Source organism: Roseburia sp. AM16-25, assembly GCF_003473825.1.
Classification (GTDB): domain Bacteria; phylum Bacillota; class Clostridia; order Lachnospirales; family Lachnospiraceae; genus Pararoseburia; species Pararoseburia lenta.
Map to the genome: position 1 here is coordinate 346,409 of NZ_QUCW01000003.1, position 57,671 is coordinate 404,079.

Annotated in this window: 42 protein-coding genes (1 of these 42 cut by a window edge); 38 read left to right on the forward strand and 4 right to left on the reverse strand. The window is 45.9% G+C overall.

Annotated features, from left to right (window positions below; genetic code table 11):
• Positions 1–264 precede the first annotated feature (264 nt).
• The 7 genes from DW183_RS08915 to DW183_RS08945 all read left to right on the forward strand — a co-directional run bounded on the left by DW183_RS08915 (position 265) and on the right by DW183_RS08945 (position 13,340).
• The gene (locus tag DW183_RS08915; protein WP_118281647.1) at positions 265–3,240 is read left to right on the forward strand and encodes a beta-glucosidase; all 2,976 of its coding nucleotides are present in this window, start codon (positions 265–267) and stop codon (positions 3,238–3,240) included.
• Positions 3,241–3,423: 183 nt separating this feature from the next.
• Positions 3,424–4,134: a LytR/AlgR family response regulator transcription factor gene (locus tag DW183_RS08920; protein ID WP_118281648.1), complete on the forward strand. Its 711-nt coding sequence runs from the start codon at positions 3,424–3,426 to the stop codon at positions 4,132–4,134.
• A gap of 1 nt (position 4,135) precedes the next feature.
• Positions 4,136–5,422 carry an ATP-binding protein gene (locus DW183_RS08925; protein ID WP_118281649.1) on the forward strand — a complete coding sequence of 429 codons (1,287 nt, stop codon included), beginning with the start codon at positions 4,136–4,138 and terminating at the stop codon, positions 5,420–5,422.
• Positions 5,423–5,538: 116 nt separating this feature from the next.
• Positions 5,539–7,614 (forward strand): glycoside hydrolase family 2 protein, encoded by a 2,076-nt coding sequence (locus DW183_RS08930; protein WP_243069552.1) that lies wholly within the window; start codon positions 5,539–5,541, stop codon positions 7,612–7,614.
• 29 nt (positions 7,615–7,643) lie between these two features.
• On the forward strand, positions 7,644–9,161 hold the full coding sequence (locus tag DW183_RS08935) for an MFS transporter (protein WP_118281650.1): 1,518 nt from the start codon (positions 7,644–7,646) through the stop codon (positions 9,159–9,161).
• Between the two features lie 83 nt (positions 9,162–9,244).
• Positions 9,245–12,541 carry a hybrid sensor histidine kinase/response regulator gene (locus DW183_RS08940; protein WP_118281651.1) on the forward strand — a complete coding sequence of 1,099 codons (3,297 nt, stop codon included), beginning with the start codon at positions 9,245–9,247 and terminating at the stop codon, positions 12,539–12,541.
• Positions 12,542–12,566: 25 nt separating this feature from the next.
• Complete coding sequence (locus DW183_RS08945; protein WP_243069553.1) at positions 12,567–13,340, forward strand: response regulator; 774 nt, start codon at positions 12,567–12,569, stop codon at positions 13,338–13,340.
• Here the strand turns inward: DW183_RS08945 and DW183_RS08950 are convergent.
• Complete coding sequence (locus tag DW183_RS08950; protein WP_118281653.1) at positions 13,337–14,422, reverse strand: HD-GYP domain-containing protein; 1,086 nt, start codon at positions 14,420–14,422, stop codon at positions 13,337–13,339. The genes DW183_RS08945 and DW183_RS08950 overlap by 4 nt on opposite strands.
• Before the next feature lie 183 nt (positions 14,423–14,605).
• Here DW183_RS08950 and DW183_RS08955 point away from each other — a divergent pair, with 183 nt between their 5' ends.
• From DW183_RS08955 to asnB, 4 genes are all read left to right on the forward strand, one after another.
• Positions 14,606–15,622, forward strand: coding sequence for an NAD-dependent epimerase/dehydratase family protein (locus tag DW183_RS08955; RefSeq protein ID WP_118281654.1), 1,017 nt, complete (start codon positions 14,606–14,608; stop codon positions 15,620–15,622).
• Between the two features lie 249 nt (positions 15,623–15,871).
• A complete protein-coding gene (locus DW183_RS08960) occupies positions 15,872–17,620 on the forward strand; it encodes a bifunctional diguanylate cyclase/phosphodiesterase (RefSeq protein ID WP_118281655.1) in 1,749 nt (582 codons plus the stop codon).
• Between the two features lie 13 nt (positions 17,621–17,633).
• Complete coding sequence (locus tag DW183_RS08965) at positions 17,634–19,334, forward strand: EAL domain-containing protein (RefSeq protein ID WP_118281656.1); 1,701 nt, start codon at positions 17,634–17,636, stop codon at positions 19,332–19,334.
• A gap of 96 nt (positions 19,335–19,430) precedes the next feature.
• Entirely contained in the window at positions 19,431–21,293 is a 1,863-nt protein-coding gene (gene asnB / locus DW183_RS08970) for an asparagine synthase (glutamine-hydrolyzing) (RefSeq protein WP_118281657.1), read from the forward strand.
• Positions 21,294–21,379: 86 nt separating this feature from the next.
• Here the strand turns inward: asnB and hflX are convergent, their stop codons facing one another.
• Complete coding sequence (gene hflX / locus DW183_RS08975; RefSeq protein WP_243069554.1) at positions 21,380–22,684, reverse strand: GTPase HflX; 1,305 nt, start codon at positions 22,682–22,684, stop codon at positions 21,380–21,382.
• Between the two features lie 111 nt (positions 22,685–22,795).
• On the opposite strand from hflX, the gene DW183_RS08980 reads away from it, so the two are divergent.
• The 22 genes from DW183_RS08980 to DW183_RS09085 all read left to right on the forward strand — a co-directional run bounded on the left by DW183_RS08980 (position 22,796) and on the right by DW183_RS09085 (position 49,813).
• Complete coding sequence (locus tag DW183_RS08980) at positions 22,796–23,986, forward strand: alanyl-tRNA editing protein (protein WP_118281659.1); 1,191 nt, start codon at positions 22,796–22,798, stop codon at positions 23,984–23,986.
• Positions 23,987–24,044: 58 nt separating this feature from the next.
• The gene (pepT, locus tag DW183_RS08985) at positions 24,045–25,259 is read left to right on the forward strand and encodes a peptidase T (protein ID WP_118281660.1); all 1,215 of its coding nucleotides are present in this window, start codon (positions 24,045–24,047) and stop codon (positions 25,257–25,259) included.
• A gap of 278 nt (positions 25,260–25,537) precedes the next feature.
• A complete protein-coding gene (locus tag DW183_RS08990) occupies positions 25,538–26,455 on the forward strand; it encodes an ABC transporter permease (RefSeq protein WP_118281661.1) in 918 nt (305 codons plus the stop codon).
• 11 nt (positions 26,456–26,466) lie between these two features.
• A complete protein-coding gene (locus DW183_RS08995; RefSeq protein WP_118281662.1) occupies positions 26,467–27,513 on the forward strand; it encodes an ABC transporter permease in 1,047 nt (348 codons plus the stop codon).
• Positions 27,514–27,527: 14 nt separating this feature from the next.
• The gene (locus DW183_RS09000; RefSeq protein ID WP_118281663.1) at positions 27,528–28,532 is read left to right on the forward strand and encodes an ABC transporter ATP-binding protein; all 1,005 of its coding nucleotides are present in this window, start codon (positions 27,528–27,530) and stop codon (positions 28,530–28,532) included.
• Entirely contained in the window at positions 28,525–29,514 is a 990-nt protein-coding gene (locus DW183_RS09005) for an ABC transporter ATP-binding protein (protein WP_118281664.1), read from the forward strand. Before DW183_RS09000 ends, DW183_RS09005 begins: the two co-directional genes overlap by 8 nt.
• 93 nt (positions 29,515–29,607) lie before the next feature.
• Positions 29,608–31,245: a peptide ABC transporter substrate-binding protein gene (locus DW183_RS09010; protein ID WP_118281665.1), complete on the forward strand. Its 1,638-nt coding sequence runs from the start codon at positions 29,608–29,610 to the stop codon at positions 31,243–31,245.
• 287 nt (positions 31,246–31,532) lie between these two features.
• Complete coding sequence (locus tag DW183_RS09015; protein WP_118281666.1) at positions 31,533–32,630, forward strand: sugar kinase; 1,098 nt, start codon at positions 31,533–31,535, stop codon at positions 32,628–32,630.
• A 271-nt stretch (positions 32,631–32,901) separates the two neighbouring features.
• A complete protein-coding gene (locus tag DW183_RS09020) occupies positions 32,902–33,579 on the forward strand; it encodes a response regulator transcription factor (RefSeq protein WP_118281667.1) in 678 nt (225 codons plus the stop codon).
• Positions 33,580–33,587: 8 nt separating this feature from the next.
• Positions 33,588–34,568, forward strand: coding sequence for a sensor histidine kinase (locus DW183_RS09025; protein WP_118281668.1), 981 nt, complete (start codon positions 33,588–33,590; stop codon positions 34,566–34,568).
• A gap of 146 nt (positions 34,569–34,714) precedes the next feature.
• Entirely contained in the window at positions 34,715–35,482 is a 768-nt protein-coding gene (locus DW183_RS09030; protein ID WP_118281669.1) for an ABC transporter ATP-binding protein, read from the forward strand.
• Positions 35,475–37,448, forward strand: coding sequence for an ABC transporter permease (locus tag DW183_RS09035; protein WP_158573053.1), 1,974 nt, complete (start codon positions 35,475–35,477; stop codon positions 37,446–37,448). Before DW183_RS09030 ends, DW183_RS09035 begins: the two co-directional genes overlap by 8 nt.
• 180 nt (positions 37,449–37,628) lie before the next feature.
• Entirely contained in the window at positions 37,629–38,948 is a 1,320-nt protein-coding gene (locus DW183_RS09040; RefSeq protein ID WP_118281671.1) for an aspartate kinase, read from the forward strand.
• 185 nt (positions 38,949–39,133) lie between these two features.
• A complete protein-coding gene (locus tag DW183_RS09045) occupies positions 39,134–39,655 on the forward strand; it encodes a CarD family transcriptional regulator (RefSeq protein ID WP_243069560.1) in 522 nt (173 codons plus the stop codon).
• A gap of 208 nt (positions 39,656–39,863) precedes the next feature.
• On the forward strand, positions 39,864–40,292 hold the full coding sequence (locus DW183_RS09050) for an Hsp20/alpha crystallin family protein (RefSeq protein ID WP_118281673.1): 429 nt from the start codon (positions 39,864–39,866) through the stop codon (positions 40,290–40,292).
• A gap of 76 nt (positions 40,293–40,368) precedes the next feature.
• Positions 40,369–41,346, forward strand: coding sequence for a DnaJ C-terminal domain-containing protein (locus tag DW183_RS09055; protein WP_118281674.1), 978 nt, complete (start codon positions 40,369–40,371; stop codon positions 41,344–41,346).
• A 27-nt stretch (positions 41,347–41,373) separates the two neighbouring features.
• Positions 41,374–43,965 (forward strand): ATP-dependent chaperone ClpB, encoded by a 2,592-nt coding sequence (gene clpB / locus DW183_RS09060; RefSeq protein WP_118281675.1) that lies wholly within the window; start codon positions 41,374–41,376, stop codon positions 43,963–43,965.
• 81 nt (positions 43,966–44,046) lie between these two features.
• Entirely contained in the window at positions 44,047–44,748 is a 702-nt protein-coding gene (locus tag DW183_RS09065; RefSeq protein ID WP_158573055.1) for a polysaccharide deacetylase family protein, read from the forward strand.
• 199 nt (positions 44,749–44,947) lie between these two features.
• Positions 44,948–46,273: a replication-associated recombination protein A gene (locus tag DW183_RS09070; RefSeq protein ID WP_118281677.1), complete on the forward strand. Its 1,326-nt coding sequence runs from the start codon at positions 44,948–44,950 to the stop codon at positions 46,271–46,273.
• An 82-nt stretch (positions 46,274–46,355) separates the two neighbouring features.
• Positions 46,356–47,639: an aminotransferase class I/II-fold pyridoxal phosphate-dependent enzyme gene (locus tag DW183_RS09075; RefSeq protein WP_118281678.1), complete on the forward strand. Its 1,284-nt coding sequence runs from the start codon at positions 46,356–46,358 to the stop codon at positions 47,637–47,639.
• Positions 47,640–47,710: 71 nt separating this feature from the next.
• Entirely contained in the window at positions 47,711–48,520 is an 810-nt protein-coding gene (gene proC / locus DW183_RS09080; RefSeq protein ID WP_118281679.1) for a pyrroline-5-carboxylate reductase, read from the forward strand.
• 489 nt (positions 48,521–49,009) lie between these two features.
• The gene (locus DW183_RS09085) at positions 49,010–49,813 is read left to right on the forward strand and encodes an enoyl-CoA hydratase-related protein (RefSeq protein WP_118281680.1); all 804 of its coding nucleotides are present in this window, start codon (positions 49,010–49,012) and stop codon (positions 49,811–49,813) included.
• Between the two features lie 97 nt (positions 49,814–49,910).
• Here the strand turns inward: DW183_RS09085 and DW183_RS09090 are convergent, their stop codons facing one another.
• Positions 49,911–50,909 carry a CPBP family intramembrane glutamic endopeptidase gene (locus tag DW183_RS09090; RefSeq protein ID WP_118281681.1) on the reverse strand — a complete coding sequence of 333 codons (999 nt, stop codon included), beginning with the start codon at positions 50,907–50,909 and terminating at the stop codon, positions 49,911–49,913.
• 242 nt (positions 50,910–51,151) lie between these two features.
• Between DW183_RS09090 and mutY the strand changes: the two genes are divergently transcribed.
• Both mutY and DW183_RS09100 read left to right on the forward strand, forming a co-directional pair.
• Positions 51,152–52,246, forward strand: a complete 1,095-nt coding sequence (mutY, locus tag DW183_RS09095) for an A/G-specific adenine glycosylase (RefSeq protein WP_118281682.1) — start codon at positions 51,152–51,154, stop codon at positions 52,244–52,246.
• Positions 52,247–52,312: 66 nt separating this feature from the next.
• Complete coding sequence (locus tag DW183_RS09100; protein WP_118281683.1) at positions 52,313–53,335, forward strand: glycosyltransferase; 1,023 nt, start codon at positions 52,313–52,315, stop codon at positions 53,333–53,335.
• A 46-nt stretch (positions 53,336–53,381) separates the two neighbouring features.
• Here the strand turns inward: DW183_RS09100 and DW183_RS09105 are convergent, their stop codons facing one another.
• Positions 53,382–54,830 (reverse strand): nicotinate phosphoribosyltransferase, encoded by a 1,449-nt coding sequence (locus tag DW183_RS09105; RefSeq protein WP_118281684.1) that lies wholly within the window; start codon positions 54,828–54,830, stop codon positions 53,382–53,384.
• Positions 54,831–54,979: 149 nt separating this feature from the next.
• Here DW183_RS09105 and DW183_RS09110 point away from each other — a divergent pair, with 149 nt between their 5' ends.
• The 3 genes from DW183_RS09110 to ileS form a co-directional block, all read left to right on the forward strand.
• The gene (locus DW183_RS09110; protein ID WP_147403377.1) at positions 54,980–55,243 is read left to right on the forward strand and encodes a hypothetical protein; all 264 of its coding nucleotides are present in this window, start codon (positions 54,980–54,982) and stop codon (positions 55,241–55,243) included.
• 15 nt (positions 55,244–55,258) lie between these two features.
• On the forward strand, positions 55,259–55,891 hold the full coding sequence (locus DW183_RS09115; RefSeq protein WP_118281686.1) for a DUF4190 domain-containing protein: 633 nt from the start codon (positions 55,259–55,261) through the stop codon (positions 55,889–55,891).
• A 363-nt stretch (positions 55,892–56,254) separates the two neighbouring features.
• Positions 56,255–57,671 carry the 5' portion of an isoleucine--tRNA ligase gene (ileS, locus tag DW183_RS09120; RefSeq protein WP_118281687.1) on the forward strand. Its footprint extends 1,736 nt past the window's final position, so 1,417 of the gene's 3,153 nt are visible here — the first part of the coding sequence; its start codon is at positions 56,255–56,257; its stop codon lies off the right edge, out of view.

Genomic DNA, 57,671 nt, shown 5'->3' on the forward strand with positions numbered 1-57,671 from the left:
ATTGATTTTGGGCAAGATGGGATCATGCACATCCTGTTTATTTTCAGGCGATCGGCGCACCCATCAAGAGTTCCGTTCTTACGATCGTCAGAACGGTAGTCCTCTTTGTGCCTTTGGGCTGGGTGTTTGCACACTTTGGATTAAATGCATTTTGGCTGACCTGTCCTCTGCCAGAAATAATTACGACGATCACAGGTTATGTACTATATCGAAAGCAACTCAGGCAGATGAAACCTGCTAAATTGGGTTAGGAAAGGAAACATTATGGACAAAAAAGAATGGAAACAGGCAAAAAAAGCCTACAAAAAAGCAAAACACCGTGCAATCCGTCCTTGGAAAGGCATGAGCATTTTTTCTGCTATCTTTGCGGTTGTCTTTATCGCAGTCTTTGTCATTTGCTCCACATTTGACAATACCTTAGCAGCCTTTAACGGCGGTACTTTCTGGAAACTGGAAAATGAGGATGCGGATGCACAATACTTCACATCAGATTTTGACAAGGTGGAGGACAACGTAGCATACGGCACAGATTTATGCCAGCGCGTGGAAGCAGAAGGGGCAGCCCTTCTCATGAATGAAAATGACGCACTTCCTCTGAAGGAGGGAGCCAAGGTCAGTACTTTCTCCAATTCCAGCGTAAATATCGTTTATGGTGGAACCGGATCAGGAAATATTGACGCATCTTCCGCAGATACCTGGAAAGATGCCTTGGAGAGTGCGGGATTTTCGGTAAATAAGAAATTGTGGGATTTCTATGAGTCTGGCGACGGTGCCGAGTATGCATCCGACCGTGGCGGTACGGTAACGACCGCAGGTGCAACGACATCGGAGGTACCTTGGAAGGTATACACGGATGATGTCAAGAAATCCGTAGAAAAATATGGTGATGCAGCCCTTGTTATGATCTCCCGTGTGGGTGGTGAAGGCGCTGATGCAACCTATGATAAGAGCAATTATCTGGCATTGGATGACAATGAAAAAGATATGCTTTCCAATCTGGCACAGATGAAAAAAGACGGACAGATCAAAAAGGTCGTTCTTTTGATCAACTCCGCTAATGCTTTACAGGTAGATTTCTTAAAGGATAACACCTATGACATTGACGCAGTACTTTGGATCGGCGATGTCGGTATTAGCGGTATCAACGCTGTTGCAGAAATTTTGGCAGGTAAGGTCAATCCATCCGGTAGTCTGGTAGACACCTACTGCTATGACAATTATTCATCACCGGCAATGGCAAACTTCACACCGGTACAGTATGAAGGCTACGAAGAAGGCGTGATCCCGGACAGTGCGGATACCTATATGATCTATCAGGAAGGTATCTATGTCGGTTACAAGTATTATGAGACCCGTTATGAGGATGGGATTATGCAGACCGGTTCCGCAGGCGATTATGTTTACGGTGACAATGTGGCATTCCCATTTGGTTACGGTCTTTCTTACACGACTTTTGACTATAGCAACTATAGCCTTTCTTATGATGAGGCAAATCATCAGTACCATGCCAAGGTTACCGTGACTAATACCGGTAAAGTGGCTGGCAAGGAAACCGTACAACTTTATGTGCAGTCTCCATATACCACTTATGATGTCGAGAATAAAGTGGAAAAGGCATCCGTATCTCTGGTCGGCTTTGATAAGACACAGGAGTTGGAGCCGGGCGAATCTCAGGAACTTGAGATGGTCGTAGACGGCGCAGACATCGCATCTTATGATGCTTATGGCGCAGAGACTTATATCTTAGATGCAGGTACATATTATTTTACAGCAGCAACCGATGCCCATAATGCCGTAAACAATATTCTGGCAGCCAAGGGCTACAGTGCAGAAAACGGTATGGACGGACAGGGAAATGCAGCCCTTGTAGGCTCATGGAACAATCCGACATTGGATACCACGACCTATGCGGTTTCTGCCAACGGTACAGAGATCACCAACCAGTTGTCTGATTCAGATCTTAACCTCTATGAAGGTACAGAACAGAATGTGACTTACCTCAGCCGTAGTGACTGGGAAGGAACCTGGCCGACAGATACCGTAAAGATCGCCCTGACAGATCAGTTGATCGAGGATCTGCAACTGGTACAGTATGATGCCTCAGATTATGACGAGGTGGAAATGCCTACCATGGGGGCAGCACAGGAACTGACCCTTTACGATATGATTGGTCTGGATTATGAGGATCCACAGTGGGAGGCCTTGCTTGACCAGTTGACTTTCGATGAGATGGTTTCCCTGATCGGCGATTCCTTCCATTGGACCATGCCGGTAGAGTCTGTACAGGCACCGGGATCCCGTGATGAGAATGGACCGCAGGGACTGACAGCCTCCCTCTTTAATGCAGATTCTGCAAAAATGGCTGCAACAGCCTTTACCTCCGAAGATGTCATGGCTGCAACCTTTAACCGTGACCTTATGACGGAGATCGGGAAGGTAATCGGTAACGACTGCCTGTCTGCAAATGTAGCCATTTTATACGGACCTGGAAACAACATCCATCGTTCCCCATATGGCGGACGTAACTTTGAGTATTATTCCGAAGACGGATTTTTGTCCGGTGAGATGTCACTTTACGAAGTGGCAGCCATTGAGTCTAAGGGCGTGCATGTCGTTATGAAGCACTTTGCCTTAAATGACTGTGAGCAGGATCGTCTGGGACTTGGTGTATGGCTTCCGGAACAGGCAGCCAGAGAGATCTATCTGAAAGCCTTCCAGGCACCGATCGAAGAAGGAAATGGCGGTGGGGTCATGGTTGCTTACACACGTTGGGGTGCGATCTGGTCAGGCGGCAACAAGGGCCTGATGACCGGTATCCTGCGTAACGAGTGGGGCAGCCAGGGACTTACCATCACCGATAATGTATTGACCAAGTATGTCAATGGTGTGGATGGTCTGATTGCAGGCGGTATCTCTACCTTTGATGCCATGCTTCCATACATCACCAACCAGTTGCCGGAATATGAAAATGATCCGGTTGTGGTCAGTGCTATGCGCGAGGCCTGCCACCATGACTTATATGCGATTGCCAATTCCGTTGCCATGAACGGCGTGGGTGAGAACACTCTGGTCAAGGCAGCGGAACTGAAACTGGTAAGAATCGTAAGAATTGTTATGATCGTCTTTATCCTCTTGTTTGTGGTATCTTTGTTACTCTTTATCAAGAAGAAAAAGGAATTTAAAAAGAGTCAGGCTTACGCTGACTTTCAGGAAGCAAAGAAAGCGCGCAAGCAAAAATAAATACAATCCTATAAAATGATGTAGAAAAAGATCCGAGGTCAAAAGGCTTCGGATCTTTTACCATATTTGTCCGGTTGCCGTTTTTTATGGGGATATCCTTGGCGCGTTCTTTACCAAGCCTTGCGAAATTTGGAAGAATCGTGCATTATATAAAGATGAAATCAGGAGAGAAAGGAAAAAGACATGTATCGGATTGCAGTAGTCGAAGATGAAGAACAGTACAGGGATGAAGTGTGTCAGTATATTCAAAAATACGAAGAAGAGCATAAACTGGAGTTTTTGGTCACGACCTATGCGGACGGACAGGAGATCGTGGATGATACAGAGGCGCGCTATGACATTATCTTTTTCGACATCGAAATGGCGCAGTTAAATGGCATGGATGCAGCCAAAGTGATCCGTGGGCGCGATGCAGATGTGGTCATGGTCTTTATCACCAATATGGCACAGTACGCCATCGAAGGCTACGAAGTGGGCGCATTGGATTTTGTCTTGAAACCGATTGACTATTATGGCTTTGCCTTTCGATTGGAACGTGCTATCGGCCGTGTGCATGGCAAGCGTGATAACTTAGAGTTTGCCATCAATACGCAGGGCGGTATGAAAAAACTCAATTCTAACGATATTTACTATATAGAGATAGAAAATCGATTTTTACATTATCATACAGCAGAGGGAGAGTTCGCCCAGCGTGGTACTTTGCAGAGTGCGGAAGAAATGTTTAAGGATTATCATTTTGTCAAATGTAATCATTGGTATCTGGTCAATCTCAAATATGTGACCGAGATTGAAGATAATGTGGTACATGTTGCCGGTGCGCAACTGGAGATCAGCAGACGAAACCGGGCGCACTTTTTGAAGGAAGTGACAGACTACATCGGAGGAGGCTTTTAACATGAATTTTTTACCTTATGCAAATCTCCTGGAGCAGATTTTTGTTGTTTTATCCGGTCTGGTCTATCTGTTGCCTTTACAGAAACGTGAGCCGATCGAGTTGCGTCTTTTGTCGGGTCTCATTATGGGGGGCACCCTTATGGTTGGACCTGCAATGGTTTTGCCGCAGAATGGTTCAACAAACTTTTTACTTGTGGTTTTAGATCTGGTCGTTATGTCTTTTGTCGTCTATTATTGTGCCACCATAAAAAAGAGTGCGGCTTTTTATGTTGCGATCTGGTCCCTTGTGACTTCGCAGTTTTTTATGAATTTATGGCATGTTCTTTATCAGTTGTCTCCTTTTCGTAATAATGGCAGTCTGGCTGCCTTGCTCTGGGGCGTGCTTGGATTCTATGCCGTGGGGCTGGCGATTGTTGGGCTGACAACGGCGAAGTGTATGCCGGAAAAGGGAAAGTACCATATTGGACCGCGCCAGATGACATCCGCAGTTTTGTTCTTAGCAGTTTTTGAAATGCTGGATCAGATGATGCGCATCGTGCATTTTGGCAGATATAATCTCATGTATTATGTGGTACTGCTGGTCGTACAACTTTATTGTGTGTCCCTGCTTTTTATCCAGTCGGAACTTTTCAAAAAGTCTGCCTTGGAAAAGGAACTTTTTACCATGAATATGCTGATGAAGCAGCAGGAAGAACAGTATGAGATCACGCGCGATAACATCGACATGATCAATCAGAAATGCCATGACCTCAAGCATCAGGTTCGAGCTTTGCGTGGGCTTGCCGATGATGAGAGCAAGGAACGTTATCTGAAAGAATTGGAGCAGTCGGTCGAGATCTATGGTGCGATCGTCAAGACCGGAAACGATGTATTGGATACGATTCTAACGGAAAAGAGCCTTTCCTGTCAGGCAAAGGGCATCAAGATAAATTGTATCGCGGACGGCAGCAAACTGGAATTTGTCGATCCGGTCGATCTCTATGGTATTCTCGGCAATGCCGTGGATAATGCCATGGAGGCGGTGGAAAAGATCTCGGATGCCAGAATGCGTCTGATTGATATTGCCATCTTTACCAGAGACCGTTTTCTGGTTATCAATATCACCAATCCTATGACCGGTCAGGTGAAATTAAAGAATGGACTGCCGGTCTCTACCAAGCCTCACAATGGCTATCACGGCTATGGGCTGCGCAGTATCCGGCATAGTTTGGGACGCTATGACGGCACGATGAGCGTGAACGTATCTGACCATACCTTTGAACTGAAAATGCTCCTGCCTTTGCCGTAAAAGGTGGGGCAGACCACTTAGGGAAGTCTGACTACCACTTACGATAAGTATGTTGTTATTTGTTTTAGGAGCGTTTAAAATGCACATATACAAGCATGTTTTATAAAGGAGGAAGTATGAGAAATAGCATTTCCCTGAACCCAAATTGGAAATTTTCTATAAAAGATCAGCCTGCTATTGATGTCAACATTCCACATACTTGGAATGCCATAGATGGACAGGATGGTGGCAACGATTATTACCGTGGTATCGGCACTTACGAAAAGACTTTTGCAAAGCCTGACTTTGATGCCAATACACAGGATGTTTATTTGGAATTCTGTGGTGTCAATGCGACGGCTACAGTCTTATTGAACGGTCAAAAAGTCGCTTCTCATGACGGCGGCTATTCTACTTTTCGTGCCAATGTGACAGCGCTTTTGCAGGAAGAAAATGATCTTCGCATTGCAGTGGACAACACAGTCAACACGAGAGTCTATCCACAGAAAGCAGATTTCACCTTTTATGGTGGTATCTATCGTGATGTCAATCTGCTGGTGGTATCCAAGAATCATTTTGAATTAGATTATTACGGTATGTCCGGTATGCAGATCACGCCGGAGGTAAAGGGCGATGCCGCAGACATCAACATGGAATCCTATGTGTATCTGGAGGAGGGCGCAGATGCCTCTGCTTACACTGTAGAACTTTCCATTTTAGACCATGAAGGACAGATCGTTTTAAAAGAAGAAGTATCGCTTGCTGATTTTACCTTTGACCAGCCTCGCTTTGGCGCTATCACAGACGAAAACTGGCTCAAGGGCAAGGGGCGTGCCGCTGACCTTATGGCGGATGTCAGAGTGGATCTTTCCCATACAGCCAGGCAGGCAGCATCCCATGTATTCCACATGGACCAGCCACATTTGTGGAAGGGCGTGGTTGACCCGTATTTATATACCGCTAAGGCAAGCCTGCTATTTCACGGGCAAGTTCTAGATGAAATCAGCCAGCGTTTTGGCGTTCGTTCTTTTGCAGTATATCCGGATAAAGGATTTTACCTGAACGGAAAGCCATATCCGCTTCATGGCGTTTCCCGCCATCAGGATTTCAAGGGCATCGGAAATGCCATTCCCAAAGAGCAGCACAAGCGTGACATGGAACTGATCAAGGAGATCGGAGCCAATACCGTGCGTCTGGCACATTATCAGCATGATCAGTACTTCTATGATCTGTGCGATGAGGAAGGTATGGTCGTATGGGCAGAGATCCCATATATTTCCGAGCATATCCCGTCAGCCCGTGCCAATACGATCACACAGATGCGTGAACTGATCTTACAGAATTACAATCATACCTGTATTGTGACCTGGGGACTTTCCAATGAGATCACGATCTCTACCAAGAATAAAAAGGACATGTTAGACAACCATCATGTTTTGAATGATCTTTGCCATAACATGGATGCGACAAGAAAGACCGTACTTGCCTGCTATGCTATGTGCAATCCGTTTGGCAAGGTCGTACATATCTCCGATATTGTAAGTTACAATCTCTATCTGGGATGGTATGTGCCGGGCTTGTTCTTGAATGATATTTTCTTTGCCATCTTCCATACCAGATATCCGAAGCGCGTGCTGGGCTATTCTGAGTATGGTGCAGAGGGTATGCCAAACCTCCACAGTGAGCATCCGCACAGAGGAGATCACACGGAGGAATATCAGGCAAGATATCATGAATACATGGTACGCTGCTTTGCCAGATTTCCATGGCTTTGGGCAACCCATGTGTGGAATATGTTTGATTTCGCGGCAGATGCCAGAGATCAGGGCGGTGAGCCGGGCATGAACCACAAGGGACTGGTGACCTTTGACCGCCAGACCAAGAAGGATTCCTTCTACCTTTACAAGGCATACTGGAATGCAGAGCCTATGGTCCACATTTGCAGCAAGCGCTTTGTAGACCGTAAAAAGAACCGTATCACGGTCAAAGTCTACTCCAACCAGCCGAGTCTGCAATTCTACTGCAACGGAGAACTGGTTGCGACAAAAGAGGCAGATCATGTCTTTACCTGCAAGATCGATTTGAAAGACGGAGAAAACGAGATCCGCGTGGTAGCAGGAGATCTGGAAGATACGGCAACTTTTGTACGCACAGACACGCCGGCAAATTACAAACTTTCAAAGAAGCGTTCTAAGAGTGCGAACTGGGTATAGAACAGATATTTATTTAAGGAGGTTTATTCATGAGTGAAAAACAAAATGTGGAAGCAAGTGGACTGAACCGCGCAAAGCCGTATCAGTTGGTACTGTTTCCTCTGAACAATGGTGCTACCAATGTCTACTATGTATTGGTACTTTCCTACATTGCGACATTCGGTTCTAACGTACTTGCACTTGGACTGATGTTTGCATCTATTATGGTAACAGCCATGCGTCTTTGCGATGCTATCACCGATCCGATCATTGGTGCATTGATCGACCGCACCAATGGCAAGTTCGGAAAGTTCCGTCCATTTATGGTGATCGGAAATCTGATCATGGCAGTCAGCATCATCTTACTTTATATCGTAACGCCGTATATTCCGGCAGATATGATGCCGCTGCGTTATGTAGTCTTTGTACTTTTGTATTTTGTATGGGTTATCGGATACACTTTCCAGACTTCCTGTACCAGATCCGGACAGACCGTACTTACTAACGATCCAAAGCAGCGTCCGCTCTTTACCATCTTCAATACGGTGGGATCTTTAGTCGGTATGGGTGTGATGCAGTTCGTTGCGCCGATCCTGCGTGCCAACGTTGCGGATTACTCAAGTGCAGACTTTTACCGTGTATTAACACCAATTGGTGTTGTTATCTCAATCGTTTTGACCCTGCTTGCCGTGATCGGTATCTGGGAAAAGGATCAGCCGAAGTACTTTGGTGTCGGTGGAGAAAAACAGAAAAAAGTCAAAGTTTCCGAGTACATCGAGATCATCAAGAACAACAAGCCGATGCAGCGTCTGATGATCGCCGGAGCCGGATGCAAACTTGCGCTTTCTATCGCGACAAATACAACGGTTCTGTGTATGCTTTACGGTTGTATGATGGGCAATTATGACAGCCTCTATCTGCCGATGATGATCTTAGGCTATGCAGCGAGTGTACCATTCTTCCTTTTGACCGTCCGTACTTCCCAGAAGAAGGGACAGAAAGCATCCTTAGTCCGTTATGTATCCGTAGCACTTGTCTGCTATGTGGGCGTACTGGCGCTCCTCTTATTGTGGAATCCGTCAAATGGCATGAATCTGGTATTCCCGAGCGTCAACGTATATACGATCCTCTTTATCATCTGCTTTGGTGTGGGTTATGGTGCTTACTATGCAACCGCCGATATGCCGATCCCGATGGTAGCGGATTGTTCCGACTACGAGACATATCGTTCCGGCAAATACATCCCGGGAATCATGGGAACTCTGTTTTCGCTGGTAGATAAACTGGTATCTTCCCTGGCTGCAACGGTCGTAGGTATCGCCGTAGGTGTGATCGGACTTTTCAATCTGCCGACCGCAGATACGCCATATGCACCGGGCATGAACTGGGTTGTTATCGTTCTCTTCTGCCTGATCCCAATGATCGCGTGGGCAGTGACCCTGATCGCTATGAAGGGCTATTCTCTGACCGGAGATCGCATGAAAGAGATTCAGGAAGTAAATGCCAAGCGCAAGGAAGCCATCGCAGAAGGCATGAGCTTAGAAGAAGCAATGGAAAAATACAAATAAATTTCACAAATACCCCCTTGTCTTGGCAGGGGGGCTTTTTGTATATTAGAGATAGAATTTGTTGTGACAAAAGAGGTGGGAAGATGGAGACATTTGACTTTTATTTTTTTACACTGACAGCAGAGCAGTTGATGACCTGTCTAAAGACTTTGCAACTGGCGGGCATCTTTATTCCGGTGGTCAGTGTCGTTGTGATCTTACAAAAGGAGCAGAGTAAGGGGGCAACCTATCTCATGCTTGCCAATGCCGCCTGTTCCATTGTCAACTGTGCTTATCTGATGATCCTGGAAACGGACAATTCTCAGGCGTTGACGACGGCGTACCGCATGGAGTATGTCGGCATCTCACTTTTCTTTTTCTTCTTTATCCTCTTTATGATGGAATACCAGCATATGCGCTTTTCCCGCGTCGTTTCGATCGGGTGGCCTCTGTTTGAACTGATCGAGGTACCACAGATGTGGATGCGGTCTTCGACTCATATCATTTTAAATGAGGAAGGACAGGAGTTAGACCAGGCGGCGCAGAAAGTGTCAGAGGCAGTTGGCAATATTGCGGGTGCAAATGGCAACACATCCGATGCAGTTCAAAACGGGCAGCGTATGATCGGTGAAATGGGCAAGGAGTGGATGGGAAATGTGCATATCTCTCTGGATGAGCGCCTTGGCATGTATCAGGTCAATATGGATGGCGGTGTTCTCTACTATGTACGTTACGGCTTGATCGCATCCATGCTCTTATTCCTCTTTGTCTATACGCTTTGCCGTTTTATCAAAATGAAGAATAAGACCGAGCGACACAACCTTTTTCATCTGATGCTGGCACAGGGCTTCCTATTGGTCATGCTCATCTTTTCCCAGTTTGCAGATATTCCTTTCGATATCATGCCGATCGCATCCTCCGTCGTGATCTGCGTCATGACCTTGAGTGTCATGGTGGGTGAATTTTTCACGGTGACTGACCAGGGGCGTGACTGGGTATTTGAGCATACTAACGATGTCTTTTTGATCGCGGATGATGCCTACGGTTATCTGGATGCCAACCGTTATGCCAAGAAACTTTTTCCGGTCTTACGCCGTTTTCACAAAAATCAGGAACTTCCGGAGGAAGTTTTGCAACTCTTTCAGACGACAGAGGATGAGGTGGAACTGGATGGCAGATTTTACGAGCGCCGTCTGGCGACCTTATATCAGAATGAAAAGCACAAGAAAAAGATCGCCGGTTATAGCCTGATCTTAGTAGATGTGACAAAGCAGTTACAACTGGTGCAGGAGGCAGAGGCTGCCAACGAAGCCAAGTCTGCCTTTCTTTCCAATATGTCACATGAGATCCGTACCCCGATGAATGCCATTGTCGGCATGACCGAGATCATGCTGCGCGGGGATGTGACGGAGGAGCAGGAGGAGTACCTTTCCAATATCAAAGTATCCGGGGATGCCCTTTTAAATATCATCAATGACATTCTGGATTTTTCCAAGATCGAGTCCGGCAAGATGGAACTGGTAGAAGAAGACTATGCACCCATGTCTATGATCAGTGATCTGGGTATTATGTTTTTGACCAGGATAGGCGAGAAAAATGTAGAACTCCTCTACGACATTGACCCGACCCTGCCAAAGACTTTACGTGGGGATGGTCTGCGCGTGCGCCAGATCATCATCAATATCTTAAACAATGCCGTCAAATTTACAGAAAGAGGCTATGTGAAACTTTCGATCAAGGTGGAGGATAAGACGGAGCAGGATCTTGTCCTTGCCGTGAGTATCAAGGATAGCGGATCCGGCATCCGCGAGGAAGACCAGAAGAAACTTTTCCAGTCCTTCTCCCAGGTTGACAGCCGGAAAAATCATTCCAAAGAGGGAACCGGTCTGGGGCTTGCCATTTGCCGTCAGTTGGTTGAAATGATGGGGGGACAGATTGGTGTCAGAAGCACTTACGGACAGAGCAGTGAGTTCTACTTTACCATCCGCCAGAAGATCGCAGAGGAGAGTCCAGTTGCCAGTCTGCCGGAGGAGAAAAAGACCCTGCAGATCGGTGGTGCTTTTTCCAATACCTATTTGCAGGAGAACTTCGAGCGTCTGGTGCGTGCCTACGGCATAGAACCGATCGCGCCGGATGTCATGGCAAAAAAACGCCCGCATGTAGACTTCCTCTTTACGGATACCCTGGTCTACGAGGAGCACAAGGATGCCATCCATGGTTCTTTGTTGGGAGATAAGCAGATCTGCGTTCTGCAAAATCCGGTACAGGAGGCTTTGCGGGATGCCAAGGTCATGGTCATGAACAAGCCGCTCTATTCGCTCAACTTCTGTCAGGCGATCCGCAGAGAGGGACAGGTGACCTACGCGGGCACTTCTGAGGTCTTGAATTTCAAGGCACCGGAGGCAAAGATCCTTCTGGTCGATGACAATAAGATGAACTTAAAGGTTGCGATTGGTTTGCTGGCACCTTTGCAGATGCAGATCGACACGGCAGAAAACGGAAAACAGGCGCTGGAAATGCTGGAGGCGCATACCTATGATCTGGTCTTTATGGATCACATGATGCCGGTCATGGATGGTGTGGAAGCCACCCGTCGGATCCGTGAGTGGGAAAAGGGCAGTCAGGAGCATGAGATCGTGATCGCCCTCACGGCAGACGCCATGAGCGGCGCCAAGGAGGAGTTTGTAGCGGCAGGCATGGATGATTTTGTGGCAAAGCCGATTGAGATCAAGGAGATCTGCGGCAAGTTAAAACAATATCTGCCTGAGGATAAGATCATCAAGACAGAGGATGTGGCAGCAGAGGCGGAGGAAGAAGAACTGCCTGTCATTGAAGGACTTAATGTAGAAGAAGGCGTGCATTACTCGGGAGGCAAGAAACTTTTCTTGAGCCTCTTGGGAGACTACTACAAACTGATCGATACCAAGACGAAAAAGATGCAGCAGTGTCTGGCAGATGGTATGATCCGGGATCTGACCATCGAAGTCCATGCCCTCAAGAATACCTCCCGCATGATCGGTGCAGACCGTCTGTCTGCCCTCTTCAAGGCAATGGAAGACCTGGGCAATGCCAATGACCGAAAAGGACTTGAAGAAAGACTGCCGGAAGTATTAGAATTATATACAAGTTATAAAGAAGTCCTGCGTCCTTACGGAAGTCTGGACGAGGCAAATTTACAGGAGACCTCAAAGGAAGAACTGAGCCGTATCTTAGGTCAGATGGCAAATGCCATGGATGACTTTGATCTGGACGGCGTAGATGCTGCCATGGCAGAATTGGAAGGCTATCGTATGCCGGAAGATCTGGCAGAGGATATGGATGCACTGCGGGCAGCGGTTGCGGATGTCGCCATGGAAGAAGTCATGGATCTTTGTCATGCCATGGTGGATAAGTTGGGGTAAAAAAGAAAAGTAAGTGGAGAAAATGATGAAGGAAACGTATAAGATTTTGATCGTGTCGGAGGTACAGGGCTATCTTATCCTGTCACTCAAGGATAAGATAAAAGAGGCGGGCTATGATGTGAGCGTGGTCGAGCCGGATGTGGCACAGATCTCAGCCGAGCGTGATACCATCGGTGCCTATCTGATCTGTGGATCGGACGGGATCGGAGATATGCAGCAGGCTCTGATCTATCTCAAAGACCAGTCAGCCGAGCGCGACATTCCCATCTTTACGGTGGGAAGCAGGGAAGAAAATGACGCTATCGGACGTGTGATCTCAGGCCACCTCATCCGTCAGTTTTTTGAGCGCCCGGTCAATGTCAATGAATTGGTGGAAGTTATCGATGCCTATATCGCAAAGTTTGGCGCACAGCACAAGAAAAAGGTTCTGGTCGTAGATGATTCCGGGGCAATGCTGCGCAATGTCAAAGGCTGGCTGGAAGACCGCTATCAGGTCATCTTAGCAAATTCCGGTGCCATGGCGATCAAGTATTTAGCGACCAACCGCCCGGATCTGGTACTGTTAGATTATGAAATGCCGGTCGTAGATGGCAGACAGGTGCTGGAAATGATCCGTACAGAGACAGAATTTTCCGATGTTCCGGTCATTTTTTTGACAAGTAAGGATGATAGGGAAAGTGTGATGCAGGTCATGGCACTCAAGCCGGAAGGCTATCTGCTCAAGACCATGGAGCCTGCAAGGATCATCGCGGAAGTCGATGCTTTCTTTGAACGCCAAAAGGCAAAATTATTTGATTAAATGATCTCTTCGACATAGAGATCCAGACGTTTGGACAGATCTACAAATTCTCCGCTTTCTAATTGGATGAGAGGGCGGAGAAGTTTTTTTGTGTCGATCATGCTGATCTTGCCCTGACTGCCATCGCTCAGACGGACAGAGTTGCCGACATAGGTCTGGGCGATATGTTCCAAAAAGGTCAGGATGAATTTGGGGTTGTATTCGGTTAGTCCATTGCTTTCAAAGAGGGCGATCACTTCAAAAGGACAGACTGCCGAACGGTAGCAGCGATCCGAAGTCAGTGCGTCGTAGACATCCGCAATGGCTACGATGGAAGCAAAGGTGTCAATACGGTCCCCGGTAAGACCGAAAGGATAGCCCTTGCCGTCAAAACGTTCGTGGTGCATGAGAGCGGCATTCTTGATCCGCTTGTCGATGCGCTCCCGTTCCATCATGCGGTAGCCTAAAACCGTATGTGTCTTCATGATCTCATATTCTTCCGGTGTCAGCCGGTCAGGTTTTTCCAAGATCTCATCCGGGATCTGTACTTTTCCCACATCATGTAAAAGCCCACACAGGGTCAAAACATCCAGATTGGCTTCGTCCAGATCTGACCACATACCGATCAGGCGTGAAATGACGGCGACGTTGATGCTGTGCACATAGGTGGAGTCGTCCAGATCGCGCATATTGTGCAGCATATCCAGTAAGGAAAAGGAAGCACGATTGTGGTCGAAAAGTTCCAGCGTGTCCTGTAAAAGGGCAGAGGTATCCAGATGCGCATCGCCGGCAACAAAACGACTCAACTGTTCCTGAAAAATGCTGGCACTCTGCGTATAATGCTCCCTGAATTCTTTGAAAGATTCGCTCTGGCGGATACGTTTGGCGTAAGTCGGTTCGCTACGGTCTGCCTTTTCAAAGGACATTGGATCAATTTCATTTGGCAGGATCGTAACGGACGGCACATGGTAGTATTTCATGTGCTGGATCATCTGCTGACTTAAAATGGAGCCTCTGAGAACGATCAACTGTCCACGGGGCGTAAAGACATCAGCCGCAACGATCATGCCGGGTTGTAATTCGTTCAGTGGATAGGTAACCATGGCAAGTTTCCTCGCTTTATCTACTACTATCGATCATTTTAATATGAAGAAATTATAACATGTTTCCCTCTTTAATAAAACCTTAACAAAAGTAAAATATTTGTGCAATACTGACGCTCTATGATACTACCTGTAACAAACAAAGAAAGAAAAATTTAAAAATAGAAAAGGAGCAGAAAGATCATGAGTAGAAAATATTTAGTAACAGGAGCAGCAGGATTTTTGGGAAGCACGGTATGCAGGCAGTTGGTGGAAGAGGGGGCTGACGTGAGAGCCTTTGTTCTGCCAAACGATCCGGCAGCAAAATATATCCCGGAGTCCGTGGAAGTCGTAGAAGGAGATCTGTGTGACAAGAAATCCTTGGAGCCATTCTTTGCCGTAGAGGATGGCGTGCACACGGTAGTCCTTCATGTGGCAAGCATGGTAACGACCAATGCAGATTACAGCAAGAAATTGGTTGACGTTAATGTGGGCGGCACCAAGAATATCATTGCAAAGTGCTTAGAGCATAAAGAATGTGACAAACTTGTCTATGTCAGCAGCACTGGAGCCATCCCGGAAGCACCAAAGGGAAGAAAAATCCATGAAGTAAAGAAATTCGATCCGGATCAGGTCGTAGGCTGGTATTCCAGAACCAAGGCAATGGCAACACAGGCGGTTTTGGATGCAGTCACGGAAAAAGGTTTAAATGCCTGCGTCGTTCATCCAAGCGGAATCCTTGGACCAAATGATTTCTCCATCAGCGAGACGACCGGAACCATCATCCGTATCATCAACGGAGATATGCCGATGGGTATGGAGGGATCCTTTAACCTGTGCGACGTCAGAGACTTGGCAGATGGTGTGATCGCTGCTGCGGATAAGGGTGTGGCAGGCGAGTGTTATATCCTTGGAAATGAGGAAGTGACCATGCGTCAACTCAGTGATATGATCGCGTCCGAGACCGGCTGCACACCGATCAAGCATTTTCTGCCATTGCCGGTAGCAAAGGGAATTGCGAAGATTGCAGAAAAGACAGCCAGCTTATCCGGAAAGAAACCGGTCATGACCTCCTTTGCCGTATATAATCTGGAGAGAAACAATACGTTTGACTATAGCAAGGCTAAGAAAGTATTAGGCTACCATACCCGCCCATATACCGAGACCATTCGTGATGAAGTACAGTGGTTACAGCAGGAAGGCAAGATCAAGACTGCGTAAATCCCGGGAAAAGAAGTAAACAGAATTTTACGAAAAAGCAAGAAAATTCTGAAAAACTCAAATTGTTTGAAATTTCTCGGGGGGGGGGTAAAACTATATCATATAATTTAAAAACGCTTGTTGAAATATCTGACAATAAATGGTAATATTTTCATGGGTTACAAGACCTTTGAGTAGGACAGCAGAGGCTGAAAATCCTTTGTGCTGCGCAGGAGGCATAACAAAGGATGAAGCACAGGAGGATATTACATGAAAGATAAGATGATTTCTCAGGAATTATTGGAGATATTGGGAGAACCCCAAGAAGCAATCACACACGAGCATACATCGGACAATGAAGGGGAAAAGGAAGTTTTCCTCTTCTTTGAGCGCGCAGCAGAATTGTTTTCTACCTGCATGAATGATTATCTATATGTTTGGGATCTGGAACATGACGTTTATTATATTACAGAGAGGGCAGTGGCACGTTTTGACCTGCCCTCTAATGTTTTCCAGAATGTAGATGAGGTGCACAAACGTGTGGTTCACCCAGATGATTATAATCTGCTACTTACAGATATGAGCGAGATGCGCAGTGGGCGTAAGTTCTGGCACAATCTGCGTTATCGCTGGATGAGTGTCAATCAGGAACCGGTCTGGATCAACTGTCAGGGGCGTACGATCCGTTCGGAGGATGGCAAAGTCTTTCTTATGATCGGCTGCATCAATGAGATCGGCGAGAAGAAAAAGGCTGACAATGTCAGCGGACTTCTGGGTGAAGTGACCTTTCAGGAGCAGATAAAGCAGTTCCATAAAATGCCGCGATGCTATATTTTACGTTTGGGGATTGATGATTTTAAAAATATCAATGAAACGCTGGGCATAGGTTATGGCGATCACGTTCTTTTTGATGTTGCTACCTGTATCACGGATTGTCTGGAACCGGGGCAGGCCGTTTATCGGATGACATCGGATGAGTTTGTGGTCTTTGATCTTATCAGTAAGACCAAAGAAGATGCCAAGGCTTTGTATAGCAATATCCGATATCATGTGGCAGAACATATCAAGGAGCACGAATATGAGGCTTTATATACCTTGTCTTGTGGGGTGATTTCTGACGCAGATTTAGAAACGCTGGACTACGAACAGATTACCAAGTTATCGCAGTTCTCCCTCAGCCGCGCCAAGGAGCGTGGTAAGAATCAGCTGGTATTCTTTGATCGAGAGGATTATGATACCTTTGTTGCCAACCGGCAGATGACGCGCAATCTGCGAAAGGCGGTTTCAAAGGAATATCAGGGCTTTGAGTTGTATTTTCAGCCGATTATGCGTGTGGGATCCGAGGAGATCTTCGCGGCAGAAGCCTTGCTTCGCTATCGCGATGCCGAGGGAACACTTATTCCACCATACCGTTTTATTGATCAATTGGAGGAAAGCGGTCTGATCGTGCCGGTTGGCAGATGGATCATTGATACCGCATTGCGGGCATGTGTGGAATGCCAGAAGATACGGCCTGATTTTAAGGTCAGCATCAATTTCTCTTATGTACAGATTTTAAAGAGTTCTGTTTATGAGGATCTGACAAGCGCAATAGAAAAATATCATTTGAAGCCGGAGAGCGTCATTGTGGAATTGACAGAAAGCGGATATTTGGCGCGCAACGCTATTGTGACAAAACTCTGGAGAAAATTAAAAGAATATGGTGTGCAGATGGCACTGGATGATTTCGGTACGGGCTATTCCAACCTGATCAACTTATCCCAGATGCAGCCGGATATCTTAAAGATCGACCGTGAGTTCACCTGCAAGGCACTGAATAGTGATTACGAACACCAACTTCTAAAGCAGATCATTGAGATGGTTCATAGCCTCAATATCAAAGAAGTGGTCGAGGGTATCGAGGAAAAGGACGAGTTAGACCGTATTACGGCGATGGGACCGGATTATATTCAGGGCTATTATTACAGTAAGCCTTGCCCAATCGACGATTTCATGGACAAGTTTATTGATAAAGAGTAGATGGAGAAGATCTATGGGGGATATAGGAAGATCTGCAGAGCAGGTAAAAGATAATACAATGCATGCCCTAGACACGACCGGTCTGTCCGATCGTGTCTTTGATGTGTTTGCAGCGACGGCCAAGAGAGGATATCTCTTCCTCTGCAATATGAAAACCAATGTGTCACGCTGGTCCAGACGTGCTATGGCGGATTTTGATATGCCGGGAGAATATATGTATGATGCCGGCGCTATCTGGGAAAAACGGGTACATCCGGACGATCTTGCCATGTATCAGGAGAGCATAAAGCGTATTTTTGATGGTACAAGCATGAGTCAGAACCTTATGTATCGTGCAAAAAACACTGAGGGCAAATACGTCATGTGCTCATGTGAGAGTGCTGTCTTCAAGAGCAAGGACGGGGAGATAGATTATTTTGCCGGTACCATTACTAATTATGGTATCATGGATGAGGTCGACAATGTGACACATCTTTCCAGCAAATCCGCCTTTTTAGAGCGCTTGGAAGAAATGACAGAGGAAGATAGGTCAACTACGGTCATGATGCTGGTCATTGACAAATTGAGCAGTATCAATACCTTGTATGGCTACCGCTTTGGAGACGAGGTGCTGCGGTTTTTCGGGGCAGAACTGCAGAAGATTGTTGGTGAACGAGGAACGGTCTATCACATGGATACGTCCATGTATGGGGTCTGCATGCATGATATGGATCGGGCACAGACCAAACTGCTCTATGAGGCAATTCGAGCCATGGCATATCGGGGGTTTGACATCGGTGACAAGCATGTAACCTGTCGTGTGCTGGGGAGCGCTGCTATTTTTGGCAATGCACATGGAGAGACAGATCGTATTACAGCCAATCTGGGTTATGCGATCGGACAGTCCATGACCATCTATCATGGAGATATTGTTTTTTACAATATGGAAAAACATAAGCATGAATTTGGCGATCGGGATATGATCGGCACGATCTACCAGCAGATTATGACTGATTTTTCCGGATTTTCCCTCTACTACCAGCCGATCGTAGATGCCAGAAATAATCGGATCATAGGTGCAGAGGCTTTGATACGCTGGCAGGATGACAAGTATGGATTTGTATCGCCAGACCGTTTTATTCCTTTTATTGAGCAGAACGCCTGTATTTTTGAACTGGGTAACTGGGTTATATGGCAGGCTTTGCAGGATGAAACAGAGATTCGTCGGATCATTCCTGATTTTATTATCAATGTCAATATTGCGGCACCGCAACTGGAACGTCCTGATTTTCATTATGAGGTGCTCAATGCTTTACATGATACCGGTTACCCGCCGCAGAATCTTTGCCTGGAACTGACGGAACGCTGCCGAGAACTGGATACTGACTTCCTGCGAGGAGAGATCGAATTTTTCCGCAGCAATGGAATACGTGTTGCTATGGATGATTTTGGCACAGGAAATGCGTCATTACAACTGATACTGGAATTACCGCTGGATGAGATCAAGATCGACCGGTCTTTTGTGCAGAATATACAGAATCATCCTATGAATCAGATCATTGTATCGGCAATTGCTGATGGGGCAAGGACGATTCATGCAGATATCTGTATTGAGGGTATTGAAGATCAGGCGCTGGAGTTGTATCTGCAGCAGTATCATCCAACCTATTATCAAGGTTATTACTATTCCAAGCCGGTGGCTAAGGGGGATTTCTTATCCTTGATTTCATCTTAGGAAACCATTATAATCGTATGGATAGATGCGCATAGACAAGCAGAAAACGTGCATACTATATTGACAGCAAATACAAGACCAAAGGAAGATTATGATATGTGTGGAATAAGTGGATTTATTGGAAGAAGCAAAGAGGATTGGGATCGAGAAGCCGTCTTAAAGAAGATGATGGACAAGATCATCCATCGTGGACCGGATCAGGAGGGCATGTATGTCAATGATCAGGTGGCGCTGGGCTTTCGCCGGTTGAGTATCATTGATCTGGATCACGGTATGCAGCCGATGTTTAATGAGACAGGGGATGTCGTTATCGTATTTAATGGCGAGATCTACAATCATCTGGAATTGCGTGAGGATCTGATTGCCAAGGGGCATGTCTTTGCTAACAATGCAGACACAGAGAGCCTGATCCACGGCTATGAGGAGTACGGTGTAGACCTGCTTTCTAAGGTGCGTGGCATGTTCGCTTTTGTGATCTATGATATGAAAAAGGATCTGGTATTTGCCGCTAGGGATTTCTTCGGCATCAAGCCGTTTTATTATACACAGCAGGATGGAAATCTGGTATTTTCATCTGAAATCAAGAGTATTCTGGCATACCCAAACATCAAGCGCGAGGTCAATGAGGCAGCCTTAGAGCAGTATATGTCTTTCCAGTATTCCGTATTGCCGGAGACCTTCTTCAAGGGGATCTTTAAGTTGCCGGCAGGACATTATATGCTCATGCAAAACGGTGAGATCGAGATCCATCAGTATTACGATCCGCTCATGCAGCCGGCAAAAGAACCGGAGTCTCTGGAAAAGACAGTAAACGAGATCGAGGAGATCGTACACGAGTCTACTATGGCGCATATGATTGCAGACGTAGAGGTCGGCGCTTCGCTTTCCAGTGGTGTGGATTCCTCTTATCTGGTGGCTGAGTTCCCGGGAGAAAAGACCTATACCGTTGGATTTTTGGATAAAGAGAGCAAGTACAACGAGATCCGTTACGCAGAGAGCCTGACGGCAGAACTCGGCAAAAAGAACATCAATAAGACCATCAGTGCGGATGAGTATTTTGACAGCATTCCAAAGGTTATGTATTACATGGATGAGCCTTTGGCAGATCCGTCCTGTATCGCACTTTATTTTGTAGATGAACTGGCAGCAAAGGACATCAAGGTTGTCTTGTCCGGTGAGGGCGCAGACGAATTTTTCGGAGGCTACAATATCTATCATGAGCCTTTGTCTTTGGCTGGTTATCAGAAACTGCCATTGGGACTCCGCAAGGGCTTGGCATCCATTGTCAAGAAACTGCCTAATTTCAAGGGCAAGAACTTTATCATTCGTGGAAGCAAGAGCGTGGAAGAACGCTTTATCGGCAATGCCAATCTTTTCTCTGTGGAGGAGCGTGAGGAGATCTTACAGACCAAACTGACCCATGTGACACCACAGGAGTTGACGGCACCTTACTATGAAAAGTGCAAGGGCTTGAATGACATTGCAAAGATGCAGTATATTGATATGAACTTCTGGCTGCAGGGGGACATCCTTCTGAAAGCGGACAAGATGAGTATGGCACATTCTTTGGAGGCACGTGTTCCGTATCTTGACATCAGGGTATTTGAATACATAAAGAATCTGCCGATCGATTATCGTGTGACAGATGAGGCAACCAAGAGAGCCTTTCGTATTGCGGCAAAACGCCATTTGCCGGAGTCGACGGCAAATAAAAAGAAACTGGGATTCCCGGTTCCGATCCGTGTGTGGTTGAGAGAACCGAAGTATCTGCACAGGGTTGAGGAGGCATTTTCTTCGGATGTAGCGGCACAGTATTTCGATCAGACCCTTTTGACGAAACTGCTGGCTGACCACAGAGATGGCAAGGCTGATAACAGCCGCAAGATCTGGGCAATCTATGTATTCTTAGTATGGCACAAGATCTATATTGAGTCTGATGAGGTAGACATTCCGGCATAGGATGAAAATAAAAGACCCGACATTCTGCTAAGCGTTATGGCGCTGACAGGTTGTCGGGTCTTTGTTTGTATGACAGAAAATGCTGCTTATCCGATGCGGTAGGACGCGACCTCCTGCATAAGGGCATGATCTTTGGCGGATGGTGTGAAGGTGACCTGCATATAAGTGCCGTCATTTTGGTATTCCGTCTTGGCGACTTCGCCGGCTTCCGAGATTCTGTGCACAAGCGAACCCTGGCTGTAAGGGATCAAAAGTTCCATGGTCACAGGCTTGCCAAAGAGGTTGGATAAGATCAAGTCGGCAAGGGCATCCATGCCAAGGTCTGCACCGGCTGCCATATGGATATGGTTTCCGGTAACGATCGGAAGATCATGAGCAAACTGAGGCAGGCGGTCTGCCTTGTTGTAGGCGATGATCATAGGAATATCGCCGGCACCCAGATCATTTAAGGTATCCTGGGTCACGCGCATATGCTCGCGGTAGTAAGGATCTGATACATCCACCACCTGCAGCAAAAGATCTGCACCGATCGCCTCCTCCAAGGTGGAGCGGAAGGCATCGATCAGATGATGGGGAAGTTTATCAATAAATCCCACGGTATCGGATAGGTAAAAGGCAGGCTTGCCGGGAATGGTGATCTTGCGCACCGTAGTATCCAAGGTGGCAAAGAGCATATCTTCCTGCAAGACTTTTTTGTGGGAGATGTCTGTGATCTCATCATTGCCGTAGTGCGACAGCATGGCGTTTAAAATGGTGGATTTGCCTGCATTGGTGTATCCGACCAGAGCCACGGATGGGGTCTGGGAAGCGTTGCGGCTCTTGCGCTGGGTCACCCTTTGCTTTTTGATCGTCTGGAGTTCTTTTTTACACTCAGTAATGCGGTGACTGATATGTCTGCGATCCAGTTCCAGTTTCTTCTCCCCGGCACCTTTGTTGGAGCGTGATCCACTGCCGCCGCCCTGCCTTGACATGGCGGTTCCCATACCGGATAAACGAGGCAGAAGATATTGGAGTCTTGCCAGTTCTACCTGTAATTTGGCTTCGCGGCTGCGCGCTCTGGACTGGAAGATCTCAAGGATGAGTGCTGTGCGATCCAAGATGGGAAGTCCGATCTCGAGGTTTAAGTTGCGTGCCTGCGATGGGGATAAGGCATTGTCAAAGATGATAAGGTCTGCATCCAAATTGGCAGCAGCCTCCTTGACCTCGTGCACCTTACCGGAACCGATATAGAGCGCCTGGTGCGGGGCATCCAGGGATTGTGTGATGGTAAAGACCGGCGCAATATCACATGCCTGACAAAGACTTTCCAGTTCTTCTAAGTTGTGTTCAAAAGAAGATCCGTCATTTAATTGTAAGCCAACGAGAATGGCTCTATCTTTTTCTTCGTTCATGTTTTGTGTTCTCATTTCTTTTTTGTGTCTTTTATCATACCATAAATCCCATGCTTGTGCTATGATAGGATATTATGTGGCGTAAAAGCCGGATATCTGTGAGGTGATCGAATGGAAAAAACAAAATGTTTGTATGATAAATTCCCATATGAGACGGAGTTTGATGCCAATGTCCTTGCGGTAAAGGCATTGAAAGAGGCACAGGATCGTTACGAAGTGATTCTGGATCAGACCCTCTTTTTCCCGGAACAGGGGGGACAGACACCGGATCAGGGATGGTTGTCTGTTGGACACGGACTGCGCCCGGCTACTAAGTGCGAAGTCTTGGATGTGCAGATTCGGGACGGTGTGATCGTGCATGTCATAGAACAGAAGTTGGAGCCGGGAGATCAGGTGCATGGACAGATCGATTGGGATTATCGCTTTTCCAACATGCAGCAGCACACGGGAGAACATATTTTTTCCGGTATCGTGCATTCTACCTTTGGCTATGAAAATGTGGGATTTCATCTGAGTGATTCCGTGGTGACCATGGACTTTGACGGCGTCTTGTCCCCGGAGGATGTGACGGCGATCGAAACGCGGGTCAATCAGGTGATCGCGGATGATCTGGTCTTGGAGATCGCTTTCCCGACACCCCAGATGCTAGAGAGCATGGAATACCGCAGCAAAAAGGAATTGGAAGGTCAGGTGCGGATCGTTACGATCCCGGGAGTTGATGTCTGTGCCTGCTGTGCGCCGCATGTCAGACGTACCGGAGAGGTCGGCGGACTCAAGGTCATGCATGTGCAGAATTATAAGGGCGGTGTGCGGATCAGTATCTTATGTGGCTTCCGTGCGTTGGATGCTTTTCGGCAGAAGACAAAGACTGTGGATGAAATGATGGGATTGCTCAGTTCATCGGAAGAAGAACTGAGAAGTCATATCAAGCGTTTACAGACAGAAAACCAGAATCTGGCGTATGCCCTCAGGCAGGCACAGGAGAAGATTCTGGCGCAGGAGGCAAAAGGTCTGGATGCGGATGCAGAGGATGTGGTCCTTTTTGCGGATGCCTGTGATAGTAAGGCAATGCGCAGCATCGTCAATGACATGGTAAAAGACCATGCGGGCTACTGTGCGATCTTTGCGGGCGGTGATGAGCAGGGATATCAGTTCATCGTGGGAAGCCGGACGAAAGACTGCAGGCAGGAAGCCGCGCATCTGCGGGAGACTTTCGATGCCAGAGGCGGTGGCGGAACGCAGATGATCCAGGGAAGTGTCCGGGCAGCCAAGGTACACTTGGCAGAAAACTGGATGGCTTAGTTTTTTGATAGAAAAAATAGATAAAATCAGATAGCATAAACGAGTGGAGGATAAAAAGATGAAAAGAGCCTATGAAAGATTGTTAGACTATGTCGTGGTATATACGACAAGTGACGAAAAGAGCCAGACTGTGCCGTCAGCAGAAAGAGAGTTTGATCTTGCGCACAAACTGGTGGCGGAGATGAAGGAGATCGGCATTGCAGATGCCCATGTAGACGATAAGTGCTATGTCTATGGTACCCTTCCGGCGACGCAGGGCATGGAGGATAAGCCGGTGATCGGCTTTATTGCGCATATGGACACGGCACCGGATTTCTGCGGACAGGGAGTTAAGCCTGTCTTACATGAAAATTATGACGGTGGGGATGTCGTGCTTGGCAAGAGCGGCAGGACTTTGTCCGTCAAGGATTTCCCACATCTGAAAAATTATGTGGGCAGAACCCTCATCACGACCGATGGCACAACTTTACTTGGCGCAGACGACAAGGCGGGCATTGCAGAAATCATGACGGCAATGGAATGTATTGTGGCAGACAAGATCCCGCACGGCAAGATCTGTATCGGCTTTACCCCGGATGAGGAGATTGGCGAGGGGGCAGATGCTTTCGATGTGGCGCATTTTGGCGCAGACTATGCCTATACCCTGGATGGTGATCTGGAAGGCAACATTGAATATGAGAACTTTAATGCTTCCGGTGCCAAGGTAACCGTGCATGGCAATAATGTGCATCCGGGCAGTGCGAAAGATATCATGGTCAATTCCCAGACTCTTGCCATGGAATTTCACAGTATGCTTCCGAAGGAGGAGGTACCGGAAAAGACAAGCGGATACGAAGGTTTTTATCATCTGACCGATATGCAGGGAGATGTGGAAAAAACGGAACTTTTATATATCATTCGTGATCATGATCTGGATAAATTTCACGCCAAGGAAGAAAATATGCGTCGTATTGCCAAGAAATTAAATGAAAAATACGGACAGGGAACAGTGGAACTGGAGATTAAGGAGTCTTATCGGAACATGCGCAGTCAGATCGAAGGATGTATGGAGATCATTGACTGGGCAAAGGAGGCCACCAGAATGGCTGGTCTGACACCAAAGACGGTTGCCATCCGCGGAGGCACAGACGGCGCCAGACTTTCCTTTATGGGCTTGCCATGTCCGAATCTGGGTACCGGCGGTTATGGATTTCACGGTCCTTATGAACACATTACCGTTGAGGGGATGGATGTCTGCACAGATATTGTGTGCAATATCGTAAAAAGTGTATAAATATACCATTTAATAAGAAGAAACTGGTAATAAATGAATAGATATACAGTTTGTGAATATTATGGAAATCCTGCGGGGCAAAAAGTCCCGCAAACGCCGTAAATACGCGAAAAAACAAATATGTTGAAAATATGAAAAGCATGAAAATTTGGTGTAGACTTTAGCACAACACTGTGCTATAATAACCCTCGATTGAACGCAATGGGGCGGAAGCGAAACGCTGTTTTTGCGTTCTTTTTAGGTATTAAGATTTACCTTGGAAGGAGAAAATTAACAAGATGTTAAAGTACATTGTAAAGAGAATAGCGCTTGCAATTGTAACGATCTGGGCAGTAGCCACACTTACTTTCTTCCTGATGAACATGGTTCCTGGTGGACCATTCCTTTCAGAGAAAGCGATCAGCCCGCAGGCAACCGCAGCGCTTGAGGCAAAATATGGCTTGGACAAGCCATTAGGTGAGCAGTATGTCACTTATATTTCAGGGGTAGCTCACGGAGATTTTGGTGACAGTTTAAAACAGAGAGGGCGTACCGTCGCAGGTATCATTCAGGCGAAGTTCCCGGTATCTGCAAAGATTGGTGGGATTTCTGTATTGGTTTCCCTGATACTTGGGGTACTGCTTGGAAGTATTGCGGCATTAAAACGTGGCAAGTTCCTCGATAGTCTGATCAGCGTCATATCGACCATGGGTATTGCGGTGCCGAGTTTCGTTATCTGTACCGTGCTGATGTATTTCTTTGGTGTGAAGTTCAAGATACTTCCTACCATGGGACTTTCTTCATGGCAGAACTACATTATGCCGGTCGCAGCATTGGCATTTTACCCGACAGCATATATCATGAGACTGATGCGTTCTTCTATGCTTGATGTATTAGGACAGGATTACATGCGTACAGCAAAGGCAAAGGGTCTTTCCGGTAAAGTACAGTTGTTTAAGCATGCACTTCGTAATGCTATCTTACCGGTAGTTACCTATGTAGGACCTATGCTTGCTTACACAGTAACCGGTAGTTTCGTAGTTGAGAAGATCTTCACGATCCCGGGACTGGGCGGTGAATTTATCGGAGCCATTCAGGGACGTGACTATACACTGATCATGGGAACAACAATCTTCCTTGCAACCCTTATCATTGTCATGAATGTGGTTGTAGATATCGTGTATAAATTGATCGACCCACGTATTACACTCAAGTAAGGAGAAATGAGATGAAGAAGAATCCATTAAGTTTTCAGTTAGATTTGAATCCTGATGATTTTCTCCCTGCATCTGAGGAGGAAAAACAGAGTCAGGTCATCATGCGGGAAAGCGTTAGTTTCTGGAAAGACGGTTTCCGCAGATTGAGAAAGAACAAAGTGGCAATGGTATCTATCGTTGTTATCATTTTGGTCATGATTTTCTCATTTATTGTTCCATCGTTCTATCCATATACATACGATGAGCAGATCAAGGGTGCCAACAACCTTGCACCGTTTACATATTCCGCAGACGAGCAGGCAAGAATCGATGCCGGGGAATCCGTATTCCCACATGTCTTCGGTACAGATAAGATGGGACGTGACTACGCCATCCGTGTTATGATGGGTAGCCGTATCTCACTTCTGGTAGGTTTGATCGCTACAGCGATCATCCTGGTGATCGGATCTATTTACGGATCTATCGCAGCCTTCTTTGGCGGCTGGGTCGATCTGATCATGATGAGAATCGTAGATATCATATATACGGTTCCTGACGTGCTTTTGATCGTACTTTTATCTTTCGCTTTGAAGGATCCACTGAACAATCTGGCAAATGCACCTGGATTTAAGTGGGTACAGACAGTCGGAACCAACCTGATCAGTATTTTCATCGTATTCGCACTTTTGTACTGGGTAGGTATGGCACGTATGGTACGAAGCCAGATCCTCATGTTAAAGGAAAGCGAGTATGTTACCGCAGCCCGTGCACTTGGTGTCAGCAATGGTAAGATCATCAAGAACCATCTGCTTACCAACTGTATCGGTACATTGATCGTTACAACAACCTTGCAGATCCCATCCTCTATTTTTACAGAGTCTTTCCTGAGTTTCTTGGGAATGGGTGTTGCAGTTCCGCTTCCTTCTCTGGGAAGTCTGGCGAGTGATGCAATCAATGGTATCGGAACCTATCCATACCTGTTGTTCATCCCAGCTATTGCAATCAGTTTGATTATTTTGAGTTTTAACCTGTTAGGTGATGGACTTCGCGATGCATTCGATCCGAAGTTAAAGAATTAGAAAGGGGACGCGTCATGGCAGAAGAATACTTAGTAGATATAAAGAACGAGCGTCTTTCCTTCTTTACTCCGGCAGGAGAGGTTAAAGCGCTTAACGATGTATCCATTCATTTAAAAGAGGGAGAAGTCCTTGGTATCGTTGGAGAGTCAGGTTCCGGTAAATCCGTTACGGCATATTCTCTGATGGGACTGACGGCTCATCCTGGTAAATTGATAGGTGGTACATTACAGTTTAACGGTCACGAGATCGAGGATATGAGTGAAAAAGAGATGCGCAAGATCCGCGGTAAAGAAATCTCTATCATTTTCCAGGATCCAATGACCAGTTTGAATCCGGTTTACACCATCGGTAATCAGATCACGGAGGTTATCCGTCTGCATACCGACAAAGATAAAAAACAGGCATATGCCCGTGCAAAAGAATTGCTGGAACTCGTTGGTATCAACGAGCCGGAAAAGAGATTAAAGCAGTATCCGCATGAGTTGTCCGGTGGTATGAGACAGCGTGTTATGATCGCTATCGCACTTGCCTGCGAACCAAAGTTATTGATCGCAGATGAGCCTACAACCGCATTGGACGTTACCATTCAGGCTCAGATCCTGGAACTGATGATGGAACTCAAGGACAAACTCGGCATGGCGATCATCATGATCACACATGATCTGGGTGTTGTTGCTTCCATGTGTGACCGCATTGCGGTTATGTATGCAGGAAGAATCGTCGAGTATGGTACGACAGATGATATTTTCTATCGTCCACACCATATGTATACCAAGGGATTGATCCGTTCTATCCCTAGACTGGATACCAAGGAACATGAGAGACTGGTTCCGATCGAAGGAACTCCGGTGGATCTTTTGAACCCTCCGGCAGGTTGTCCTTTTGCACCTCGTTGCGAAGCATGTATGAAGATATGCCTGCGCGAGATGCCACCGGTAACCCAGTTTGATGATGTTCACTATACACAATGTTGGCTCAATCAGAAAGAAGCCATGGAGAAGGGAGAAGCAAATGAGTGATAAATTTATCGAAGTAGAACATTTGCGTCAGTACTTTCCAGCAGGAGGCCATGGTAAGCATAAAAAGTACATTCAGGCGGTAGATGATGTTTCTTTTAGCATCAATCGTGGCGAGACACTTGGTCTCGTAGGTGAGTCTGGATGTGGTAAGACTACCACAGGTCGTGCACTGTTGCGTTTGTATCAGCCAACAGGCGGACGTTTTACATATGACGGCGACGTTGTATTTGATGTAGAAAAAAATCAGTGGGCACAGATGCTTCCATATCGTAAGAAGATGCAGATCGTGTTCCAGGATCCATATGCTAGTCTGGATCCACGTATGACAGTTGGAGATATCGTTGGTGAAGCGATCGATACACATAATCTTGCTGCAAATAAACAAGAAAGATATGAATTAATTATTGACATGCTTCGTAAAGTTGGATTAAACTCTGAACATGCGAACCGTTATCCACATGAATTTTCCGGTGGACAGAGACAGCGTGTTGGTATTGCAAGAGCACTTGCAGTCAATCCAGAATTTATTGTCTGTGATGAGCCGATCTCCGCACTGGATGTATCCATTCAGGCACAGGTCATCAACATGTTTGAAGACTTGCAGGAAGAAATGGGTCTGACCTATCTTTTCATTGCACATGATTTATCTGTAGTAAAGCATATCTCAGATCGTATCGGTGTTATGTATTTAGGAAGAATGGTAGAACTGGCAGACAGTTATGAATTGACAACACACCCGGTTCATCCATATACAAAGAGTCTGATTTCTGCGATCCCGATCGCAGATCCAAAGATCGCGAGAACAAGCAAACGTATTGTTTTGGAAGGGGATGTACCAAGTCCGTTGAATCCACCTTCCGGATGTCGTTTCCGTACCAGATGCCCATATGCCACAGAACAGTGTGCGCAGGAAGTTCCTGAATTCAGGGAGATTTCTCCGGGACATTATGCAGCATGCCACAACCTGGATAAGGTACAGTAATTTATGGTAAACCTTGCGAGGTTTTTCCCCTCGCAGTGTTTATATAAACCTGGCAGTATAAAAGAAACTGCCCATATTTAAGGAGGAAAAAATATGAAAAAGAGAGTGATTTCCTTATTACTCGTTGCTGCAATGACAGTAGGTCTTGTAGCATGTGGATCATCTTCAGGAGATGGTAAGAAGTCTAGTGCTTCATCAGATGAAAAGATTTTATCTGTTGAGACTGGTCCAGATCCAGAGACAGTTGATCCAGCACTTAACTCCGCAATCGACGGTGGTGAGATGATCTTACACGCATTCGAGGGTCTTTTGAAACTCGATGAGAATGGCGATCCAGAAGCTGGACAGGCTGAAAAGTGGGAAGTATCTGATGATGGACTTACCTACACATTCCATTTAAGAGATGGTCTTAAGTGGTCAGATGGTTCTGATTTGACAGCAGAAGATTTCGTTTACAGTTGGCAGCGTGTCTGCGATCCTAACGTAGCAGCTCCATATGCATCAACTGTTCTTGGAATGGTTGAAGGATTTGATGAGGCAGCAGCTGGAGACATCGAAAAGCTTGGCGTTGAAGCAAAGGATGACAAGACATTTGTTGTACATCTTGCAAATCCATGCCCATACTTCGAATCTATTGCAGCATTTGCTACATTGAACCCAGTTCAGAAGGCAACAATCGATGCAAATGGTGATGCTTGGGCAACAGCAGCAGATACATATATTTCTAACGGACCTTTCTATGTAACTGAATGGGTTCCAGGATCTTATGTATTAATGAAGAAGAATCCTAATTACTGGGATGCTGATTCTATTAAGTTAGACGGAATCAAGTTCAACTTGATCGAAGATGCAAACGCTGCATACAGCGCATACCAGACAGGTGAATGTCAGATGATCAAGGATGTTCCTACAGAAGAGATTCCTTCACTTAAGGATTCTGATGACTTCCATGTAGAGCCAATCATCGGAACATACTACTTAAGCTTGAACCTTCAGAAAGAGCCATTTAACAACAAGCAGGTTCGTCAGGCACTTTCACTTGCTATCGATCGTGACTATGTTGCAAACACTTTGATGCAGGGAACATATTCTCCAGCTGGTAATCTTGTAGGACCAGGATGGAAAGATACAGATGGTTCTGATTTCTCTGAGAACGCTAATGGCGGTAAGGAATATATCAGCACAACAGATTATGATGCAAACCTTCAGAAGGCAAAGGATCTCTTGAAAGAAGCTGGATATGCTGATGGAAAGGGAATTCCAAAGATCACATATTCTACAAATGATGCAGGATATCATAAGGTAGTTGCTGAGTACTTACAGAAGGCTTGGGGCGAACTTGGTATTGATGTTGATGTAGAAGTCGTAGAATGGGCTTCCTTCACACCAATGCGTCGTAATGGTGATTACATGTCATCTCGTAATGGTTGGGTAGGTGACTACTCTGATCCATCTAACATCCTTGAACTGTTCACAACAGACAATGGTAACAACGATGGTAAATACAGCAACCCTGAATTCGATGCAGTAATCGAGAAGTCTAGAACAACTACAGACGCAGCAGAGCGTTCTGCAGCACTTCACGAAGCAGAAGATATCCTTATGGATGATGCTGCATGTATCCCAGTTGCATACTACAATGATTTCTATCTCATGAGCGACAAGGTTACAGGTGCATGGCATGCATCTAACGGATACTGGTACTTCATGTACGCTGACATCGCTGAGTAATCCGCAAGGAAACTTGGTTACGTTGTATCCGAAAGTAATTTCATAAGAGTTTTAAAGGAACTGTCCACAACTTGGGCAGTTCTTTTTTTACAAATTTTGCAATCCAGAAACATCGAAGATTTTGCGAGGTGCGGATTGCAAATTTTGTGGAAAACATTGCACAAGTTGTGGTGTTGGTAAAAAAGTAAAACAAGAAATTTGTTTCGTGCTATACTCCAACTTGTAAGTTATGTAGAAAAAGATGTCTAGGTGGGCATCGTAATATTTTAAATAAAAGGAGAAGAGAAATGGATTTGAATTTAAGACCAGCAAGTGAGTGCAAGTTTGACGCAGTTTCATTGGGTGAAGTTATGTTACGTCTGGATCCGGGCGAAGGCAGAATTCGCACCGCAAGACAGTTCCGTGCATGGGAAGGCGGCGGAGAATACAACGTAGTTCGTGGTCTTCGCAGATGCTTTGGCATGAATACCGGTGTTATCACAGCATTTGCTGATAACGAAGTAGGTAAGTTGATGGAAGATTTCATCCTTCAGGGTGGCGTTGATACCTCTCTGATCAAGTGGATGGATACAGACGGAATCGGAAGAATCTGCCGTAACGGTATCAACTTTACAGAGCGTGGATTTGGTATCCGTGGTGCAGTAGGATGCTCTGACAGAGCAAACACAGCAATCTCTAAGGCAAGGCCGGAAGATTTCGACTTTGATTATATCTTTGGTGAACTTGGTGCTCGTTGGTTGCATACAGGCGGTATCTATGCAGCACTTTCAGAGCAGTCATGCGAGACTGTTATCGCTGCAATCAAGGCTGCTAAGAAATATGGTACCATCGTATCTTACGATTTGAACTACCGTCCATCTATGTGGAGTGCTATTGGCGGACAGGCTAAGGCTCAGGAAGTGAACAAGGAAATCGCAAAATATGTTGACGTTATGATTGGTAACGAAGAAGACTTCACAGCATGTCTTGGATTTGAAATCGAAGGAAACGATGAGAACTTAAAGGAACTCAACCTTGACGGATACAAGAAGATGATCAACGAAGCAGCTAAGACATATCCTAACTTCAAGGCTGTTGCTACAACACTTCGTGAAGTTAAGACTGCAACTGTAAATGACTGGAGCGCAATCTGCTGGGCAGATGGTGAAATTCATAAGGCTAAGGATTACAAGGGACTTGAAATCATGGACCGTGTAGGTGGTGGAGATTCTTTCGCATCTGGATTGATTTATGGTCTTATGACAACAGGCGATGCAGAGTTGGCTGTTAACTATGGTGCAGCACATGGTGCACTTGCTATGACAACACCTGGTGATACCACTATGGCTAGCAAGAAGGAAGTAGAAGCAATCATGGGTGGTGCCGGAGCCCGCGTGCAGAGATAGGCTGAAAGCAACTTAATGAGAACGAGCATAAGCGAAGTTCGAATTTAGTGCGAGGCCCGCAGGGAGACTTAGTTGTCGCGAGTGATAACGAAGCGAGAACGCTAGTCGAGTCGTGTCAGAAAGCAACTTAATGAGAACGAACTTCCATATCTTAAAATACAACATAAATACTATGTCACCCCGCAGGGACTTTTCCCTGCGGGGATTTTTCTTTTTGACGTAAAGTGATAAAATGATAGGAAATAGTGTCTGAAATGTAGAAGGAGACCACATGTACCGCATATTTATCGTAGAAGACGACCCGACAATGGCAAACACCATGAAAGAAAAGATAGAGTCCTGGGGCAATGAAGCCAGGATTGTAGAGCATTTTCAAAATGTTATGACAGAATTTACGGCGTACGACCCACATCTTGTTTTGATGGATATCATGCTTCCGTTTTTTAATGGATATCACGGGTGTACGCAGATCCGCCAGGTTTCGCAAGTGCCAGTCGTATTCTTATCGTCAGCTTCAGATAATATGAATATTGTTATGGCAATGAATATGGGGGGAGATGATTTCCTGGCAAAGCCCATCGATCTGGATGTGATGATGGCAAAAATCACAGCAATGCTTCGGCGGACATATGACATGGGAAACCAGCTTCCTATGTTGGAGCATCGGGGGCTGATGCTGGGATTGATGGATTCTACCATCACCTATGATGGACAGAAAATCGAACTGACGAAGAATGAATTTCGCATTTTGCAGACATTGATGGAGCGCAAAGGTGAAATCGTCAGTCGTGATACGCTTATGATGCGTCTGTGGCAGATGGATGATTATGTAGAAGAAAATACGCTGACAGTCAATGTGAACCGCCTGCGTAAAAAATTAGACAGCATTGGCCTGCATGACTATATTGTGACAAAGGTTGGCGTCGGCTATCTCTTGCCCTTGGAATAGGAGGTCATATGAAAAAATATTTACAATATCGTCGGGGATATCTGTGCATATGGCTGCTTCTTTGCAGTGTTCCAATTCTGGTCCAGCTGCTTTATGGACAGGCACTGGAGAGCATTTTGTATGGCGTTGGTCTGGCAACTGTTTTGGTATTGCTTTTTATGGTGCATGATTTTTTGCATTTTCGCGAGAAAGAAGAAAAAAGAAAACAGGTTGCCCAGAATATGGGAAGCCGGGAATTGTGTTTGTTTGAAACGAATGATCCGGTAGAAAAAGAGTATCTCGATTTGCTCGGTCAGCTTACGAAACGCTATTGTAAACAGGCAGAACAACTGCAGACTGCAACAAAAGAAAGACAGGAGTATTATACGACGTGGGTGCACCAGGTGAAGACACCGATGGCAGCGATGAATATGTTACTGCAAAAAGAAGATACACCAGAAAGCCGACAACTGCAGCAGCAGCTTTTTCGTATGGAAGAGTATGTTGAGATGATTCTTCATTTTACAAGATTAGAGGAATCGGGAACGGACTTTGTTTTTGATTCCTATGATTTGGATGAATTGATACGAAAAACGATCCGTAAATATGCGTCCGTTTTTGTGCAGAAAAAGATTGCAATCTGTTATGATACGATCTCGGCACATGTGCTTACCGATGAAAAATGGTTTTGCTTTGTGCTGGAACAGGTGCTTTCCAATGCACTCAAATATACAAATCAGGGAAGTGTAACCATTGCCATGGAAATGCCGGGACTTCTTACCATTCGTGACACAGGAATCGGGATTGCGCCTGAGGATGTGCCACGCGTTTTTGAAAAAGGATACACAGGGTATAACGGCAGAGCAGATCACAAATCCACCGGTCTGGGATTGTATTTATGTAAGCGGACGATGAACCGCCTGCATCATAGTATTTCATTGACATCCGTTGTGGGCGAGGGAACAACCGTCACACTGGATCTTCGCAGAGAAGAGCGTATAATAGAATGATTTTTGCTATCTTACAAAAATGTCACACAAGAAGCCTTATATGTCACACGATTCGATGGTTGACTTATAGGGCTTTTGTTAAAGTATGCTTGTAATGAAAAAAGATAGTGCGCACGCAGGGGATGCGTGTAGGACAGGAGGAAAATATGGCTATGTTAGAAGTAAATTGTCTGGAAAAGATATATAAAACGCGTCTGGGCGGAAATCAGGTACAAGCATTATGGGATGTTTCGTTTTCTGTGGAACAGGGAGAATATTTGGCAATTATGGGAGAATCCGGAAGTGGTAAGACAACACTTTTGAATATTTTAGCAGCACTCGACCGACCAACGAGCGGCAGTGTTCTTTTAGATGGATGTGATATTACGGACTTGCCGGAAAAAGAAATTTCTAAATTCCGTCGTGATCATTTGGGATTTGTATTTCAGGATTTTAATTTGTTGGATACCTTTTCTCTAAGAGATAACATTTATTTACCAATGGTGCTTGCAGGGAAAAAACCAGAAGCGATGAAGGCAAAAGCAGAACCATTGGCAAAAAGACTGGGGATAGAGGATGTGTTAGATAAATTTCCATATGAGGTGTCTGGTGGACAGAAACAGCGTGCGGCAGTGACACGCGCACTTATGATGGATCCCAAACTGCTTCTCGCAGATGAACCGACAGGTGCTTTGGATTCAAAGGCAACAGATGAATTACTGCAGGTGTTCTCGGAGTTACATGCGGCAGGGCAGACAATCTTGATGGTAACCCATTCGACAAAAGCAGCATCGCATGCAAGCCGTGTTTTGTTTATAAAGGATGGAGAAGTGTTCCATCAGTTGTATCGTGGCAACAGTACAAATGAGGAAATGTATCAAAAGATTGCCAATACACTGACACTCTTGACGACAGGCGGTGATGAAAATGAGTAAAGGATTTTACCGCCAGCTGGCAAAAACGAATATGAAAAAGAATGGAAAAATATATACTCCTTATATACTCAGCGTGATTGCTGCTGTGGCAATGTTTTATATTATACAATCATTGGCACTGAATCCGGGATTTGAGAACATGCTCGGCTTTGATACAATGAATTCTATTTTGATATTTGCCTGTTGGGTTGTCCGCATTTTTCTAGTGATTTTCATGTTATATACGAACAGCTTTCTGATCAAGCAGAGAAGAAAAGAGTTTGGTGTTTACCATATGCTTGGCTTAGAGAAAAAACATCTGGCGATCACCTTGTTCTGGGAGAGCTTAAGTGTACTTGTGATAGGACTTTTAGCAGGAATCCTTTTTGGCATGCTTTTGGATAAACTTTTGTATGCAGTTCTGATACGCATGCTAGGTTTCTCTGTTCCGCTGGGCTTTTTTGTATCGCCGCTTGCGATTGGACATACGGTGGTATTGTTTGCCGTCATAATGGCGCTAAATTATTTTTATGATATTGCGCAAATTCATGCGACATCGCCAATCGAACTTTTACATGGAACGGATATGGGCGAAAAGGAACCACGTGCAAAATGGCTGCTTGCCATTCTTGGATTTATACTTTTGGCGACAGGCTATACTATTTCGCTGAAAATAGAAGATCCGGTGTCTGCACTTGCTATGTTTTTTGTAGCCGTTCTCTGCGTCATTTTTGGCACATATCTGCTGTTTACAGCGGGAAGTATTGCGTTACTAAAATTGCTGAAAAAGAAGAAAAGTTTCTATTATAAGACAAATCATTTTGTGAGTGTTTCCGGTATGATGTATCGTATGAAGCGAAATGCGATAGGATTAGCGCACATTTGTGTTCTTTCTACCATGGTGCTCGTGATGATTTCCACGACATCTTCTATGATGTTTAGCATGCACGATATTTTATATACGCGTTATCCGATGCAGAACATGTGTTATGTTTCCGGTACAAGTCGCAGTGACGATCAGAAGATGATAGAAGCCATTCATCAGATGGCGAAGGAAACCGGCTGTGATGTCAAAGATGAGATTTATGTACGCGGTTGTATTATTTATACCCGAAGACATGGAGATGCATTTGAAGCAGATGCGTCTGCCATGGGAACGTCTGCGGGAGTTCTTTTTTGCATGAATCTGGAGGATTACAATAAGAGCATGCATACAAAGGAGACGTTAGAACCGGGAGAGGTTTTGGTATATGCGGCTCATGAACGTTATGGAAAAGACATGATTGAGATTATGGGACAGGATTATCGTGCAAAAGAAGTGAAAAAGGCACCGTGCAATGGAATACTGGCATCTTATATGTCAAGTGGATATTACATTGTTTTCCCAGATGAAGCAGCGGTAGAGCAAATAGCAGAGCACATACCATATCAGTATGATGACTGTTTTAACGAGTTGCGATCATATTATGGTATTGATATCGATGGAGATGCTGATCAGCAAAAGGAACTCTATAAGAAAATACAAAAGTATCCATCCACAAACATGAGCAGCTTTTCTGTGGAAAATCGAAACGTGAATGAGAAATCGTTGAATGCGCTTTATGGTGGTTTGTTCTTTACGGGTGCTTTTCTTGGTGTACTCTTTATGATTGCAACAGTTTTGATCATTTATTATAAACAGATGTCAGAAGGATATGATGATCGAAAGAGATTTCATATTATGCAGCAGGTCGGCATGACGCATGAGGAAGTGTCCTCTGCCATTCGTTCCCAGGTGTTGATGGTATTTTTTATGCCGCTTGTAGCTGCCTGTATCCATACCTGTTTTGCTTTTCCAATGATCCGTCGTATGTTGTCACTCTTTAATATGCGCAATACAGCGCTTTTGGCAGGGTGTATGGTTGGCTGTTTTGTGGTATTTGGTATCATCTATGTGCTGGTGTATCTGATGACTGCCCGGACATACAATCGTATCGTACAGGAATAACCAGAAGGAATAACCGAAAAGTTTTTCCATTGCATGCACTTGACAGGATATGCTATAATCGAGAGCGGATATATTGTAGCAACGCAAGAAGAAACAGTATAAGATATAGTATAAGATATAGAAAGCATCTGATTTGATCGGACGATTTTTATATATACACGAGTGTTAAGGAGTAAGACAATGGTTAAAGTAGTAAAATTTGGTGGAAGTTCCCTGGCAAGTGCAGCACAGTTTGCCAAGGTAGGAGATATTATCCGCGCGGATGAGTCACGTCGTTATGTTGTGCCGAGTGCGCCGGGAAAACGTAATGCAAAGGATACGAAAGTAACAGATATGCTTTATTCCTGTTATGCATTAGCAGAAGCCGAGGAAGACTTTAAGGGTGCACTGAAAAAAATTAAGGAACGTTACAATTCCATTATCAATGGACTGAATCTGACACTTTCTTTGGAAGACGAATTCAGAACAATCGAAAAAAACTTTGCAGATAAAGCCGGAGAAGATTATGCAGCCAGCCGTGGTGAATATTTAAATGGTATCATCATGGCAAACTACTTAGGCTATGAATTTATCGATGCAGCAGAAGTGATCTTCTTTGACGAGAATGGAAACTTTGATGACTATAAAACAGATAAGGCGATGGCAGAACGTCTCTCGCATGTAGAAAAGGCTGTGATTCCAGGTTTTTACGGAAGTGATAGCAATGGCAATGTAAAAACATTCTCCAGAGGTGGATCTGATATTACAGGATCGATCGTTTCCAAGGCAGTACATGCCAGCGTCTATGAGAACTGGACAGATGTTTCCGGTTGTCTGGTCGCAGATCCTAGAATCGTTGAGAATGCACAGCCGATCAAGGTGATCACTTATAGAGAATTACGAGAACTTTCTTATATGGGCGCCTCCGTGCTGCATGAAGATGCAATCTTCCCGGTACGCAAAGCGGGCATCCCGATCAATATCAAGAATACCAATGCGCCGGAAGAACCGGGAACCATGATTGTGGAAAGCACCTGTCAAAAGGCAGATTATACGATTACCGGTATTGCCGGCAAGAGAGGCTTTGTAGCAGTCAATATTGATAAAGATATGATGAACTCAGAAGTGGGCTTCTGTCGTAAAGCACTGGAGGCATTTGAAGAGAATGGTATTTCCATTGAACATATGCCATCTGGTATTGATACCATGACAGTTTTTGTACATCAGGAAGAGTTCGAAGGAAAAGAGCAGCAGGTTATTTCTTCCATCCGTCGTCTCGTAAATCCGGACATCATTGATCTGGAAGCGGATCTGGCACTGATCGCTGTCGTTGGCCGTGGCATGAAGTCTACCCGTGGTACAGCAGGAAGGATCTTCTCTGCACTGGCACATGCCAACATCAATGTTAAGATGATCGATCAGGGATCTTCCGAGTTGAACATCATTATCGGTGTCAGCAACAATGATTTTGACAATGCTATCAAGGCTATTTACGATATCTTTGTGATGACACAGATCTAGATATATGGATCTTTTAAGGCACCTTTTGATAGGTGCCTTTTGTTTGTGAAAAATATCCATTTGCGTTTCAGATATACTTTGTGAAAATTCGCCCTTACATTTTTTGCCAAAAGTTGATAAAATATATATGTATATAGGTAAAATGTGTGTAAATTGTCGTGGACTCGATGGAGTTGTCGAAATTGGTGAAAGGATGTGTCAAGATGTTTGAAGTGGGCGAACGAGTAGTGTATGGTCATCATGGTGTATGCGAGATTGTAAAGATCGACACCCTGGATATGCCGAATGTGCCAAAAGACCGGCAGTATTATTATTTGTCGCCGACGACAGATGGCACCAGCATCATGTATGCGCCGGTGGACAATCCCAAACTTTCCATTCGCCGGGTTATGACCAAGGATGATGTCATGTCACTGATCAAGGCGATGCCGCAGATCGATATGTTAAACGTGACCAATGACAAGCAGCGTGAGAACGAATACAAGGAGTGCATCCGTAGTCTGGACGGCAAGGAATGGGTTCGTCTATTAAAGACTGTGCGGGAGCGTGGACGCGGACGCATGGAAAAGGGCAAGAAGATGACGGCTCTGGATGAGCGCTACATGAAGATGGCGGAGATGCAGTTGTACTCGGAGATTTCCGCGGTGCTGGAGATCCCGCGCAATCAGGTGGAGGGTTTCATCGAAGAACATATGGTAGTCGCATAAAATAAAGAAAGAGTAAACAGCAATCCCCAGATGGAAAAGATCCGTCTGGGGATTTTTGTGACGATTTTGTGAATTTTCAAAAATTATTAGCACTCACTATTGACGAGTGCTAATAAAGGTGCTATAACATAATTGTCAAAAGAAAAGACATTAAAACAATGAGATAAGAAAACAAATAGTTTTGATGATATGGAAGGAGCGATGACTTATGTTAATGCCTAGTATTTTTGGAAATGATTTTATGGATGATTTCTTTGTATTCCCACAGGAGAGAAAGACCACACCGACTGCTAAGGCAAACCTGATGCAGACGGATGTCAAAGAAACAGAGACAGGTTACGAAGTGGTGATTGATCTTCCGGGATATAGTAAGGAAAATGTAAACGCGGAATTGAAGGATGGCTATCTGATCATCAGTGCTACAACGAGCACGAATGACGAGGAGAAATCCGAAGATGGCAAGTACATTCGCAAGGAGCGTTACAGTGGTTCCTGCCAGAGAAGTTTTTATGTAGGTGAAGATATCACCCATGAGGACATCAAGGCGAAATTTGAAAACGGTACTTTGAAGTTGGATATTCCAAAGAAGGAAGCCCAGCCGAAGGTAGAGCAGAAAAAGACGATCGCCATTGAGTGATCGATGATAGGAACAAAAGAGGCTGGCTACAATCCGTAGCCAGTTTTCTTTTAAATAAGAAAGTAGGTGAGTTGGGATGTCTGCCAAGAGAGATTATTATGAAGTCTTGGGCGTCGACAAGAAAGCAGATGAGAGTACGATAAAGAAAGCGTTTCGGCGATTGGCAAAGAAATACCATCCCGATACCAATGCGGGGGATGCAAAGGCGGAAGAAAAGTTTAAAGAGATCACAGAAGCCTATGATGTCTTGAGTGATAAAGAAAAAAGAAAGTTGTACGACCAGTTTGGACACGCTGCCTTTACAGAAGGCTTTGATCCGAACCAGGCAAGTGGTTTTGGCGGCTCCGGCTTCGGGGGAACCAAGTTCTATCGCAATGGTGATGGCATGGAGTTTCATTTTGAAGGCGGCAATATGGATGATATGGGAGATATCTTTGATTCCATCTTTGGAGGTGCTTTTGGTGGTGGTGGCTCCGGTTTTGGCGGCAGATCTCAGGGCTTTGGCAACCGTGCAATGAAAGGAAAAGATCTGCATGCAGAGATCACCATATCCTTTGAAGATGCAGCCTTTGGCTGTGACAAGCAGATCACGATCTCTGATCCATCCGGCAGACAGCCGCAGACTTTGTCGGTGCATATTCCGGCAGGAATCGATGAGGGGAAGACTGTACGCCTTGCAGGAAAAGGTCAGCCGGGCATAAATGGTGGCAAGAATGGTGATCTGATGCTGGCAGTCCATGTGCTTGACAGTAAGGCTTTCCGTAGGGAAGGCATGGATGTCTATTCGACCATCCGTGTGCCATTTGTAACGGCAGCCCTGGGCGGATCTGCCAGAGTCCACACCTTGTACGGCGATGTCGAGTGTCAGATCAAAGAGGGCACCCAGTCCGGCAGCAAGATCCGTCTGAAAAATAAGGGTATCGTCTCCATGCGGAATGCGCAATTCCACGGCGATCAGTACGTGACCGTGGAGGTCGATGTGCCGAGACATCTGAATGCGATGGCAAAACAAAAATTAAGAGAATATGCAGGTGCAGAAAGAGCGTCTGCGTGATAAGATAAGATTTAGGAGGTGAAGCATATGAACATCCAGAAATTTACACAAAAGTCAATGGAAGCAGTGCAGGACTGTGAGAAATTGGCATATGAATATGGAAATCAGGAGATCGAACAGGAACATCTTTTGGTCGCTCTTTTGCAGCAGGAAAATGGACTGATCCCGCAGATGATCGAAAAGATGGAGATACAGTTAGAACATGTTAAGGATAATGCCATCCGGCATCTGGAGGCAAGGACAAAAGTCTCCGGGGGGCAGGTCTATGTCGGTAAGGACTTAAATCAGGTACTCATCCATGCAGAGGATGAGGCAAAGGCGATGGGGGACGAGTATGTCTCCGTCGAGCACCTTTTCCTTGCCATGATCCGTTACCCGAATCGTGCCATCAAGGAAATCTTTAAGGAGTATGGCATTACGAGAGACCGCTTTTTACAGGCACTTTCTACCGTGCGGGGCAACCAGAGGGTGATGACGGACAATCCGGAAGCAACCTATGATACCTTGGAGAAATACGGTTATGATATGGTCGAGCGTGCCAGAGACCAGAAACTTGATCCGGTCATCGGACGAGACGCAGAGATCCGCAATGTGATCCGTATCCTATCCCGTAAGACCAAGAATAACCCGGTACTGATCGGTGAGCCGGGTGTCGGCAAAACGGCAGCCGTAGAGGGTCTGGCACAGCGAATTGTCCGCGGGGATGTACCGGAAGGCCTGAAGGACAAGAAGTTGTTCGCCCTGGATATGGGTGCACTGGTCGCCGGTGCAAAATATCGTGGTGAGTTTGAGGAACGTCTGAAAGCCGTTTTGGATGAGATTAAGAATTCCGATGGCGAGATCATCCTCTTTATCGATGAACTGCATACCATCGTTGGTGCCGGAAAGACAGACGGTGCCATGGATGCGGGCAATATGTTAAAACCAATGCTTGCGCGTGGAGAATTGCATTGTATCGGTGCAACGACTCTGGATGAATACAGGGAATACATTGAAAAAGATCCGGCGCTGGAGCGACGTTTTCAGCCGGTTATGGTGGATGAACCATCGGTCGAAGACACCATTTCCATCCTGCGTGGTCTGAAAGAACGTTATGAAGTATTCCATGGCGTTAAGATCACAGATGGTGCGTTGGTTTCTGCGGCAACTTTATCCAACCGTTATATCTCAGACCGTTTCCTGCCGGATAAGGCGATCGATCTGGTCGATGAGGCGTGTGCCCTGATCAAGACGGAACTGGATTCCATGCCGACAGAGTTGGACGAACTCAACCGTCGTATCATGCAGCTTCAGATCGAGGAGACTGCGCTGAAAAAAGAGGACGATCATTTGAGTCAGGAGCGTCTGGAAAATCTGCAAAAAGAACTTTCCGAACTGCGGGAGAAATTCTCCGGACAGAAAGCCCAGTGGGATAACGAAAAGCACGCAGTAGAAAAGGTTTCCCAGTTACGAGAGGAACTGGAGAGCCTGCGCAATGAGATTAAGATCGCCCAGCAGAATTATGATCTGGAAAAGGCGGCAGAACTCCAATACGGCAAACTTCCACAGTTGGAAAAGCAGTTGGAGCAGGAAGAAGAACTGATCAAGAATAAGGATATGAGTCTTGTCCACGAGAGCGTGACCGAGGAGGAGATCGCCCGTATCATCTCCCGCTGGACCGGTATTCCGGTGGCAAAATTAAATGAGAGCGAGCGCAATAAGACCCTGCACTTAGCAGAGGAACTCCACAAGCGGGTCATCGGTCAGGATGAGGGCGTGACCAAGGTCAGTGAAGCCATCATCCGTTCCAAAGCGGGTATCAAAGACCCGGACAAACCGATCGGATCCTTCCTTTTCTTAGGACCTACCGGTGTAGGTAAGACGGAACTGGCAAAGACATTGGCGGCAAGCCTGTTTGACGATGAGAACAACATGGTACGTCTGGATATGAGCGAGTACATGGAGAAGTATTCCGTTTCCCGTCTGATCGGAGCGCCTCCTGGATATGTCGGCTATGATGAGGGCGGACAACTGACAGAGGCAGTCCGCAGAAAACCTTATTCCGTTGTCCTCTTTGACGAGGTGGAAAAGGCGCACCCGGATGTATTCAATGTCCTCTTGCAGGTCTTAGACGATGGACGTATCACGGATTCACAGGGCAGGACGGTTGACTTTAAAAATACCATTATCATCATGACCAGTAATTTGGGGTCTTCCTATCTGTTGGAGGGCATTGATGAAAATGGCAATATCCGACCGGAAGCCGAAGATGCCGTGATGAACGAACTGCGTCAGCATTTCAGACCGGAATTTTTGAACCGTCTGGATGAGACCATTTTGTTCAAGCCGCTTACCAAGGATAATATCGGTCATATCGTGACGCTTCTCATGGAGGAGTTGAACGGACGTCTGGCAGACCGTGAGATCCGTGTGGAATTGTCACCGGAGGCAGAGACCTACATTGTCGATCATGGTTATGATCCGATCTATGGTGCAAGACCACTCAAGCGGTATCTGCAAAAGTATGTAGAGACCATGGCAGCCAAATGCATTTTGGCAGATGAAGTGGATATGGGCGATACCATTTATATTGATGTAGCGGGTACAGAATTGACCGCTGTCGTAAAGCATCAGGCATAAAAGAGCACATTTTTCATATACTATAGTATGAAGAATAAGAGCAGAGCCAGTCTTGGCAAAAAGTCAGGGCTGGCTTTTTTTATGAAAAAGAAGTATATCCTGACGGGACTTTTTGGACTGCTTGTGACGTGTGGCGGACTTTTCTGGCAGTATGCGGTCTATGAAGGATCGGACCCGGTGCGAAAGACTGCGACAGTCATAAGCAATGCAGACTGGGCAGACCCGGCGGAAAAACTCGTAGCCCTGACTTTTGATGACGGTCCCCATCCGGTCTATACAGAGGAGATCCTTGATGTCTTGGATCAGGCAGGTATAAAGGCGAGTTTTTTTATGATGGGAAAAGAAGCAGAACTCTACCCGGATGTTGTAAAAAAGGTAAGCGATGCCGGGCATCTGATCGGAAATCACACATATACGCACGCCAATGTCTGCCAGATCTCCGCGGATGAGACAACAGAGGAGATAACAAAGACTAATGATATTTTAGAAGGTCTGACCGGAAAACGTCCGCAATTTTTCCGCCCGCCGTTTGGCTGCAAAAATGAGACCTTGGAAAAGCAGACAGGCATGTTCTGGATCTTCTGGGATGTGGATACTCTGGATTGGAGCCTACAGAACGCGGAGCAGGTTTATTGTAAGGTAGTGAAAAATGTGGGAGAAAATGATATTATTTTAATGCACGACGCTTATCCGTCCACTGTGGAGGCAGTCCGGGAACTCATTCCGGCTTTGCAGGAAATGGGCTATACCTTTGTGACAGTCGACCGCCTTGTGGAACCGTGATAGGTTTATGACATACAAGTGATAGAAAATATATATGACAAAAGACTTGTACTTTTTCCCATTATTTAGTATCTTATTAGGTGTGATGCATAATCAGATACGAAATCCTGCATTTTAAAACGAAAATGCAAGAAGAAATAGGAAATATGCAAGTAAATATGCAAGATTTTATATTTTAAAATGCAATTTCGGAGGAAACATGGATTTATTTGATTACATGCGACAGGAAAATGGAAAAAAGGAATCTCCTTTGGCATCCCGTATGCGGCCGACGAGTCTGGATGAAGTCGTCGGACAGCAGCATATCATAGGAAAGGACAAACTCTTGTATCGTGCCATCATGGCGGACAAGATATCATCCATTATTTTCTATGGACCGCCGGGAACCGGAAAGACGACCCTTGCCAAGGTCATTGCCAATACGACCAGCGCGGAATTTACATCCATTAATGCGACGGCGGCAGGCAAGAAAGACATGGAGCAGGTCGTGGAAAATGCCAAGAACATTCGGGGCATGTATGGCAAAAAGACCATTCTTTTCATTGATGAGATCCACCGTTTTAACAAGGGACAGCAGGATTACCTCTTGCCTTTTGTGGAAGATGGGACGGTCATTCTGATCGGAGCAACGACGGAAAACCCATATTTTGAGGTCAACGGCGCGCTTTTATCCAGATCCATCATCTTTGAACTAAAGCCATTATCCCAGGAGGACATCAAGACTTTGATCCGGCGCGCACTGACCGACAGTGCAAAAGGACTTGGCTCTTATGGAGCGGTCATTGATGATGATGCGCTTGATTTTCTGAGCGATATGGCAAATGGAGATGCCAGAAGTGCACTGACAGCCATTGAACTTGGCGTTCTTACGACAGAGCCTTCTGCGGATGGGAAGATCCACATTACTTTATCCGTGGCGAGTGAATGTATCCAAAGGCGTGTTGTGAAGTATGATAAGAGTGGGGACAACCACTACGACACAATCTCGGCTTTTATCAAGAGTATGCGGGGATCTGACCCGGACGCAGCTATCTATTATCTGGCGCGGATGCTCTATGCCGGAGAGGATGTCAAATTCATCGCACGACGCATCATGATCTGTGCAGCAGAGGATGTGGGAAATGCAGACCCGCAGGCTTTGCAGGTTGCCGTGGCAGCAGCACAGGCAGTGGAACGCATCGGCATGCCGGAGAGCCAGATCATCCTGGCTGAGGCTACCAACTATGTGGCATGTGCACCCAAGAGTAATGCCTCTTATCTGTCCATTGATGCAGCCATGCATATGGTGGCAAGCGGACAGACACCACCGATCCCGGTACATTTGCAGGATTCACATTACAAATCCGCCGGTAAGTTGGGACATGGCATTGGTTATCAATACGCACATGATTTTAAAAACCATTATGTCGCACAGCAATATCTGCCGGATGCTTTAGCAGGCACACGTTTTTATGAGCCGACAGATATGGGCTACGAAAAACAGATCCGGGATCATCTGGAAAAGATCCGCAGAGAAGCGGAGTAAGAGGAAATGACCTTTGCGGGCGATGACAGCAGTCGGCAAAGTTTATTTAATAAAGGAACAAGCAACAGGAGGAACAAATAGCATGCAAACATATGCAGACATGACAAAGGAACAGTTGCAGGAAGAACTGACAAAGGTACGTCAGATCTACAAAGAGTATCAGGACAAGGGTCTGAAACTCGATATGTCCCGTGGTAAACCATCCAGCGGGCAGTTGGATCTGGGCATGGGGCTGCTCAATGCAGTGGATGCAGAGTCTTTGATGCAGGCAGAAAACGGTCTGGATACACGTAATTACGGCGGACTGGACGGCATCCCTGAGGCAAAGCGTCTTATGGCAGGTATTATGGAAGTCAGACCGGAACAGGTCATTGTTTGTGGCAATTCCAGTTTAAATACCATGTATGACATGGTGGCTCGTGGAATGCTTTTGGGTTATTTGGGCCAGACCCCTTGGTGTAAATTAGATAAAGTAAAATTCTTATGTCCGGTGCCTGGCTATGATCGTCATTTTGCAGTGACCGAGCATTTCGGCGTGGAAATGATCAATGTGCCAATGACAGAAGAAGGACCGGATATGGATATGGTGGAAAAATTGGTAGCAGAGGATGATGCCATCAAGGGTATCTGGTGTGTACCGAAGTACTCCAATCCACAGGGCGTGATCTACTCTGATGAGACGGTGAGACGTATGGCAGCATTAAAGCCGGCAGCAAAAGATTTCCGTATCTTTTGGGATAACGCTTATGCCGTACATCATCTGTATGGCGCAGAAAAGGGAAAGATCTTAAATATTTTGGATGAATGTGAGAAGGCAGGCAACCCGGATATGGTATTTGAGTTCTGCTCTACCTCCAAGATCTCCTTTGCCGGAGGTGGCATTGCAGCCATTGCAGCATCTGAGGCAAACCTTGCGGATATCAAGAAGTCACTGACTATTCAGACGATCGGTTTTGACAAGGTCAACCAGTTGCGTCATGTCCGTTTCTTTAAAGATGCCGATGGCATTGCAAAACATATGGAAAAACATGCAGAATTTTTAAGACCTAGATTTGAACTGGTACTGGAAACTTTGGAAAGCCAACTTTCCGGTCTGGGAGCAGGATCATGGATCAAGCCGATGGGCGGTTATTTCATCACATATGAGACAAATGAGGGCTGCGCCAAGCGTGTCGTTGCGCTGGCAAAAGAGGCTGGTGTTGTGCTGACACCAGCAGGTGCACCATTCCCATATGGCAAGGATCCAAAAGATTCTGTCATCCGTATTGCACCATCTTATCCAACCATGGAAGACTTAAAGGCAGCTGCAGAGATCTTCTGCGTATGCGTAAAGGTGGCAACGATTGAGAAACTACTGGAGAACTAAAACGGCATTGTTATCAGATGTGAGTGCTTGTAGAATAGAGTAGTTAAGATGGGATTCTAGGAGGAAAGATCATGGCAAAGACAGTTGGAGTGATCGGTAGTGGAAATATGGGCAGAGCCATCATGGGCGGCATGATCGCGGCAGGGCTTTATGCGCCGTCGCAGATTCTGGCATCTGCAAAGACAAAGGAAACGGTTGAAAAAATAGAAAAAGAACTTGGCATTGTTGCAACGACGGACAATACTGAGGTGGCAAGAAAGGCAGATATTTTATTCCTTGCCGTAAAGCCGGGGGTATTTGCCACGGTGATCCCACAGATTCGGGATGTCTGTAAAGAAGGTCAGGTGGTCGTATCGATCGCAGCCGGACAGACACTGGCGTCCATTACAGATCTGTTTGGACGGCAGATCAAGCTGGTGCGTTCTATGCCAAACACACCGGCACTGGTGGGCGAGGCAATGAGTGCCGTGACACCGAATGAAAAGATCAGCCCGGAAGAATTGCAGGAAGTCATGGCAATCTTTGAAAGTTTTGGCAAGGCAGAGATCGTGCCGGAGACTATGATGGATGCCGTTGTTGGCGTGAGCGGATCTTCCCCTGCCTATGTCTATCTGTTTATCGAGGCAATGGCGGATGCTGCAGTTGCCGACGGCATGCCAAGAAAGCAGGCTTATAAATTTGCAGCCCAGTCTGTCCTTGGGGCAGCCAAGATGGTATTGGAGACAGGAGAGCATCCGGGACTCCTTAAGGATGCTGTCTGCTCCCCGGGCGGCACGACCATTGCAGCCGTAGCCGAGTTGGAAAAATCGGGACTGCGTTCCTCTGTGATCGAGGCACAGCGGGCATGCGTGCAGAAGTCAAGGGATATGAGTAAGGAATAAGATAAGATTTACTGGAAAGCAGTTTTCGATGGCTAAAGTATGCTGGCGTTGCTCTCGCAACGATCAATGCTACGGAACCAAGAATGTCACTCAATCAAAATGCAAAATTGATGGGGATTAAGAGTCAATCTTTGTGACTTTGTAAGAGTAAAAGAGCATCAAAACGAGCGCGTTCGTCAGCAGAACGCGCTTCTTTTATGCATTGCATGAGTGATGCGTATTTGGCAGATGAACTAGTCATGGAGTATCAGCAACACAATTCATAGCCCTCTTGCCAATTCCTTTGGTCTTGCTCAATGGCGGCATGCACGCTTTCTTTGAAAAACTTGGTATCACGAAACCATCTTTATCGGTGCTGACATGGGCATATCAGAAATATCCCAAATAACCTCTAAATAAGATTGACAAAAAATTATCAAAGTAGTATAGTGAGGATAAGTGATAATTGACAGATAATTTGATCTGTCGTCAATCGAGGAGGAAAGAAACATGGGAGAATTCAAAAATTTAAAATTAGACGTAGAAGATGAAATCGCTGTCCTGACCATCAGCCGTCCGGCAGCCCTCAATGCCTTAAATAGTGAGACATTGGACGAATTAAATGTAGCACTGACAGAGATCGAGGCTAGAGATGATGTCAAGGTTCTGATCCTGACCGGTGGTCCTGATAAGAAGGGCAATGAGTTCAAGTCCTTTGTAGCAGGGGCTGATATCGCAGAGATGGTCAACTTTAGCGCAGCAGAAGCAAGAGCCTTTGGTATGAGAGCATCTGTTCCATTCTTCAAGTTGATGAATATGCGTCAGGTTACGATCGCTGCTGTCAATGGTTTTGCTCTTGGCGGTGGATGCGAGATTTCCATGGCATGTGATATCCGTATCGCATCTGAAAACGCTAGTTTCGGTCAGCCGGAGACAGGCCTTGGTATCATTCCTGGATTTGGCGGAACCCAGCGGCTGGCTCGTCTGGTTGGTATGGGACGTGCAAAGGAAATGATCTTTACCTGTGACTCTGTTGATGCACAGGAAGCATACCGCATCGGTCTGGTAAATAAGGTTGTTGCCAAGGAAGAACTCATGGATACCGCAAAAGCAATGGCTAAGAAGATCTGCAGCAAGGGAAGTTATGCAGTATCTGTTGCCAAGGCTGCGATCAACAACGGCTATGACATGGACATCAAGAATGCTGTAGAGATGGAGGCAAACCTCTTTGGTGTGGCATGTTCTACACATGATAAGACAGAAGGCATGACTGCATTTTTGGAAAGACGCGCAGCAGATCTGACAGACTTCTAAAAAGCAAATTGACAAACGATACATAAAATGACATGAAAAAAGACCATGGTGCTTTGTAAAGTACCATGGTCTTTTTGACATATCTCTGACATATCTTTTACATCAGTAATTGCAAGATGATCTGGACCAGCCACCATACGATAAAAAGGATCATGCCGCCATTGAGAAAATAGGTCCGGAAGCGTGCGCCGGGAGCAACGCTGTCCGGCGAAGTCAGCAGGTGGATCTTTTTGATATTTTTAAAGAATAATACGATGCCTACGATCACCAGAATGATCAGCACAAGTGCATAGAGGCAGAGCAGTAACATACCGCTCAGATGCGACATAAAGATATCGGTCAGGTAAGAGACATCAGCCATCTTTTCGGGATCTGTGGCGGCAAGCGCCAACTGATCCATACCAGACAGTTTTAGAAGTCCCATGCTGACGGCGGAACCGAGGAAGTTGACCAGCATATGCATATAGATGGTGTATTTGACATTGCCAGTCTTGACATAGACAAAGGCAAAAACGCCGCCGATCACAAAGGCATAGGCAAACTGGTTGAGATTGCCGTGGAAAAGTCCGAAGAAGAGGGCGGAGATCAAAACGGAAATGCCCTCGCCGTATTTGATGGTGCGGTCAATAAGCATCTTGCGGAAAAGCAACTCCTCTAAGACAGGCGCAAGCAGCACCATAACAAGGATATTGACCCAGGCTGCATTTGCAAGGGCTGTCTCCACGATCTCATTCGTGACGGTGGAATCCTTGAGATTGCCGACTATATTGGTGATGATATTTCCGGCGATGTTTGCCAGGTACATGCCGGCATAGCAGATGAGAAAGGTGACGATCCACTGTTTGCCGGTCATGGTACAAGGCTGGATGCTGCCTTCTTTTGGAACGCGCTTGATGACAAGCATCATGAGCGGCACGGCGATGATATAGGTTGTCAGCATAGAAATCAGAAAACTCAGGGTCTGATCTGCGGCGAGCGTGGGCGCCAGATGTGTAAGGGCGAGCGGTGTCAAGGTGCGGACACCGGCAAAAAGAAGTGCACCGATAAAGTAGGCTATGCCGATGCGGGAAAAATGTCTGCGGGTCTCTGTATTCATATGTTTGTCCTCCGTGTGCTATCTAAAAACTATAAGTATAGTATTACACATTTTGTTTGACGTGTCTATTATTCCGCCAACTCTTAAAATTTCTTAAGATTGTTTGAAAAATTATGGAAGTCCGACCAAGGTAGGCGGGGATATGCTATACTAGGTACAAGAAATCAGATCAAGAGACAGAATGTGCAATTTATGACAGAAAGTATAACAGGCAGACCAGTCCTGTTATAATAGGATAGAAGATGATAGAAAATACAGATTTATCGGTTTTGGTAGAGCCGACCCTGACCTGGTATGAGGCAAATAAGCGCGACCTTCCGTGGCGAAAAGATAAAGATCCCTATCATATCTGGGTTTCGGAGATCATGTTACAGCAAACCCGTGTGGAAGCCGTGATCCCCTATTACGAGCGCTTTATGACAGCCCTGCCGACCATCGAGGCACTGGCAAAGTGTCAGGAGGACCCACTTTTGAAACTGTGGGAAGGCTTGGGCTATTACAATCGCGTCCGCAATATGCAAAAGGCGGCGCAGACCATTTGTGCAGAATATGGCGGTCAGATGCCGCAGACCTATGATGGAATCGTGGCGCTTTCCGGCATCGGACCCTATACAGCGGGGGCAATCGCTTCCATCGCCTTTGATGAGCGGGTGCCGGCGGTGGATGGCAACGTACTCCGTATCTTATCGCGCGTCAGTCAGGATGACAGCGACATTTTAAAAGATGCAACAAAAAAGCGCATGACGGCGCAGCTTTCCCAGATTATGCCCAAGGAGGCAGGAGCCTTTAATCAGGCATTGATGGAGATCGGAGCCTTGGTTTGCATACCCAATGGACAGCCAAAATGTGATCTTTGTCCCTGGCAGCCTTTTTGTCTGGCATATAAAAACGATACTTACGACCGTCTGCCGGTCAAGACCAAGGCAAAACCCAGACGGATCGAGGAGAAAACCGTCCTTCTGATACAGGATGGACAAAAGATCGTTCTGCGGAAACGCCCTTCCAAGGGACTTTTGGCAGGACTGTACGAACTGCCTAATATCGAGGGATATTTGACGGAGGAAGAAGCGCTTGCCTTTGTGCGCGGACAAAATCTGGCTCCCTTGCAGATCAAGAAACTGCCGGAGGCAAAACATATTTTTTCTCATATTGAATGGCTTATGCAGGGCTTCTTGATACAGGTGGCAGATGTCGACAGTTTCCAGCAGGATGAGGATCTTTCCAAGGGGCCACAGGACTACTTGCTGGTTGATATCGATAAGACCCGAAAGGAGTATGCGATCCCGTCAGCCTTTGATAAATATGCGGAATTTATTGCTTTGCACCGGATGGACTAAAAGAAATACTTTATTTTACAAAAGTTTTGTGTATATAATAAGAGACGGTTGTTAGGAGGAAGAAACATGAAGATAGTTTCCTTTGCCATTCCGTGTTATAATTCGGAAGGCTATATGTCAAAATGTATAGAATCATTGCTCCCGGGTGGAGAAGATGTTGAGATTATTATTGTAGATGACGGATCCAGTGATCGCACGGCGGAGATTGCGGATGCTTATGCCGAGAAATATCCGACCATCATCAAAGCAATTCATCAGGAAAACGGTGGACACGGCTGCGCAGTCAATACCGGACTTGCCAATGCCAGCGGTATTTATTTTAAGGTCGTTGACAGTGATGACTGGGTGGATGTGGATGCCTACATGAGGGTCTTGGAGACTTTGAAGAAGTTCGTTGCAGACGATACGCTTGTGGATATGCTCTTGACCAATTATGTCTATGAAAAGATCGAGGGCGATTATCATCATCAGCGCACCATGTTTTACACCCTGCTTTTCCCGCAGGAGAGGATCATGGGCTGGCATGATATGAAGCATAACATCAAGGGATTTTCTATTTTGATGCATTCCGTGACCTATCGCACGCAGTTGCTTCGTGATTGTCACTTGGAACTGCCAAAACATACCTTTTATGTTGATAACCTCTTTGTGTATGAGCCATTGCCGTTTGTAAAGACACTGTATTATCTGAATGTAGATTTTTATCGTTATTACATAGGACGTGACGGACAGTCAGTCAACGAAAAGAACATGATCAAACGTATCGACCAGCAGTTGTATGTCAACAAGCGTATGGTGGATGCTTATGACCTGTGGCAGATCGAGGAAGAACATCTGCGTGAGTATATGCTTTCCTATCTGGAGACGATCACGGTAGTTTCTACCTGTATCGGCTATGTATCCAATGATCCGGTCAATTTGAAAAAGGTCAAAGATCTTTGGAAATACATCAAGGATAAGGATCCGCGCACTTATCATCATCTGCGCTGGGGTGCACTGGGGCATGCCATGAATCTGCCGGGCAGATTTGGTCGTTACTTATCTGTAAAAGCATACAAGATCTCACAGCGTTTTATGGGATTTAATTAAGAAAAAGCAGTAGTGAAGGATTTTTCACTACTGCTTTTTGCTCCTTTTAGCGGCTCATCTCAGAGAGAAGGGACTGCTTCATATCATATAATTTCTGTGACAGATCCACATGGATCTTGGACGGGTTGGTAAAACGCTTGTTTTCTTCCCATAGGGTCTCTTTTTCCTGATTGCAGATCTTCTGGATCTCCATAACAGGCGGGGTATCATAGACACGCTTGCCCTGGCAGATCACAGGAACGAGCATTTCTTTCATGGTATAAGACCCACCGGGCAGGGTCGTCTTTTTCCAAGGCTCGTTTGGATCAAAGAGTTTCATATCCTGATCGGTGTCAAAGGTTTCATCGTGAAGACAGATCAGATCGGCTTTGATCTTGCCACTTTCCTTATCATAGATACGGAAGAAGGTCTTATTTCCCGGATTGGTCACTTTTTCGGTGTTTTCAGATAATTTGATCTTAGGGATAAAGCCTCCCTGATCATCAGCAATGGCTGCTAACTTGTAGACCCCGCCGAAAGCAGGGCAATCCTTGGAGGTGATGAGGTTTGTCCCAACACCCCAGGAAGTAATGGTAGCCCCCTGACTTTTCAAACTCTGGATCAGATACTCGTCCAGGTCATTGGAAGCAGAAATGATGGCATCGGTAAATCCGGCATCATCTAACATCTTGCGCACCTTTTTTGAAAGATAGGCGAGATCGCCGCTATCCATACGGATGCCGTAATTGGTCAGGTTGATGCCTGCTTCGCGCATTTCCGTGAAAACGCGGATGGCATTTGGAATGCCGGAACCAAGGGTGTCGTAGGTGTCTACCAAAAGTGTGCAGGCATTTGGATATAGTCTTGCGTATTCCTTGAATGCCGTATATTCATCCGGAAAACTCATGATCCAGGAATGGGCGTGGGTGCCAAGCACCGGCACGTCAAACATCTGTCCGGCAAGTACGTTGGAAGTCCCCTTGCAACCGCCGATGATGGCGGCTCTGGCACCATAAGTACCGCTGTCCGGGCCCTGTGCACGGCGCAGACCAAATTCCATGACGCCGTCCCCCTCAGCCGCATAGCAGACGCGGGCAGCCTTGGTCGCGATCAGGCACTGGTGGTTCATGATATTTAAAATGGCGGTTTCAACTAATTGCGCTTCCATGATCGGCGCGATGACCTTGATCAAAGGCTCGCGCGGGAAAATGATAGAACCCTCCGGCACGGCATAGATGTCACCGGAAAAATGAAAGTCTGCCAGATAGGCGAGAAAGTCCTCATCAAAGATGTGCAGTCCGCGCAGGTAGTTGATGTCATCCGCATCAAAATGCAGGTTCTCAATATATTCAATGACCTGTTCCACTCCGGCGCAGATGGCATAGCCACCACCCGAAGGATTGGTGCGGTAGAAAGCGTCAAACACAACGGTGTGATTGTTGTTGTTTTTGAAATATCCCTGCATCATGGTCATTTCATACAGATCTGTCAGCAGGGTCAAATTCAATGTGCTCATGAAATATCCCCTTTTCTTCTTTTACAAATGGTATAATTGTCTTACATTATAATCCAATTTATAAAAATAAGGAAGAAAAAATGAGGGATGGCATTTTGAAAGATTAAGTGGTAAGATTAAAAGCAAATTCCAGAGGGCATAAGAAGCATATGAAAGATCAGAAATTATCTACAATTTTATCGGTCATCAGCATGATATGTGGCATATTGGCACCATGTCTGGTCTGTTATTGGTATGTAGGGATGGTCTTTGCAGTGGCTGCGATCGTTCTTGGGATTTATGTGCAAAAACATTTTGGTAAAAATCGTATGGTCGTGACGGCTTATATATGCGCAGGCGTGTATCTGGCATTTTTTATTTTACTTGTCGGGATCATGGGCATATATTATAACATCATCGACTTACACAAATAGATTTGGAGGAGCATCATGGATAATAACGAGCATATGTTTGAAGACGAGACAGAGCAGAATACAGCAGGAAACAGCGGTAACCCATACGGGGGACAGCAGGACTATAGGCAAAGCAATCCATACGGAAGCAATCAGGGAAGTGTCAATGGTAACCCATATGGCAATCCATATGGAAATCCTTACGGAAATGCCGGTCAGAATAACGGAAACCCTTATGGAGGCAGTGGACAGAATAACCAGTATTCCTACAATAGCAATCCATATACCAACGGGCAGACCGGACCGCAGGTGGGACCAAATGGCAAGAAACTGGGTGTAGGCTTTGGCGTGGCATCCTTAGTCCTTGGTATCATATCCCTGCTTTGTTTTTGCAGTGGCGTCAATGTGATCTTAGCCATCCTGGCGATCGTCTTTGGTGTGATCCAGATTGTTACCTGTGAGAAAAAGGGCATGGCAATCGGTGGTATCGCGACGGCTGTCATATCAGTGGTACTTTTAGTTATCACATGGGGGCTTTTGTTCAGTAATGCAGCATTTATGGATATGATGCAGGAAGAAATGCAGAATGATTTTGAAGATGACGAGGACATGCAGCAGTTCTTTGAGCAGTATGGCATTGATATGAACGGAGAAGACGATACGCTGTAATTCGCCGGCAATCCTTGACAAACGCATCTACACTAAGTATAATTTTTAACGAAATATGATTTGACAAATGCGTTGAGGAAGACAGTACGCAGAGGTGAGAACGTCGAGCGAGTCGGGTATGGTGTGAGCCGATATTAGTATCTATCTGTGGAAGATCACTTCTTAGCAGCGGACTGAAGGAGTTTATCTGGTAGGAAAGCCGTGAGTCTCTACGTTACAGAGAACATGTATGCAAAGGTGCGGGGCACTTTTAAGTACAGCGTTATAGGTGGTATACGAAACTTTCGTCCTATACGGACGGAAGTTTTTTCTTTTATGCACTGCATTTGTTCAGAATAAGAAATGATAGAAAGGAAGTCGACTATGTACAAGAAAGTCAACACGGAACTCAACTTTGTTGAGAGAGAAAAAGCCACAGAGAAATTCTGGCGTGACAATGACATTTTCAAGAAATCCATGGAGAATAGAAAAGAGGGAGAGACTTACACCTTTTATGATGGACCGCCAACAGCCAACGGCAAGCCGCATATCGGTCATGTAGAGACACGTACCATCAAAGATATGATCCCTCGTTATCAGACCATGAAGGGCAAGTATGTTCCTCGTAAGGCTGGATGGGATACCCATGGTCTTCCGGTCGAGATCGAAGTAGAAAAGAAACTGGGTCTGGACGGCAAGGAGCAGATCGAAGAATACGGTATGGAGCCTTTCATAAAGCAGTGTAAGGAATCTGTTTGGAAATACAAGGGCATGTGGGAAGATTTCTCCGGCACGGTTGGTTTCTGGGCAGACATGGACAACCCATATGTTACCTATGATGACAATTTTATCGAGTCCGAATGGTGGGCATTAAAAGAGATCTGGAACAAAAAGCTACTTTACAAGGGCTTCAAGATCGTGCCTTACTGCCCTCGTTGCGGCACGCCGCTTTCCTCTCAGGAAGTAGCGCAGGGCTACAAGTTGGTTAAGGAGCGTTCTGCCATCGTCCGTTTCAAGGTCGTAGGCGAAGATGCTTATTTCCTGGCATGGACAACGACCCCTTGGACACTGCCTTCTAACGTTGCACTTTGTGTCAACCCGAATGAGACTTACTGCAAGGTCAAGGCAGCAGACGGTTATACCTATTACATGGCAGAAGCACTCTTGGACAAGGTTCTCGGAACTTTGGCAAAGGATGACGAGAAGGCATACGAAGTTTTGGAGACCATGACCGGTAAGGATCTGGAGTACAAGGAATACGAAGCCCTCTATGCATGTGCAGCAGAAGCCGCTGCAAAGCAGAACAAAAAGGGACATTTCGTGACCTGTGATACCTACGTTACCATGAGTGATGGTACCGGTATCGTTCATATTGCTCCTGCTTTTGGTGAGGACGATGCCAATGTCGGACGCAACTACGACCTGTCTTTCGTACAGTTTGTTGACGGCAAGGGCGAGATGACGGCAGAGACACCTTATGCCGGAAAGTTTGTCAAAGATGCAGACAAGGATGTATTGGTCGATCTGGATAAAGAGGGTAAGTTATTTGCCGCACCGAAGTTTGAGCATGATTATCCACACTGCTGGCGCTGTGATACACCACTGATCTACTATGCAAGAGAATCCTGGTATATCAAGGAAACAGCCGTAAAGGATGATCTGATCCGCAACAATAACACCGTAAACTGGATCCCGGAATCCATCGGCAGCGGACGTTTCGGCAACTGGCTGGAAAACATTCAGGACTGGGCGATCTCCCGTAACCGTTATTGGGGAACACCACTCAACATCTGGGAATGTG

Excerpts from the sequence above, each read along its gene's own strand:
- DW183_RS08915 (WP_118281647.1), top strand. The coding sequence starts at position 265 with ATGGACAAAAAAGAATGGAAACAGGCAAAAAAAGCCTACAAAAAAGCA.
- DW183_RS08920 (WP_118281648.1), top strand. The coding sequence starts at position 3,424 with ATGTATCGGATTGCAGTAGTCGAAGATGAAGAACAGTACAGGGATGAA.
- DW183_RS08925 (WP_118281649.1), top strand. The coding sequence starts at position 4,136 with ATGAATTTTTTACCTTATGCAAATCTCCTGGAGCAGATTTTTGTTGTT.
- DW183_RS08930 (WP_243069552.1), top strand. The coding sequence starts at position 5,539 with ATGAGAAATAGCATTTCCCTGAACCCAAATTGGAAATTTTCTATAAAA.
- DW183_RS08935 (WP_118281650.1), top strand. The coding sequence starts at position 7,644 with ATGAGTGAAAAACAAAATGTGGAAGCAAGTGGACTGAACCGCGCAAAG.
- DW183_RS08940 (WP_118281651.1), top strand. The coding sequence starts at position 9,245 with ATGGAGACATTTGACTTTTATTTTTTTACACTGACAGCAGAGCAGTTG.
- DW183_RS08945 (WP_243069553.1), top strand. The coding sequence starts at position 12,567 with ATGAAGGAAACGTATAAGATTTTGATCGTGTCGGAGGTACAGGGCTAT.
- DW183_RS08950 (WP_118281653.1), bottom strand. The coding sequence starts at position 14,422 with ATGGTTACCTATCCACTGAACGAATTACAACCCGGCATGATCGTTGCG.
- DW183_RS08955 (WP_118281654.1), top strand. The coding sequence starts at position 14,606 with ATGAGTAGAAAATATTTAGTAACAGGAGCAGCAGGATTTTTGGGAAGC.
- DW183_RS08960 (WP_118281655.1), top strand. The coding sequence starts at position 15,872 with ATGAAAGATAAGATGATTTCTCAGGAATTATTGGAGATATTGGGAGAA.
- DW183_RS08965 (WP_118281656.1), top strand. The coding sequence starts at position 17,634 with ATGGGGGATATAGGAAGATCTGCAGAGCAGGTAAAAGATAATACAATG.
- asnB (WP_118281657.1), top strand. The coding sequence starts at position 19,431 with ATGTGTGGAATAAGTGGATTTATTGGAAGAAGCAAAGAGGATTGGGAT.
- hflX (WP_243069554.1), bottom strand. The coding sequence starts at position 22,684 with ATGAACGAAGAAAAAGATAGAGCCATTCTCGTTGGCTTACAATTAAAT.
- DW183_RS08980 (WP_118281659.1), top strand. The coding sequence starts at position 22,796 with ATGGAAAAAACAAAATGTTTGTATGATAAATTCCCATATGAGACGGAG.
- pepT (WP_118281660.1), top strand. The coding sequence starts at position 24,045 with ATGAAAAGAGCCTATGAAAGATTGTTAGACTATGTCGTGGTATATACG.
- DW183_RS08990 (WP_118281661.1), top strand. The coding sequence starts at position 25,538 with ATGTTAAAGTACATTGTAAAGAGAATAGCGCTTGCAATTGTAACGATC.
- DW183_RS08995 (WP_118281662.1), top strand. The coding sequence starts at position 26,467 with ATGAAGAAGAATCCATTAAGTTTTCAGTTAGATTTGAATCCTGATGAT.
- DW183_RS09000 (WP_118281663.1), top strand. The coding sequence starts at position 27,528 with ATGGCAGAAGAATACTTAGTAGATATAAAGAACGAGCGTCTTTCCTTC.
- DW183_RS09005 (WP_118281664.1), top strand. The coding sequence starts at position 28,525 with ATGAGTGATAAATTTATCGAAGTAGAACATTTGCGTCAGTACTTTCCA.
- DW183_RS09010 (WP_118281665.1), top strand. The coding sequence starts at position 29,608 with ATGAAAAAGAGAGTGATTTCCTTATTACTCGTTGCTGCAATGACAGTA.
- DW183_RS09015 (WP_118281666.1), top strand. The coding sequence starts at position 31,533 with ATGGATTTGAATTTAAGACCAGCAAGTGAGTGCAAGTTTGACGCAGTT.
- DW183_RS09020 (WP_118281667.1), top strand. The coding sequence starts at position 32,902 with ATGTACCGCATATTTATCGTAGAAGACGACCCGACAATGGCAAACACC.
- DW183_RS09025 (WP_118281668.1), top strand. The coding sequence starts at position 33,588 with ATGAAAAAATATTTACAATATCGTCGGGGATATCTGTGCATATGGCTG.
- DW183_RS09030 (WP_118281669.1), top strand. The coding sequence starts at position 34,715 with ATGGCTATGTTAGAAGTAAATTGTCTGGAAAAGATATATAAAACGCGT.
- DW183_RS09035 (WP_158573053.1), top strand. The coding sequence starts at position 35,475 with ATGAGTAAAGGATTTTACCGCCAGCTGGCAAAAACGAATATGAAAAAG.
- DW183_RS09040 (WP_118281671.1), top strand. The coding sequence starts at position 37,629 with ATGGTTAAAGTAGTAAAATTTGGTGGAAGTTCCCTGGCAAGTGCAGCA.
- DW183_RS09050 (WP_118281673.1), top strand. The coding sequence starts at position 39,864 with ATGTTAATGCCTAGTATTTTTGGAAATGATTTTATGGATGATTTCTTT.
- DW183_RS09055 (WP_118281674.1), top strand. The coding sequence starts at position 40,369 with ATGTCTGCCAAGAGAGATTATTATGAAGTCTTGGGCGTCGACAAGAAA.
- clpB (WP_118281675.1), top strand. The coding sequence starts at position 41,374 with ATGAACATCCAGAAATTTACACAAAAGTCAATGGAAGCAGTGCAGGAC.
- DW183_RS09065 (WP_158573055.1), top strand. The coding sequence starts at position 44,047 with ATGAAAAAGAAGTATATCCTGACGGGACTTTTTGGACTGCTTGTGACG.
- DW183_RS09070 (WP_118281677.1), top strand. The coding sequence starts at position 44,948 with ATGGATTTATTTGATTACATGCGACAGGAAAATGGAAAAAAGGAATCT.
- DW183_RS09075 (WP_118281678.1), top strand. The coding sequence starts at position 46,356 with ATGCAAACATATGCAGACATGACAAAGGAACAGTTGCAGGAAGAACTG.
- proC (WP_118281679.1), top strand. The coding sequence starts at position 47,711 with ATGGCAAAGACAGTTGGAGTGATCGGTAGTGGAAATATGGGCAGAGCC.
- DW183_RS09085 (WP_118281680.1), top strand. The coding sequence starts at position 49,010 with ATGGGAGAATTCAAAAATTTAAAATTAGACGTAGAAGATGAAATCGCT.
- DW183_RS09090 (WP_118281681.1), bottom strand. The coding sequence starts at position 50,909 with ATGAATACAGAGACCCGCAGACATTTTTCCCGCATCGGCATAGCCTAC.
- mutY (WP_118281682.1), top strand. The coding sequence starts at position 51,152 with ATGATAGAAAATACAGATTTATCGGTTTTGGTAGAGCCGACCCTGACC.
- DW183_RS09100 (WP_118281683.1), top strand. The coding sequence starts at position 52,313 with ATGAAGATAGTTTCCTTTGCCATTCCGTGTTATAATTCGGAAGGCTAT.
- DW183_RS09105 (WP_118281684.1), bottom strand. The coding sequence starts at position 54,830 with ATGAGCACATTGAATTTGACCCTGCTGACAGATCTGTATGAAATGACC.
- DW183_RS09110 (WP_147403377.1), top strand. The coding sequence starts at position 54,980 with ATGAAAGATCAGAAATTATCTACAATTTTATCGGTCATCAGCATGATA.
- DW183_RS09115 (WP_118281686.1), top strand. The coding sequence starts at position 55,259 with ATGGATAATAACGAGCATATGTTTGAAGACGAGACAGAGCAGAATACA.